The organism is Bacillus sp. AY2-1 (genome assembly GCF_008368965.1).
Taxonomy (GTDB): Bacteria; Bacillota; Bacilli; order Bacillales; family Bacillaceae_G; genus Bacillus_A; species Bacillus_A thuringiensis_S.
Genome location: NZ_QPEL01000099.1, coordinates 1 through 49235, shown reverse-complemented (window position 1 = coordinate 49235; position 49235 = coordinate 1). Strand labels below are relative to the sequence as shown.

Sequence of the window (49235 nt, the reverse complement as noted above, 5' to 3'; positions counted from 1 at the left end):
TATTACAATTCCTTTCTAAAACTTACAAATACATGCAAAATAGACTGCTGGTTTATTTTTTAAATTGTAGTATACTTAGTCATTATTTTGATTTTTCTAACAAAAAGGAGATACAATGTTCTATATAAAACAACTATTACATTTCACTTACGAGCAAGCATTATCCTGTTTATTCCCAGTCGTTATTTTCTTAACACTAGCCCTATCAAAAATCATTTCCATCCCAGGGTTATACCGCTATGATTTCATACTCATCGTATGTCTTCTTATGCAGTGGATTATGTATAAGACTGGACTTGAGACGAAAGATGAACTAAAAGTAATTACTGTTTTTCACCTTATCGGGCTTTTACTAGAAATATATAAAGTACATTTCGGTTCATGGAGTTATCCAGAAGAGGCATATTCAAAAGTTTTTGGAGTTCCACTTTACAGTGGCTTTATGTATGCAAGTGTTGCCAGTTACATATGCCAAGCGTGGAGAAGATTACATTTACAAATGTACCATTGGCCGAGGGCTATTTTTGCTATACCGCTAGGCGCTATGATTTACTTTAATTTTTTCACACATCATTTTCTATATGACTTTAGATGGGTATTAACTGTACTTTTATTCATCGTTTTCTTTCGGACATTTGTAGAATTTTCATTACGAGGCGTTACATATAAAATGCCACTCGTTCTCTCCTTTTTCCTTATTGGGTTCTTTATTTGGATTGCAGAGAACATCGCAACATTTTTCGGAGCATGGCAATATCCAAATCAACGGGAAGCGTGGAATCTCGTTCACTTAAGCAAAATTAGTTCATGGTTTTTACTCGTTGTTATTAGCATTATGATTGTTACACAACTCAAACATTTGAAAGAGTCGAAAAAATAATGCTGATTATGTAAAAATATTTAGCCCATCACTCATTAGAAAGTGATGGGCTTTTTTACCTTCCTTATTAAAGTAGTTACATATTATGAGCTACTACTAGCAGAAGATGTTGCTGCAGATGAAGCGGCAATCGTTGCCATCATAGCTGCTTGTTGTGCTTGTATGAGGACTTCTATCATAGTTTGTAAACCTGTGTTGGTAGCTTTACTTTCCTCACCTTTCTGACTTACGAACAGTTGAATAGCAATAAGAATATTCGCATCTGCATGCCAACGGAATAATTTCTCCCCCTGCAGTTTTTCAATCAACGCTTTAATAGCATAAATCTCTTTTTCTCCATCTTCAAGTAACGCTAGTAGCCCGATTGCTGGATAATGCATCTGTTTCACTTTTACCTTTTCTTGTTTTAACAAATTCCATATGTTTGTACATGTTGCAACTAACATTTCTTCACGGACATCCTTCTTTAGTGAAAGAATATGACTTAAAAACTGAAGATCATTCCCTTTACGCAAACCAGCTTTCGCTAGTTTCTGATACAGACGTTCTACACGATCCATAAGTGTTTCTACATTCTCTGATTGTCCTGCTAATAAAACCGCGAGCGGATAATCATTTGTACTTGTAAGAAAGAGGTGATCCTTTTTCATGCGTTTATATACTTGCATCGAACGCTGAATGTGCGCGCCATGCTGTTCATTTTCTTCTGTTAAAAGCACAGCTGCTGCGAGATAAGTAAATATACTCCGGCTAAAGCCACTAGTGACCAATTGTTCATATAAATCTAAAAACGTCCGAAAAGCTTTCTTGTAATCTGTAAAGTGAATATCTAATGTTGCGGCCACTACAAAACGATGATAAGACTTTAAGTATGAAAACATCCCTACCTGATTCTTAATATAACTACTAACTTCTAAAAAACGTTCGAGATTAAACAATTTATCACTACCTGCATACATAGCAGCAATCATCATTCCTGTTCGAGAATCACTCGTTTTCCATTTTAGTTCTCCCTTTAACTGTACATATGTATGTTTATATTGCTCTAACTTTTGCTCTAATGTAATCATAGTATTCACCCCTATTTCTAGTTCTTCTCTATCATTATACTTATATTCCATATTTAGGAATACTACAATTAATAATCACAACCTAAAAAATTATAAAATTCTCTAATCCTTCTTCATCAGCACCACGATGATAATCCCTAATCCTTCAAGAAGTTATACAAAAAAGGTAGATAATAATTTATCTACCTTTTTTGTATATATTATTTAACATTACAACTGTATTGCTTGTTATATGCAATTAAGACTAAAGAGCTTTAATAATACGTTCCATCGCTTTCATTTGCCCAATATGATCAGCTTCATGATAAAGCATCATACCGTAAAGCTCCCCTACTGTTTCCAATCCTAGGAATGGCTCTGGCAGTTTATTTTCAAATGCTTCTGCTGGAATTTCGTTAATACGTTTTGCTTGTTCTTTTAATTGAGCCGTTAATACTTCTAACGATGGTCCTTCTGTTTTCCATTTAGATGGTCGTGATCCATACCCAAACATACCTGGATATTCAGTTGGTAATTGTTTGAATTCTTTTCCAAACATGAAAACTTCTGCTGCTGTTAACACGTGACCGATATGCCAACGAATTGTATTGTTAAAACCCTCTGGCTGCGTATCCGCAGTTTTATCATCTAACGTTTCCATAAATTTAAGTAACGCCCCGCGCGTTATTTCAAATTGTTTTAAACCCACTAGTCTATTCATTTGATCGTTTCCCTTCTTCATGTGCAATTTATTATGAACTAAGAATGTTCAACTTATTAACGTTTCACCTTGTTTAATCTATCAGAAACAAATAAGAAATACATCTAATATGCTTATTAAAAATAATAAAAAGGTTCACTCCTCGTAAATATAGAATTACTTACTATGTAAATAAAAGAGGAGTGTACTTGCATGTTACATATTTTAAAACAACAATATAATCTTATTAGCTCTACAAGAGAAACTCTATTTTCGTTTTTGGAAGAAATCCCCGTAGAAACATTACATAGCACAGTTCCTAATTTCGGAAGCGGTAGCATTATAAAGACTCATATTCATGTAGCCGATTGCTACCGATACTGGCTTGGATCATTCGCATTCAAGCAAAAAAGAGCAGATTTTTCATTTGCTAGCGATTACGAAATTGAGCATGCAGATGTGGAAAAAGTCCGTGCTAGATTTAAGTTAGTAGATGAGACTGTACAACGTTTTTTAGATGAATACAATGACCGTTGGCTCGAAAATATAGCAAATGAAGTAAAGTGGCAAAAAGAACCTTGGAGCACAACTCCGCTATGGCTTTTAACTCATACGGAGACTCATGAGTTTCATCATAAAGGACAAATTGTATCGATGGCTAGGTACCTTGGATATACTCCTCCTGATACTGACCTTAGTTAATTCAATGGTTTATGATTACCGAAAAAATTAGAATGAATACAAATCGAGCATGTTTTGAAATCCAATCTAAACATGCTCTTAAAATACTCTACCTTACAATCTCCATATCCTCATCAATACCAAATAGTCTCCGCATAATTATAAGCATCGCTATTCGGAATGGCATGTTTCCCCTGTGCTTGCGCTTTTCTTGGATCCAAGTCATATACCATTGGCGTATAGCATGATGTTTGTCCTTTATTTACAACACCATTTCCTCCAGCACTTCCGCAAGTATATGCCTTTCCATCTGTTTTTCTAACAACCCTTGCATCAGCTTCGTTATTATAAACTGCTGGACGAGTTACAGTAACTTTCGCCCAAGCCGTCTTACACGTCGTGCTAAATTTTAATTCTACATAAGAATTTGAATCTATCCATTTCTTCTCTTTCGTTACTGCGGATTGATCACAACTATTATAATAAGGACTTTTCCCATCATATGAATGATCTTCTGCATATGCTTTATCGCTATTAATCATGCTAAACATACTAGTTACAACGAGTAAAGATAGCAATAAACATGCACTCGTCTTTTTTAAAAGTTTCATATAATTTCACTCCTTTATTAGTAACGTGCTGTTTTCCCGTAACCGTTATTAAACGTAACTGCTTCAGCATCTGCTGTGTATCCGAAATCAGCAGTTAAATCAAATACCATTCCTGTATAAGTGCTCGTTTGACCTGTTTTTATTGTGCCGTTCCCCTGATTAGAAGTAACTGATTTTTGGAATACATCATTTTTGTATTTATTTACAACAGCGTACGCATACACTCCTCCCGAAACAGCTGGTGCTGGTTGATCTAACACAAACTTAGCCCATGCTGCATGACATTTATTACTGTAACGTAAATACACTGTCCCCACTTTTTTACTACCTTCATAAACTGCTGTAGACTTTGCATTAAATCCATCTGCATCACATGTTGTACTTCCCCCGTATACTTTCGTTGTTGCTGGATTTTTCCCGTCATAATAACTACTTAAATCAGTAGCTGCAAATGTACTTCCTTGAAAACTAAATAATACACCTATACTTGCCGCACTTAACACACATACTTTCATTAACTTTTTAAACATTTTAAATTCCCCCTCACAATAAGTACGTATACTAAAGACAAGCTATACTGCTATGTAAGCCCTCCTTTCACTCTTCCTAGAGGCATCTTACAGAAACGAATAAACGTTGTAAATTCCCTGATGATTATTGGAATATACGAAGAATTTTACTTATCCTTGTAAGAAAAAAGTTGAGAAATACACATTTTATAGCATTCTATATTTAAAACATAAAAGAACCGATACTTGTTATATTCAAGCATCGGTTCTTTATACAAAATTGCCATTTTTTCTTTTATATAAAATAAATATTTCTCCACTTAATCCGTTGTAAAAAACTCCCTTGTTACATCAATAAATTGCTGCAGTGGTGCTGTCATCCATTTATCTTTATGCCAAGCAATTTGTGTATAAATCGATGAAATTGCATTTTCTAAATGTAACTCTTTTATTGTCCCTTCTCTTATATCTTTTTCTACTACTATCGCTGGTAGAACAGCTATACCTAAATCTGCAATAACACATTGTTTAATTGCCTCGACACTAACGAACTCAATTTTATTTGCTGGATACACATCTTCTATACGAAATAGTTCTTCAAATAAAGTCCGATACGAGCAGCCTAATTCTGTTAGTAGAAGTGTTTCACTCTCTAAATCTTTTATAGAAACTGAAGGTTGTTCAAGTAAACGATGCGTAGGAGCAGCTACTACTTTTAATTCTTCTTTCATAAGTGGTTCCACATGTAAAACATCTTCTGTTTTACATTCGTCCAAAATAAATGCAAGATCTACTTTCCCCTCCATCAATTGTTCCTTTGCATCTTTATTGGAATGTGCTGGTTTAAATATAAGTTTTATTTGAGGAAATTGTGCTTTAAACCTCTTTAATATAGAAGGCAGTCTGTATGTACATTGACTTTCTTGTGCACCAATTATTAACGTACCTGCTATTTCCTCATCATCTTTCACGGCCGTCTTTGCTTCTTTACTAAGTGCGATTATCTTGTCCGCATATAGTTGAAACTTTCTTCCTGCTTCAGTTAAGAAAAGGCGTTTTCCTAATCTTTCAAATAACGGTGTACCAAGCTCAGCTTCTAACGTTTTAATTTGTGCCGTTACGCTTGATTGGGCAAAATTTAATTTCTTTGCAGTTTGTGTAAAATTCAAAGTGTCTGCTGCTACTTTAAATGTAATTAATTGTTTTATCTCCATTTATCATCCCTCTTTTCAATCGATATTTCCGATTGATTTCATCAAAATAATCCTCTTTGCCTATTGATATTTGTATTGTATGATAAAGAGCATCGGCAAACAATACAAATGGAGGGATTCCATATGAAAGCACTTTGTTTCGAACAGTTTGGAAATCCAGATGTACTACAATATAAAGAAATACATGATCCAATCATAAATCCAAATAAAATTCTAGTCCGCACGAAAGCAATCGGATTAAACTTCGCTGATATTTATAGACGCCGCGGCGATTATCATCTTGCTGGCAATCCGCCTTATGTATTAGGTTATGAAGGAGCTGGAATTGTTGAAAAAGTAGGAGCTGACGTTACTACTATCAACCTAGGAGACCGTATTGCATTTGCGGACGTCCCATTTGCAAATGCAGAACTAGTTGCCGTTCCATCTGAAAAAGTAATCCCACTACCAGATTCTATTTCTTTTGAAACAGCCGCTTCTGTCTTATTACAAGGATTAACTGCACATTATTTAACGCAAGATAGCTATCAACTAAAACAAAGTGATATAGCTTTAGTACACGCTGCAGCTGGTGGCGTCGGTCAACTTCTTGTTCAAATGATTAAACTATATGGCGGAAAAGTAATTGGTTTAACGTCATCAAAAGAGAAAGCAAAGATAGCTACATTAGCTGGTGCCGATCACGTATTTTTATATAACGAAGAATGGCATACGAAAGTACTTGAAATGACTAATGGAACTGGAGTAAATGTTGTATATGAATCAGTAGGTTCTACATTAGAGGACAGTTTTAACGCTACTAAAATTGGCGGTACTGTCGTATTTTACGGAATGGCTGGTGGTAATCCTGCGCCAGTTGATCCACGTATGCTTATGGATACTTCAAAAACTTTAACTGGCGGAGACCTTTGGAACGTTCTTACCACTTATGAAGAACGTAAAAAACGATCTACTCAATTATTCGATTGGATCGCAACTGGCAAATTAAACATTGAGTGCCCTACTACATTCTCCTTACAAGATGGTGCTCTTGCACATAAATTATTAGAGAGCAGAAAAAGTACAGGGAAGATTTTATTAATTCCATAATCGTTCCAATAAGAAAAGGAAGCTAGATTTCTCTACCTTCCTTTTCTTATATCTCTTGGAGATTTAATTATATTTCCACACTTTCTTTCCCTTTTGCAACATAACTCATATCTCCAACCGACTCGACTGTATATGTTCCATCTTGGTATACAATCTTCGTCACACTAGCATTTTCCACCCCAAGTTTTGTTTTGCTACTGTCTAACATTTCTATTAAGGTAGTAATCAAAAGCCCATGAACGACAACTAAAACGTTACCGCCACCATTTCCAGCAGCTTCTTCACTAATTTTATCTATCTCAGCTTTTATACGAGTAGAAAATAATTCCCAATCTTCCGCCTGTTTTGTAGGATCTGCTACTCTAATAAGATTAATCACTTCTTGAATAGAAAACTTCATAAGTTCTTCTGGTGATGGAACGCCTGCAGCTTTTCCAACCACATCCCACATATTCTCAAGTTTTTCACCTTCAAAAATACCGAAATTTAATTCTCGCAAATCTTTTCTTTGCTCAAGTTTTAATTTTGATTGCTCACTATATTTTAATACTAAATTAGCAGTTTCAATCGCTCGGCCACTATCACTACTATACGCATTCATAAAATGAATATCTTTTAATCCTGTTCCTAAATTTGTGGCAACTTCAACACCTTTTTCTACTAATGGAGAATCAGCCCAACCTTGCGCGCGATGATTCGTATTTAATATTGTTTTACCGTGTCTTGTAACATATAACGTAACTGCATTCTCATTGCTATCTGTTTCTCGCTTATTCATTCTATTCTCTCCCTTTACGTTTCTATCTCAATTTTACCACCTCAATTATTCATTGAGCAAAATATACGTCAGTAGATCCGCTTAATAAAAAAAGCTATCTTTCTGTATATCCATACAAAAAGATAGCATCTTTTATGATTACATTTCTTAACCGTTACTCCTACTCAGCAAAAGCACTCGAATACTGAACAACTCCTTCTACACCTTGGAGAGCGTTCTCTCTTAGCTCCATCGCCATAAACACTTCTTCAGGCACTTCAAACGGTGCTTTTACATTCCACTCACTTGCTTTCTTAAAACCAAATTTCGGGTAGTACTCTGGATGTCCTAATACTACAACTGATCCGTATCCAAGTTCTTTCGCTTTTTCTAAAGCAGCCGTGATCAGTTTTCCGCCAATTCCTTTCTTCTGATGGCCCCTAGCAACTGAAACTGGCGCAAGTGCTAACGATTCTACAGAAGTTCCATCTTGTTCTATTGTAATTTTCGATAACATAATGTGACCAACTATATCTTCATCTACCGCAACAATTGATAACTCCGGAACAAACGCGTCACATTCTCTAATACGTTTTACAAGTTCATGTTCTGTTTTATCACTAAATTCTTCAAGTAAAAATGCTTCTTTTACGACTTCTTCTGTTTTTCTATAATCATTTTTTTGTTCTTGTCTAATCGTTACCATTTTAACTTATCCTCTATTCTTTCTTATTTCTTTTTGAATTTTACGCAGTGCTTTTTTCGATCCGCGCTCAATATCGTGTTGCATTTTTCTTTCTTTATAATCAACAAATAGTGTATTTAAATCGTATCCTTCTGGATATAACTCCTTCGCTGCTACTTCTAAAGTAATACGTTTTACATTTACTTCAACGAATTCACCGTTATAATATACAACAACGTTATAAAAATTATCTTTTTCCTTATAGATGATACCAAAATCATCATAATCCAATAAATTCACACGATCGCCGATTTTGTACTCATAATGAGATTCTCTTTTTTCTTGTACAAATTTCGGTTTTCTAATTTTACTTTCATTCACTTTTTCTAAAGCGTACTCTTTATTTCCCATGTACTCTTTCGCTCTTTTCAGTACATGTTCTTTTACGCTCATTTTATTCGCAATCCAAAGTGCATTACTTTCCCCTGATTTTCCGATAACTAATTTATAAAGCGGCTCTAACGTTTCACTATTAAATTGCATCGCTGCATTCATAAAGTCATCGTGCATTTCTGAGAATCGTTTAATTTCTCCGTAATGCGTACTCGCAACGGTAATACATCCCGCAAGGTACAATTCTTCTAAAATAGAAATTGCAAGTGCTGCACCTTCATTCGGTTCTGTACCGCTCCCAATTTCATCAAATAATAGCAACGTATTATTATTTGACATCCTCATAATCTCAGAAAGATTTTTCATATGAGACGAAAATGTACTTAATGCATTTTCAATACTTTGATTATCACCAATATCTACGAATACATTTTCGAAAATAGCGATTTCTGTACCTCTATCTCCTGCAATATGAAGGCCTGACATTGTAGCTAATGTTAACAATCCAATCGTTTTTAACACAATTGTCTTTCCGCCCGCATTCGGCCCTGTAATAATTAAACTACGATACTCTTGACCAATTTTAAAATGTAACGGTACAACTTGCCCTGTTAAAAGCGGATGCTTACAATTCACTAAATGAATGTAGCCATGATCATTTAACTTCGGCTCTATTCCATCAATCGATTTACTAAACTTTGCCTTCGCAAATACCATATCATACTGACTAATTAGCTCCATGTTAATCTTTATACTATAAATGTTTTCTAACACCATTCCTGATAACGTCGCTAAAATCTGATACTCTTCAACCGCTTCTTCTGCTTTCAAACCTGCTAATTCTGCATTCAATTTCGTAACCGTATGCGGTTCTATAAATACAGTAGAGCCTTTTGCCGAGGCTTCAATAATACTTCCAGCAACTTGATTTTTATAGGAAGATTTAATTGGAATCGTATAACGGTCATCCTTTTTACTAATAAAGAATTCCTGAATGAATTTCTTATTTGCACTACTATTTAAAAATTTCATTAAACGTTCTTTTATTTTCCCATCTACAGAATCAATATTATTTCGAATTCGCTTTAACTCTTTACTTGCAGCTACATCAATACTATTTCCTTTAATTGAAAAGTTAATTTCCTCTTCAATACTTTTATATTCAGTCATTGAATTTGCATAAGAAGCTAATACTGGTGCAAAAAATTCTTTATCTAACATAAACTTTTTAATCTTTCTACATCCACGTAAAAAGTCTGAAACACTTACTAATTCTTCTGGATCTAAAATCATCCCTTTTTCTAATTTTTGAATTGTACTAGCAATATTAGAAATGCCGAAGAAAGGAACATGCCCCTCTGCATCTAATATAGCTCGTGCTTCTGTCGTTTCATTCAAGCGATTTCTCACTACTTTTAGACTCGTACTCGGCTCTAATTTGTTTAATAATTCCTTACCTAATCCACTTACACAATAAGATTTCACTATATCCTTTAATTCGTTATATTGTAACTTTTCAAAAGTCATCGTATTCATTTTGTTTCTCCTCACTATGATTGATTTTTATCATAAATGAAGATACCTACTCATTAGATTCCAATGAGTTCTACATTATTAAATTACCATTTTTATACATTAAAAATATATACAAAAAAGCTGCGGGGATACCGCAGCTTTTACATTTACAAGGCATGTGTAATAACATATGAGGAAATAAGCCATAAAAAAATAGATGGCAGTCCCTTATTACACGCTTTATAAAGTATTGTAGGTATCTTCATAGGTATCGAAATAAATCCATGACAAAGTTAGGGGTATGGTATACATAAAAATCCCCTGTTCTTATCTGACTTATTTCATTAAATTTTTCCTATTTAGTACCTACCGCACTCACAAAAAGCACCTCTCATTAATTTATATTATAGTCATTGAAATCTAATTTATTGAAATCATCATACTATATGTTACGTGAGAAGTAAAGGTGTCATACTTAAGTAGTACGTAACTGTACGCTTCAATATCACTTAAACTAGACCTATATTTGCTGAGGAAAAATTATAGAAGCGGCTCCGCTATTGCGAATGTCATTTACTTCCTCTAATACATTTAATAATTATGACAAGCAATGATAGGAGGTTTACTATATGAATGAAGAATATAATACTTTACATGGACCTGCTCTGGAACCAAATTTAATCGGTCCCACACTACCATCAATTCCACCATTTACTTTCCCTACTGGACCTACTGGAATCACAGGCCCTACCGGTGCGACAGGTTTTACCGGAATCGGAATAACTGGTCCCACCGGGGTTACAGGTCCTACCGGAATCGGAATAACTGGCCCCACTGGGGTTACAGGTCCTGCCGGTATCGGAATAACTGGTCCCACTGGGGTTACAGGTCCTGCCGGTATCGGAATAACTGGTCCCACTGGGGTTACAGGCCCTACCGGAGTTGGCATAACTATTGGCCCCACTGGGGTTACAGGTCCTGCCGGTATCGGAATAACTGGTCCCACTGGGGTTACAGGTCCTGCCGGTATCGGGGTCCCACTGGGGTTACAGGCCCTACCGGAATTGGAATAACTGGTCCCACTGGCGCAACTGGTTTAGGGATTCTTCCCGTATTTGGAACAATAACTTCTGAAGTAGGAATCGGTTTTTCAGCAGTAGTTAATACAAATGTCAACTTTACCATTCCAGGACCTGTTAGTGGAACTACTCTAAATCCAGTAGACAACTCCATTACAATTGATACCACTGGTGTATACTCTGTATCCTTTTCAATCGTATTTGTAATACAAGCTATTTCGTCTAGCATATTAAATCTTACAATAAACGATTCCATTCAATTCGCAATTGAAACACGAGTTGGTGGTGCTTCTGGGGTAAGAGCCACATCCGCCAGAACTGATCTATTACCTTTAAACCAAGGAGATGTTCTTCGATTACGAATAAGAGAAGCCACGGGTGACATTATTTATTCCAATGCATCTCTTGTTGTTATAAAGGTCGACTAGTTCTTTTATTACAATAAAGATTCAGGAAAAATAAATATGCACCATATAAAAAGGAGAGGAAAACTTATATTTCAGTCTACCTCTCCTTTTTCATCACAAAATTACTGCTGAACATATATGGAAACTGATCCTCCACTTACTTGGAACTGCCCCCACCCGTCCTTATTAATTGTTACAGTATTTGTTTGATTACCCGTAATATCGTACCATACTTCCCCTACGTTATTCTTTCCAACATCCATCCACTTTGCCCCTCCTGGTCCATCAGAGATTATCGTTGCTAAACCAGAATTAGCATGCACACTATCACCTTCTCTTGTCCAGCCAATCACATCTGGATGATCAAAATAATCACGCTGCGTACCATATGCAAAGTTTTTTCGTGCCGTCAAAATCGGATCAATTTTGTCCTTTAACGCTGGAATTTCATAGTTACTATTTCCTTTTGTACCATAGTAATCACCATAGAAAACAGAAGGATATCCCTCTGCACGCGTTAAAATAAATGCATATGCCAACGGTTTGAACCAAGGGCTCACTACAGATTCCAATGACTGACCAGGCTGTGAATCATGATTTTCAACTAGAGTAACCGCAAGTGTAGGATGATTCGCAACTACCGTTCCTTTTAAAATATTTCTCATATCATAATTTCCATTTCCTGTTGAAGCATAATGAAAATTATAATGAAGTGGCGCATCGAACACAGATTGATTATAATTGCCCTTCGCTAAATAATTATTTAAAGTCTGGATATCATTTTGCCAATATTCAGCTACTGTAAACATGTCTTTCCCCGTTTGCTGTCTAACATGATTTACCCAATCGCGCAAATATTCATGATCAATATGTTTAACAGCATCTAAACGAAAGCCATCTAAATTTAATTCCTTCGCATACCACGTTCCCCATTTTTTCATTTCATTCGCAACATCTGGATGATCAAAATCAAGATCCGCGTACATCAAATAATCATAATTCCCATTCTCGCTAGACACTTCCCAGTCCCACGCTTTACCTATGCCCCTAAATTTATAAATTCGGTTTAATTTCTTTCCTTCATCCCAATCTGTTCCGTCAAAATGATACCATTTCCATTTGAAATTAGAATAAGAATCTCCACGCCCTGGAAAGTTAAAGCCTGTCCAAGCACTAATTTCATAATCACCTGATACTTCAACATTTCGATTGCTCGGGTCTACCTCAACTGCTGTGATAGTTTCCGTATAATCAGCCCCACCTTTATGATTCATAACTACATCACCGTATACATCGATGTTTTTCTTATGTAAAGCGTCAATGGCAGATTTCAATTGTGCTTTCGTCCCATATTTCGTCCGCACTGTTCCCTTTTGATTGAATTCCCCCAAATCATATAAATCATATGCTCCATATCCTACGTCATTTTGCGTAGTTCCTTTATATGCAGGTGGTATCCAAACAGATGTAATTCCTTTTTCCGCTAAATTTTCAGCATCAGCACGCAAACGATTCCAATGATTCCCATCATTCGGAGCGTACCACTCAAAATACTGCATTAACGTTCCATTGTTAACTGTATCTGCATATGCTTTACTCTCCCCATATATACTAGGTAATAACATAACAACTGACAATCCGACTATTGTTATTCTTTTAAACATCTGTATTCCATCCCTTCTTAAGAAAGCGTTTGCATAGTTTATCAGAATTATTATAATATTCGTTCCATCGTTAGTAAAGTAGCAATCTCTCACTCTCCCACATTATTTTTAGTCTCACTTCAAATATTCAACGTAATTTTAATTTCACATTCTATTCAAGATTGTTTACAATTTACCTATAAAAGCATAGCGGAGGGATTTCTATGACAGACTTTCAAAAACAATTTTTCGCACGATTACATATAGAAGAAAAAGACACGGTTTCATTTGAAGATTTATCTAACATTATGTACGCAATGGCACAAACTGTTCCTTTTGAAAACTTAAATATTCTCGAAAAGAATTTTAAAGAAATATCAAAAGAAAATTTGAAAGAGAAAATTTTAGTAAATAACCGTGGCGGTCTTTGTTATGAACTCAATCCTACTATGTATTACTTCCTTAAAGACGCTGGATTTGATGTTCATCTCGTTTCAGGAACAGTTTATAACGCTGCAAACTCCATATGGGCTGTTGATTCTGGCCATATCGCAACCGTTTTAACACATCATAATGAACTTTATTTAATTGAAGTAGGATTCGGATCATACTTACCTCTTGCACCTGTCCCTTTCTCAGGTGAAGTCATTCACTCTGTTACAGGAGATTATCGTATTCGTAAAGAAATGACCGAAAAGGGAAACTACATTTTAGAGATGCGTAAAAACAATGAGTTTTTGGATCAATCTTCTGCTGATGATTGGACGTTAGGCTATGCATTTTATATAGAAGAAGTGGATGAAAAAAAAGCAAATACAGCACAAAAAATTATCGTTGAACATGAAGGATCACCCTTTAATAAAGTACCTCTTATTGTAAAACTAACTGAAGATGGGCATGCCTCTTTAACGAAAGATAGCCTTACAGTAGCGAAAAATGGTAAAAAAACGAAAGAAACCGTTACAGACATGCAATATACAAACCTTTTACATTCAAAATTCGGAATTACACTATAAGTATGTAAACCTTGTTATTTTAGCAAGGCTTTTCAATTTTCAGCAGGGATTTTTTGCAATTTGTTGTATTTCATAGTTATATAGAAATATAACTACATGTTTAGAAAGGAAATGATTATGACAGAACTTAAAGATCGATTACAAGTAGCTGATATAGAAAAATGGGATTTAACAGACATTTACCATACAATTGAAGATTGGGAAAGTGATTTTCATAAAATTGAAGTATTAACGAAGGAATTACACGAGTTTAATGGCAATATTCACGATGGTAATAGTTTATTAGCTTATTTAACGAAGAGTGAAGAAATTTCTAGCATAATATCTTTAATGTTCGCTTATGCACGATTACAATCTGACCTTGATACACGCGATACTGACGCGCAATCTCTTGTCGATAAAGTATCACAATTACACGTGAAAGTAAGTGCAGCTAAATCTTTCTTTTCCCCCTTCTTACTTAGCATAGACGAAAGCACATTACATTCTTACATAGAAGAAACAGAAGGCTTACAATATTATAAAGAAGACTTGTTTGAATTATACCGTTATAAAAAACACGTATTGAATAAGGACCAAGAAGAAATTTTATCACAGATGGGTGAAGCTCTTTCTTCTCCACAGCACACATTTGGTATGTTAAACAATGCAGATATATTATTTGGTGAAGTGACGACTGACGATGGAGAGAAAGTGAACTTAACACGCGGAATGTATGCAAAATTAATAGAAGATACGAATCGTGAAAAGCGTAAAGAAGCTTATAAAGCATATTACAAACCATATGTTCAGTTAAAGAATTCCATCGCATCTACTTTATCCGCTGCTATTAAAAATAATGTTACTGTTTCGAAGCTAAGACACTATCCATCGGCGTTAGAGAAATCATTATTTGGCGATATGGTTCCGAAAGAAGTATATGAAAACCTAATTGATACAACGAAAAAAAATATTCAAACATTACATACATACAATGAAATTCGAAAAGAAAAATTAAACGTAGATGAACTAAGACAATACGACCTAGGCGTCGATTTAGTAGAGGGTGCAAAACAAGACATTCCATATAGTGAAGCATTTGACATTATGATTGCATCACTAGCTCCTTTAGGAGAAGAATATATTGAGACATTAAAAAGTTTTAAAGATAAACGATATATAGACGTAAGAGAAACACCAGGAAAACGTTCTGGTGCTTATAACTTTGGTGTATACGGTGTTCATCCTTTCATTCTTTTAAATCATCACGATGATTTAAACAGCCTGTTCACTCTTACTCATGAATGCGGGCACGGTATGCATACGCACTATTCACATGGATACCAACCAAGAATTTCTGCACATTATTCTATCTTTGTCGCAGAAGTCGCTTCTACAGTAAATGAAGTGTTATTAATTCACTATTTATTAAAAGAAGCAAAAGAAACGAACGTGCGTAACCATTTAGTTAACCATTTTATTGAGAAATTTAAAGGTACTTTCTTTACACAAATCATGTTTGCAGAATTTGAAAAAATCACACATGAAATGGCTGAGCAAGGTAAACCATTAAATGCCCAAGTCTTCAGTGAAATTTATGAAAAGCTATTTAAAGAATATAACGGTGATTCACTTGTATTTGATGAAGAAGTAAAATACGGATGGGCTAGAATCCCTCATTTCTATCGCCCGTTTTACGTATACAAATATGCAACTGGATTCGCATCTGCCATTCAAATCGCTGATAAACTATTAAGCGGCGATCCAAATGCTCAAAAACATTATATTGAATTCCTTAAAGGCGGAAGTTCTGACTATCCACTAAACTTATTGAAAAAAGCTGGTGTTGATTTAACTATGCCAGAACCGATTGAAAGTGCATTGAAACAATTCACTCAACTTGTTGAGGAGTTTTCAGCTCTATAAAAAAGAGCCTCTCGCTAGAGGCTCTTTTTTATATTCCCTTTCCTTCTATTAAATCATTCGCCATTTTCCTAAATTCTTGATTAAATGCATCATTCATACCATTTTGGACGTTAGAAAATAATATGACAAACGTTCGTTTATCCCAGTTAAAATTATTAAAAGTGTTCCAGCCAGCTAATACACCGTGGTTATGATAATAATCTGGGTAAATATAGAAACTAAATCCATATTTTCTTGCAGGTGATGCAGAAAACATATCTGATACACTTTGTTTAGAAAGTAGTTTACCATCCATAATAGCTTCATCTAACTTTTTCATATCTTCAACAGTCGTATACATTTCACCACAACCATACAGCCAGTTCATTTTTAAGCGAGGCGTGGCTATTAACTTATTATCTTTTTTCGTATACCCTTCTGCTAAGAAAATATCCTCTGGAAGTGTTGCGCCCATTCCAGATTCATGCATTTCAACAGGAGTCAAAATATTTTCTTTCACATATTCAGCAAGTGGTTTATTCGATATTTTTTCTACAATATATGCAAGCACCATATAATTATAATCTGTATATTTCCATCCTGTCCCTGCTGGAAATTGTAACGTTTGTGCCCCAATCCACGTTACTAATTTTAACCGTGATGCTGCGTCAACACTACCTTGTCCCTGTTCTGGTAATCCAGACGTATGTGTTAACAAATTTCGTAACGTAATGTTTTTATCTGCCGGAAACGATGGGATATATTTATTTACATTGTCTTCAATGTTCAACTTCCCTTTTTCTTTTAGTTGCATAATAGATATTGCAACAACTGTTTTCGTAATAGACCCAATGCGATATTTCGTTCTTGGAGTTGTTAATACTTGATCTTTCACATTCGCATAACCGTACCCTTTTCGTAAAATGACATGATCTTTACTTGCTACAAGAACACTCCCATTAAATCCTTTATCTTTTAAGTACTGATCTAGTTTTCCAGCTGCAATTTCATAACGCTTTTTCGCATTCGCATCAACTTCCTGCTTAACATCTTTTTGCTTACTATTTACATTTGAAAATGCCTTTACATCATATTTTTTTCCTTTATTTGCATGTATTAGTGTAACAACACTTCCACAAAAAACAGCAAAAATAAAGAAAACGATTAACCATTTCTTTAACATACTAGGAACCCTCTTTTATCTAGTTTCACTTAACGTACATCCATTCTATTTTATATCTTTTAATTATCAAGTATATTATAATATTATTTAATATTCACTATGTTAAAACTAGATTCCTTTTTCTCATTTTCAATTTTGACTACTCTCTATTGTATTTCTTTCTAGCAAAATTTCCAACATACAATCGGATGCATTACACTATAATTTCAAATTCTTTTGTAACATTTGTTACATACTAAAAAGAATGGAGATGTAATATGAAAAACACCGATAAACGCAACCGTTTAGATGATAAGATGTTTCATTATCGGATAATAAAAAACAACATGATATTAATTGAATATTACGGAAAACAAATTATGATATTAAAAGGAAATGATGCTGAAAAATTTTTAAATAAAATAAATCATGCAAATAACGATAAAGAAAAACAGCTAATTATGGCTAAAATTACAGGTAATTTCAAAAGAGGTAATGAACGAAATTGAAAACGAATCTCATTTACATTTTGATTATACAACAAATAAAAAAAGAAATGTCGCTCATTCAACATTTCTTTAGACTTTCTTCACAAAAAATTTACATTGCTAACATTCCTTTATTTTCTATAATTCCTATATAAGCTAACCGCTGAAATAGTTAGTAATACAACTATGCATAACCACGCATACGTATATCCCTTCTTATCTACAATATAACCAAATAAAGCAGGTGCAACAATAATGGAAATTTGATTTAATGTAAGTGCAAAACTCACTGTCATCCCTACCGATTCTTCACTTGCTGATTCTGCAACTTCAGTTATAAAAAGACTAAACCATCCAATCGAAAAGAACCCTAACAATGCACTTACACCATACAATACATTCGTTATTGTATGTATGCTCATTACTAATATTAGAATGAAGAGAATAGAAATACAAACAGTTATAAATAAAGGGGTGCGCCGATTTCCCTTATAAAACAAATCACTAGTAGCTGCTAATATAATCCTACCAACCATTCCAGAAAAGAACATAACGGAAAATACTTTTCCAGCTAAAATTGGCGTGATTGATTGTTCCAATACTAAAAATTTTATAAAGTGTGCAACTAACACCATTTGCAATGAAATCATACAAATGCCAGTTATATAAATTGCATACAACTCTTTTTTACACATCACTTCTTTTAACTGCATCCAAAAAGAAAGTTTAATACGTTCTTGTTTAACTTTCTCTTGAATATATGGTTCCTTATAAAATATAAAAAATAAAAACCCTCCAATTATACAAATGCATGCAATACTATTTACCGCATAAGCCATATTATATTTTATTGTAAGAAACGGGATCAATACTCCCGCTAACGTGCCACCAATCGGTATACCAGCTTGTCTAATCCCCATTGCTAACCCGCGATTTTCTTTTGGGAACCACTTTATTATCACCTTACTTCCTCCTGGCTGCGAAACACTATAAAACGTTCCTACTAATAAAAGTACAAAGAGTAACCCATTAAATTCATTGACCATATTAGTCAGTAAAAATGAACCTCCTAGTAAAAATGAGCTTATCGAAATTAACAACTTTTCATTGTATTGATCAAGTAGCCGCCCGACAAAAAGCATACAAAATAGCGGTCCTATATTTACAACACTTACTAGCAATCCACTCTCCGTATTCGTAAGTGCATATTCTTCTTTCCAAAATAAAGCAAACGCTCCAACACCATACGTTATAAGTGTCGCTGTTGTTTGAGCAACTGTCGCAAAAATTAACATAACCCACTTATAAGTACTATTCACCCTTTCTTCCATTAACACAATAATCCCTCCATCCCCCTTTCATTGTATGAAAGTTCTGATATCATATAAAATAAAGATTTATCATGTAATCCATCAAAAAAAATGATACCTTTTATGGAGGGATGATACTTGGATATAAAAGATTTAACTGTATTTTACGAAGTTGCGAAAGAAAAAAACATATCTCACGCAGCGAAAAATTTAAACTATGTACAGTCTGGCGTAACAATGCGTATGAAACAACTAGAAAACGAATTAGGTGTGCCTTTATTTTACCGAAACGGAAAAGGTGTAACTTTAACTTCTAACGGTGAGATTTTATTAACATACGCCAAACAAATTATCCACTTAATAGATCAATCTGTTAAAGCAGTTCAAAGTAATGGGATCGAACCAAGAGGCACTTTAAAAATTGGATGTACAGAATCTACAACCGCTGTAAGACTTCCATCTATATTAACAGCCTATTATGAGAAATACCCAAAAGTCGAATTGATTTTAGAATCAAATACGACGGAACAATTGATTAGGCTTGTATTAGAACGAAAACTGGACGGAGCGTTTATAGCTGGCTCTACTCAGCATACTGAACTTCATACAAATATATTTCGTGAAGAAGAATTAGTTCTCATTAGCAAAAATCCTTTATCTTCCTTTAAAGACATCGGAGACATGAATTTACTTGCATTTAGTCGCGGGTGCTATTATAGAAATTTATTAGAAGATTGGCTTCAAGAAGAAGGAATTTCACCTAAGCGAGTATTAGAGTTCGGAACAATTGAGGCGATACTCGCATGTGTAAAATCAGGTATGGGCATAGCAATTATGATGAAGTCTATTTTAAATGATCATAAACATGACATATCATTCAACCCTTTACCAAATAGCTTCAAAAAAGTTCCTACTACTTTTATTACTAGAAAAGATATATATCACTCTGCTGCATTACAAAAATTTATGGAGATGACTCACAATGCGTGAAAAGAAAATACGTGGTATGAAACGAAAAACAAACACTTTAATAAAGCGAATTGAGGAACATACAAAAACGTTCCCTTCTATTTTCTATAACGATGAATATTGGAATATGCTATTGCCAGTTTCGCAAACTTTTATCGACTCTCGTAAAACACCTAGAAAAGTAAAGCGATTATGTATTCAAACCTTATTAAATCAAGCAAATCATTTAATAAATATGAAACCGAGAGATACACATACATATCGAGTTGTTGTTTTAATTTCTATAAATAATTTGTGGGGTTCGCAAATCATTATATTTAAAAATGAGGACTACTTTCATAATTTTTTTAATAGAAATAGTGAATTTCAAAAATGGATTCTTCTTTCAAATGAAATTGATTTTTGGGAGAAATCGGAAATTTCAGTTTGCCATTCCTTCGAAACGCTTCGCTTTCAAGAAATTATTTATGATGAAGATGAATGCTATGAAAAAGAGATTCTGTTTATCGGGGAGTTAAATTAAAAAGGGTGTACCTAAAACACTGGTATACCCTTTTTCACTTATTTCCCCTTCAATACACTATGTAATCGATCCGGATAATTTGTAAACATTCCTGTAGCACCCCATTTGATTAACAGTCTCATATCTGGTTTCTCATTAATTGTATAAGGATGAATTAACAGTCCATTTTTCCTAGCTATTTTCATATATGATTCATCAATAATTAGTTCTCCGTTATCATTACGTAAGTTTGGCCCAATACCAGCTGCATACTTTTTAATTTCTTGAAAATCATCATTCGTTACACTTTTCGGTTCATGTGTAATGCCAGACCATTCAACAATTTCATTGTTTTCATTTGGATAATACCAAAGCAATTGAACTAACGGAATATTTTCATTCATACTATGAATCTTTTTCAAACTATCTTTACTAAATGATTGAATCATAACACGGCTAGATGACATGTTTTGACCTACTAAATTATATTTATTTAACAATGCTAACAATTTCTCTTCCATTCCTGGATACACATCTGGTGATTTTGTTTCAATGTAATACTTCATGCTTCTTCCATACTTTTGGAAGATTTCTTCAAGAGTCGGAACTTTTTGCCCAACATACTCTTGCTTAGCCTTTTCTGGATACGCTTTATTAAACCACGTTCCTGCATCTAAACTCTTTATTTCGCTTAACGTTTTATCACGTACTTCGCCTGTTCCATTTGTAGTGCGATCAACTGCTGTATCATGCATTGCAATTAATTGGCCATCCTTTGTTAATTGAATATCTAACTCTAAATAATCCGCTTTCATTTTTTTCACTAAATCATAAGAAGCAAAAGTATGCTCAGGTGCATGTCCACTTGCTCCGCGATGTGCAATATTTAAAAACTTATTCGTATTCCATTCATGCTTCCCTTCTGCTTTCGCATGAACAGCTCCCCCAGCAAAGATACTTCCCGTCATAAAGAAAATAACTAAAACGCTAATAATCTTTCTCATCCTTCTAACCCTTCCTACGTTGCAAATTTCAACAAGCTAATGAGATTTACACGAAATAGAAGACACACTTTCATTATTTTTATAAACCTATATTAAAATTCCAATCTTACAAATATACTTTATCTATATTATTAATATAGAAAACTAGTATTATCCTATTTAATTCCTATAGTCCTCCTTTTCATATGTAACTCTCTATTTTGTACGATTCATTCAATAAAAAAAGCCATAAATTATTTAGAATACACTCCTGTATCCCTAAATAAATTTATGGCTTTTCTCAAATATCTCCGGCCTCTATTAACTTGTCGAATTTAATCATATCAAACCTATTGAAATTTGTGAATATTTTTTTCAGTACAGTGAAGCACATAAAACAATATTTCTGTAGTTACTTAAAAATCACATAATAAATTTCTCATTACCTCTTCCAATACTATATCTGGATTTACTACCGTTTTTTCCGAACGCCATCCGATAAAGCCATCTGGTCTAATTAATACAGCACCTCCATTCTCTATACCATATAATTTGCTAAAAATATCTTCTGGAACAACAAAGTCTCCACTTAAGCCAACACGATACCCTTTTATATTTATTCCTAATTTAGCTGAAACAGCATGTGCTGCCTCAGCCCAAGAACTATTTTCTACTCCTATAAGTAATACAAAACTGTTACCGAATAAGTCTAATGTAGAAACTTTCTTTCCTTCATACGTTCCCCATAAATGCGGCGCTCGCGTTCCAGGTCTCCCGTTCAACTCTATGCTATCCATTCTATGTGGAGTGACTGAATTATCTATAATCGCCTCTGAACAATACTGATATCCAACTGTAACAGCTAAAACATCCATATTATTCAAACTGCCTTCCTCTCTATTCGCAGCACGAAACAGTAAACTACTTGCATAAGCTGTCGTTAATTTTGCAACAGAGTGTCTCTCTTCATGATATGTTTCTAACAATTTTGGTTTTGCCTTCCCTTTTATAACAGCCGCTAATTTCCAAGCTAAGTTATGCGCATCTTGTATTCCTGTATTTGAACCAAATCCTCCTGTTGGCGGCATAATATGTGCTGAATCTCCAACTAAAAAGGTTCGATTTCCTTGAAATTTCACCGCTGTACTTTCGGCCGCTTCCCACGGTAAAACACTTAATATTTTTGATTCAACATTTGTACTTCCAATTGCTATTTGAATAATTTGTTTACAACGTTCTATAGTGAAGTCCTCTAGCCCCTCTCCTTTTAATGGATCGTAGGCTACATGATAAATCCATTTTTTTACGTTATCAACTGGGATAAGTGCACCAAGAACCTCCGGATGAAGTACCATCGAAAAACCGAATGCGTCTCCTTGTATAAACTCTCTTAAATCAGCTTCAAAATAAATATTCATATAATAGCCACCAATGGTTCCACGCCCCTCAGTTTTAATCCCTAACTGCTCACGTATTTTACTTTTCGCTCCATCCGCTGCAATTACATAGTCACAATGTATGACACTTTCTTTTTCTGTTTCACGATTTCGAATCTTTGCTTTTGCCCCGTTTTCATTTTGTTCAAATGAAACTAATTCATGATAAAAAGATAGTTGCCCGCCTAGCGTTTTTGCTTCTTGTAACATCATCTCTTCTAAAATAATTTGATAACATGCAGTTTGTTTTGATGGACTAATCTTTTCTATTTTTTGAAGTAACTCTTCATCGTTTCTGTATTGCGTCGCTCTCATTTGTTCCAATTCTTCTTTATTCGCCTCAGCTATTGTATGAACCGCTATTCTTCCTCGGCAGTTCTCTAATGCTTTACCTGCCAATTTAATTCTTTGTTCCAAGCCTAATTCTCGAAATAACTCCATTGTACGTAAAGTAAGACCGCCTGCTTTCGGATGAATGGCAGTAGACGGATGCCTTTCAATAAGTAAGTACTCAATGTTATGTTTTGCAAGAAATAACGCAGACGCTAACCCAGATAATCCCCCTCCAACAATTAAAACTGGTACATAATTCGATTTCATATATTTACCCTCCACATCATTGTTCTGAGCTCATTGACATAAATATAATCAAAAAAAACATTAAAATATAGACTTATATTTCATTTTGAATTATCATATAGATAGATTACGCCCCAAAATCCCTTTTACCTTTTCATACATCTATAATCCACCTGAATTGTGTCTGTATGAAAGTGTAAAACAAAAGAACGTACTTTACGTTGAACTATGTTCTATCGTAAAAATCAAAAATAATACAAACATTATAAACGGTCGTAACCTTATGGATTATACAAGGTTACGACCGCTTATTTTATTGTTACATCATTTTTTGTTTTTAAAACTTCATCTATTGTGTTATGTAGTCCTTCCAATCCCTTTTCTATCTCCCTATAATTTTCAAAAATAAAAAATTCATTCGTCTCGATTTTCTTTCCCAATATTGCACCTCATACAACAATCATGTAGCATTACCGTATCGAAGTAATGGTTCGTTATCTTAAACCTTTCGACTAATTAGCAGGAGGCAAAGTGATTGAAATGAATAAACAAGAACAATTAAATATTATAAAAAAAGATTTTATTGATTCTCAAAAAGTATTATTGGCAATTGGTGATGAAACACGTCAAGCTATTTTATTAGTGCTAATGGAAACGGAATGTCAAACAGGATTACGTGTAGGAGAAATCACGAAGCAAACACACCTTTCCCGTCCAGCAGTATCACATCACCTTAAGATTTTACGAGAAGCTGGCATTATTTTAATGAGAAAAGAAGGTACAAAGAATTTTTATTATATTGATATACGTACAAAATTAGGTTTATTAAAAAATCTTGTATTAGATATTGAGAAGCTATTGCAAAACTTTTATTAAAACTTGGAGGTATAAGAAATGAAAGCAATGATAATTGATAGATATGGAAAAGTCCCAATGCGTATGGCAGAGGTACCTACTCCTGAAATAAAAGAGTATGAGGTGCTCGCAGAAATTCATGCAGCTAGTATTAACCCAATTGATTTTAAAATACGCGACGGAAAAGTAAAAATGTTACTGAAATATGAAATGCCCCTAATCCTTGGTAATGACTTTGCCGGTGTCATCACGAAGGTTGGATCAAAAGTAACTCGTTTTAAAGTTGGTGATGAAATATATGCTCGTCCAAGAAAAAATAAGATTGGTACTTTCGCGGAGTATATAGCCATTCATGAAGATGATATAGCTTTAAAGCCGAAAAATTTAAGTTTTGAGGAAGCTACTTCGATTCCACTTGTTGGCTTAACATCATATCAAGCATTACATGACATCATGCAATTACAAAAAGGACAAAAGATTTTAATTCACGCTGGATCCGGTGGTGTTGGTACTTTCGCAATTCAGTTAGCAAAAATAATGGGTGCTACTGTTACAACGACTGCTAGTGAAGCTGGTGCAAATTTAGTAACGTCTCTTGGCGCAGATGAAATTATTAATTACAAAACAGAAAAATTTGAAGATATACTAAAAAATTATGATGCGGTATTTGATACAATCGGCGGTGCAACACTTGAAAAATCATTCAATATTATAAAAAGCGGAGGAAACATTGTTTCCGTTTCAGGTATGCCGAATGCTCGCTTCGGTAAAGAATTTGGTTCAGGATTCTTTAAAACTCTCTTATTTTCATTAGCCAGCAAAAAACTTACTGCACTTGAAAAAAAGCATAATGCTCAATATTCATTTTTATTTATGAAGCCAAGCGGGGATCAATTACGTACTATTGCAAACTATATTGAAGCCGGAAAAATCAAACCGGTAATCGATCGAGTCTTCCCTTTTGAAGATGCGCAAAAAGCAATGGAATATTCAGAGTCTGGAAGAGCAAAAGGAAAAATAATTGTAAAAATTAAATAATAATAAAACCTCCATTTTCTTAAAATGGAGGTTTTAAATTTGCTGTTAAATAGACATAGTGCAATGAAGTCCTTACAATAGATTGCAAGGGGAAATATTATATTATACTTTTAGTTAACTTTACAAAGAATACATACGTACAAATACATAACTTAAAATACAAAAAGGAGGAGATACAATGACTAAAAATAATGAAACAGGTTGGAATTTAGATAATAGTTATACGACTTTACCACAATCATTTTATACAGAAATCCCCCCTACTCCCGTAAGTTCACCGGAGTTAGTTAAACTAAACCATTCATTAGCGATATCTCTTGGCTTGACCCCTGAAGAACTGAAAAAGGAAGCTGAAATTGCTATTTTCGCTGGTAATGCACTCCCAGAAGGAGCTCATCCATTAGCTCAAGCATATGCTGGCCATCAATTCGGACATTTTAATATGTTAGGCGATGGTCGTGCTCTTTTAATTGGCGAACAAATTACTCCTTCAGGTGAGCGTTTCGATATTCAACTGAAAGGTTCTGGCCCTACTCCCTATTCACGCCGAGGAGATGGCCGTGCTGCACTCGGTCCGATGCTACGTGAATATATCATTAGTGAGGCAATGTATGCACTTGATATTCCGACTACTCGCAGTTTAGCAGTTGTCACAACTGGTGAAGCAACATATCGTGAAACAAAGTTACCTGGAGCAATTTTAACTAGAGTAGCTAGTAGCCATATACGCGTCGGTACATTTCAATATGCTGCAGCTCGTGGTTCAATAGAGGACCTGAAATCACTAGCTGACTATACGATAAAAAGGCATTACCCAGAAATTGAAGCTCATGAAAACCGATATACTGCATTACTACAAGAAGTCATTAAAAGACAAGCCAGTCTTATCGCAAAATGGCAACTTGTTGGATTTATCCACGGTGTAATGAACACTGACAATATAACGATTAGTGGCGAAACAATTGATTACGGTCCTTGTGCATTTATGGACAATTACAATCAAGGAACCGTATTTAGCTCTATTGACACACAAGGTCGTTATGCATATGGAAATCAACCATATATGGCCGCATGGGACCTCGCTCGATTAGCAGAATCTTTAATACCAATTCTGCACGAAGATGAAGAAGAAGCATTAAAGATCGCCCAAGACGAAATTTCGAAATTTAGCGTACAGTATGAAAACCATTGGTTCCTTGGAATGAAAAAGAAATTAGGACTATTTAGTACCGAAGAACAAGATCAACCACTTATTGAGCAACTTTTAAAAATGATGGAGAAATATAAAGCAGATTATACAAATACATTCCGTTCATTAACTCTTGATGCTATTGAAAATACAGCTCTATTTGAAAGTCCTGAATATAAAGATTGGTACAAACTGTGGCAATCTCGATTAAAAAGACAAGAACAATCGAAAGAAAACGCCTACGAAATGATGAAAAATAATAACCCATCAATCATCCCAAGGAACCACCGTGTAGAAGAAGCACTAGAAGCAGCTGTTACAAATGACGACTATAGCGTAATGGAGAAACTTCTTGAAGCTTTATCAAACCCTTATGCGTATTCTACAGATCAAGAAGAATACTGCATTCCGCCTGCACCGACGAATCGCCCTTATCGTACTTTTTGTGGGACTTGATTAAAAATTTGTTTTTATTTTAACCCAAAATTTATTAAGTTAACTATTAATCACAAACTTAAAAGTTGCTTTCAATATTGAAAGCAACACATTTAGTATCCAACCTTAAACAAGTCACAAATTATAATTTGTGACTTGTTTAATTACCCACGTTCAATAGAAGATTTGTTTTGCAGGCATCGTTGTATCTTCAGAGACAGCATATGGATTTTCATTAGGTTTTATAATTATAAACGTTCTACCATATCCACTGTGAGCTAATTTATTGCAAAGACCTTCTACCATAAAACCCCATAACTCCAGCCGCTATTCCCATTATAGATAATCCAAGTTTTTTCTTTATTTTAATGCTTCTTTTTCAAATATTCTCTTTTTTATTTCATAACTCATAAAAAAATACTTTTCTGCTTTTTCTATATTACCTACTTTATGAAACTCTAATGCCAGACTTTCAGTATATTCGTGAATATACTCCGATAAATTTTTTCTTTCAAAGTAAGAAAAACCTTCAAGAATAATTTTTTCTATTTTTTCTACCTCTAAATGCTGACAAAATCCCTTTAGAATTAAAAAGTGATATCTATATTCATCATTTTTTAATTCCTCACAAACCTTCAATCCACTTTCAATTAATTCCTTCGCTTTTTCTATTTCACCTAATTTATAATATTCTCTTGCCTCTAAAAAGATTGCCTTATAATGAGTAGGCATTTTTTTAGAAACCTCAGATAAGTGTCTAATTGCTAAAACTGAAAGATTTTGACTCGCATACAATAAACCTAAATTATGTCTGATTCTTAATACTAACATTTCAGCATCATTTTTTTGTAAAATGTTTATTGCTGACGCAATATATTCCTCACCTTTATCATGCTGCTTTAATTCCGAAAAAGATAATCCTAATATATTTTCGCACAGCGCTATGTTCACTTCATACCCTGCTTGTTTAACAAAGATATCTCTTGCCTTTGAAGCGTATTCAATAGCTGAATATGCGTAATGCAAGTGGTATTTTAATATAGCAACTCTATAATTAAACTCTGCATATTCAATTTCATCTGAAATATGCTCTAATAACCCTTCAGCTTTTTCAAAATAGTTGCTAGCTTCACTATAATTAGTAAGAATTGTATAATGAATGGCTTTGAATAAATAATAATAATAATTAGAATATTCATCATTCGGTTTAGGCAATGCATCTATTTTATCAAAAGCTTTTTTCAAATTACCTAAACCATCTATTAGCACTTTATATCGAAATTCTAACAGATAATAGTGAAATGAAACCTTTACATCTGATTCGATAATATAAAGCTTTTTATCGATCTCTTCTTTTAATTTTTTTGCTTCACTTATACGTTGAGCTCTAATATCTCGATACCAATCATTCAGCATCTTATTAATTAATTCATTGCCAGTGATTTGTATATTCATCAAATCCACTCTCCTTCTTTTAATTATCATAAAAATAACATAATTCGATTATTTGTATCTATCTATATATATATTTCTCAACAATTGAACAAAATTCATTCACTGAATTTTGTTCAATATTTTAATAGACCCGCTGTAAATATGAATACTTTTTCTTATAACCTCTGAATATGAGTATCCTTAAAATCCGTCTCATATTTCAATCCATATCCAAACATTCGATCCATTCCAATATGTGCTGTCCATATTAAGCCAATCATTATAACGGTATCTATCTTAAAATAGACACCTATTAGAACAATTAATATGGATATGATATATGTGTGACATACATTATATATTTTCGCACCAACGTGATTATTAATCCCATATGCTAACATTGATAGATCCGGCGCTAAAAGGAATACAAAAAATATAATCCAACTAAACTCATATATCGAATACATATAAATCGCGGCTAAAAATACAACCATTCCTTCAAAATGTACAATACGTTTTTGCATTATTTATCATTCCTATTTTTCTATATTTATTAATACATTTTCATCGCTAAAAGTATTCTTTTCATTTTTTGCATTTTTTGACCAGATGGTTGCTAATATTGGCCCTGCAATGTTATGCCATACTGCCGCTAATACACTTGGGAGTGCAGCAGCCGGTCCAAAATGCGCTGTCGCCAGTGCAACACCTAAACCTGAATTTTGCATTCCTACTTCTATTGAAATAGCCCTTCTTGTCCCTTCGTCTAGTCCAAGTACGAACGCAGTTATATATCCGAGCAAAAAACCGAAAGCATTATGGAGCATCACCGCAATAAAGATAAGAAGTCCTGAAGAAGTAATGCTACTTACATTTGCTGAAACAACTGCAGAAACAATTATGATAATTGCTACAACTGATATTAAAGGAATAACAGTCATTCCTTTATTAACGATATGAGGGAAAAACTTTTTCACTACTAGTCCTAAAATAATAGGCACAATAATGACTTGTACGATAGAAAGAAACATGGACATAGCATTTACTGGCATCCATTGCCCTGCAAGTAATAGTAGAATGAGCGGTGTAGCAATTGGTGCTAGTAACGTTGATACTGAAGTCATTGCAATAGACAACGCTAAGTTCCCTTTTGCTAAATAAACCATAACATTTGATGCAGTGCCACCCGGTACTGAACCGAGCAACACTAACCCAGCTGCTAATTCCGCTGGCAGATTCATAACGTAGGCTAGTACGTATGCGACAAGTGGCATAATAATAAACTGAGCACATACACCGATAATAACTGGTAATGGTTTTGTAGCTATGATTTTGAAATCAACAGCCTTCAATGTTAATCCCATCCCAAACATGACAACCCCAAGTAAAATCGTTATGTAACTAGTTAACCCGAGAAATGGCGCGGGAATGAAATATGCAATAGCTGAAATACAAATAACCCAAAATGCAAAATACTTTCCAGCTATATTACTTATCGCTTCTAGTACTTTCACCCGATCAGCCCCTATCTTTTAATTGAAACACCTTATTCGGATTCAAAATATTTTGCGGATCAAGAGCTTTCTTTATTTTCTCCATTACACATAATGCCGCCCCATGTTCTTCTTCTTGATACTTTCGTTTTCCGATTCCAACGCCATGTTCTCCTGTACATGTTCCTCCTCGTTTAAGAGCATACAGAACGATACTTTCGTTTATTTCGTCTGCCTTCTTTACTTCCTCTTTATCATTTGTATCAATCATTAAGAGTACATGGAAATTCCCATCTCCAACATGACCTAGAATACCGCCAGTAAGCCCTACTTTATCTAATACCTCTTTCGCATGTTGAATCGCGCCAGCTAATTCCGAAATTGGCACACATACGTCTGTACTCATTAGCTTTTTACCAGGATAACTATGCACGTAAGAGTACGCTAAGTTATGCCTTGCATCCCACAGTTTATTTCTTGCTGCTGTTTCCGTCTCAAACGCAATTTCTTTACATTTATGATCAAGAACGATTTCTTTCGTAAATTCAATATCTTGCTTTAACCCTGCTTCATTGCCGTGAAACTCTAAAAACAGTGTCGGTTCTTCTCTGTAACTTGTTTCATTGTAATGATTTACTTGTTTCATAGATAATTCATCAACGAGTTCAATTCTCGCGATTGGAATACCTGCTTGTAATATGTTAATTACAGCTTCTACTGCATCATTTATAGTTGGAAACGATGCCCTCGCAGCCATAACATGTTCTGGTATACCGTATACTTTTAAAGTTAACTCCGTGAAACATCCAAGTGTTCCTTCTGATCCTACGAAAATACCATTTAAATGATAACCTGATGATGACTTCGCCGCTAAATTCCCGGTATGTATTACTCCTCCATCAGCAAGAACGACTTCTAAATCTCGAACTTGATCACGCATTACCCCATACTTTACCGCTGTCGTTCCGCTCGCATTTGTAGCAGCCATTCCTCCTAACGTTGCATCAGCTCCTGGGTCTACACTAAAAAATAATCCATACTTTTTCAATTCTTTATTAAGCTGAGAGCGCGTCACCCCTGGCTGTACTCTCACAAGAAAATCCTTTTCTCTTATTTCAAGTATTTTGTTCATAAGAGAAAAGTCCATTGTAATTCCTTTTTCGTAAGGAATTACATGTCCCTCTAAACTGGACCCTACTCCAAATGGAACGACAGCTGTTCCGTGCTGAATCGCTATTTTCATTATCGCGCTAACTTCTTCGGTCGTTTTTGGAAAAACAACTACATCAGGTAAACTACTAGTATGATAAGATTCATCTTTACTATGTAACTCTCTTACTGTCGTATTTACAACTACTCGATCTTCGGGAAGTATGCCTTTTAATTCATTTACTACATGTTCAATTGTTATTTCCATAATCAACTCTCCTTTTTAATTTTAAAACAAGTATACCATCTTTATACAAAATAATTAGAAAAATAAGATTATTAAACCTGAACATACAAAAAAGAACCTGCAGCACACGCTACAAGTTCTTTTTCACTACATTTTAAACGATTTCTTTATTAACAACATAAACCAAATTAAAGTAACTGCCATCAACGAATGAGAAAATCCTACAATATAAGTTAACCCTTTAAAGTCAGCTCCATTTAACTGAAGAAGCCCTCTCGCTGCTAGCGAACCTAACATTAATGTTAATGCAATGTTATGTAAAACAAACCACTTATTAAACCCTTGCACTTCATGAAACGCGAATACTTTTGCTAATCCTAAAGCAATTAAAAAGAAGAAAAAGCCAAGTACAAGTGTATGTGTATGCAAAAGATTTAACAAAGTAGATCCTAAAATCCCTTTATACTTACCATACTCCCTAGCGAAAATCCCTGATAATAAACCGATAATCAAATACGTAAACGATGCATTATATAATTTCTTCATTATGTACCTCCTTGAGTAGAATGTGTAGTGTGTCATATTTAGTAATAATGATAGTTATATAGTAAAAACTCCTAGTCACCTAGGAGTCATTGTATAAGCACCTCACTCTTTACAATCAATCCTAATTATAAAATATCTCTCTATACAAAACAAACGAACTTTATGTGAACAAACAAAGCCCCATTAAAATATGTTGCACTTTTATTTTACACAATCCATACTAATTGTTATAACTTTTTAAAGGTGGTGTAATCATTGATAGTTCTTGAAACCGAACGTCTTAACCTTCGTTGGTTTGATATAAAAGATGCTTCTTTTATTCTTGAGTTAGTAAACGATCCTGCATGGATTCAGTTTATCGGTGACAAAGGAGTTAGAAAGTTAGAAGACGCAAAAAATTATATTGTAAACGGTCCCATCGATATGTATAACAAACTCGGATTTGGCCTTTACTTAGTAGAACGAAAAGAAGATCTCACTCCACTTGGTATGTGTGGCCTTATTAAAAGAGATTCATTAGAAGACGTTGATATCGGATTTGCCTTTTTAGAAACATTCCGTTCAAAAGGATATGGCTACGAGTCAGCTTCTGCAATAATCGAATACGGTGTACAAAAGCTCGGCATGAATCGAATTGTAGCAATTACTTCTATAGATAACATCGCCTCAGGAAAGCTTTTAGAAAAAGTAGGATTACGATTTGAGAAGATTATTTCAGGGTCTAAAGAAGATTTAAAATTATTTGGGTATAACGCATAGTAAAGAAGGTCGCCGTGAATGGCGACCTTCTTTACTATTTTACTGATCTCGTAATAATATTTTCCTACACATTGAGATTGCTTGTTGTATAAGGAAGCCTTTCTTTTTTCCATGCAAGAAATCCTCCCTTTAAATTCACTACTTCCTTTATACCAGCTCTTTGTAAAATACTAGCTGCTATAGCGGAACGTAATCCGGTTCGACATTGCAAAACTATTGGACAATCTTTCGGTATATAATCTAGTTGTTCAAATAGATTACCTAAAGTGATATGTATTGCATCATGAAGGCGTCCTTCCTCCCACTCTTTTTTACTACGCACATCGATAACCTTAACGCTTCCACCTTTTATATGCGGATATAATTCAATCGATGTTTTTTCTTTGTAACTTTCAAATCTATCAAGTCTTTGTATTACTTTTAAGGGTGCAAAAGCAATAATATTATCTAACCCAATAGATTCAAATTCTCTAATAATTGCCTCCACTTTAACCTTTTCCTCATCTAGAATTATTAACGTTTCTGTTTTATAATCTAATAACCATCCACACCAAGTTGTGAAAGAATTGTTATAAGGTATGTTAATTGACTTCTCGATATGACCTGCAGCAAAACTCTCTACATCCCTTATATCAACTATTTGATGAACGCTCTTCAAAATTTCTTGAAGTTCTTCTACTGTATTAATAGCATTACTTTTTCTCTTCTTACGAATTGGCGGACCATACTTATTTAAATTCTTCATTAATGAAAAATACTTTGGAGGCTCTGGCTGTCCCGTCAATAAAGTTGATATAAAATCACTTTCTTCATTACACTGAAATGCCCAATTGAACATCTTTTCATAACCTAATGTAGAAGTTGGAATTGCTCCTAATGCTTTTCCACATGCGCTTCCCGCACCATGTGATGGCCATATTTGCAAATAATCAGGAAGTATTTTTATTTTTTGTATAGAATCAAATAATTGTTTCGCTCCTATTTTTGCAGTATCTTTCATACCGAATGCAGTTTCTAATAAATCCGGTCTTCCTATATCTCCTACAAATATAAAATCACCTGTGAATATTCCTATCGGTTTATCATTCGTATAATTATTTTGACTTGTATCAGTCACTAAAAAAGAAATACTTTCAGGCGTATGCCCTGGGGTGTGAATTACATTAAATTTTATATGACCTACTTTAAACTCTGTGCCCTCTCTAACCAATTTGTATCGACCTTTATTAAGATATTGATATTTCCAATCACAATCTCCTTCATCAGATACATATAAATTTGCATGATAAAGATTGGAAAGTTCTCTAGACCCAGAAAGAAAATCAGCATGAATATGAGTCTCAGCCGCAGCAATTACTTCCATTCCCTCTTTCTTAGCAAATTCTATATATTGTTCTATATAGCGACCTGGATCAATTACAATTGCTACGCCTTCCTTCTGACAACCGACTAAATAGGAAGCATGTGCTAATTTTTCATCATAAAAATATTTTAAAAGCATAGCTATTCCCTCCAAATAGGTATTTCAAATTGCTTTTCAATTTTTATAACCACTTTCTATCTTCTCCTATAGGATCCCTTTCAACATAAAATTCCAATACATATATGGCAACATAAATCTTTTAAGTAAAAACATACTATACCTTTCTTTCGCTTGATTAAACGGAAACGTTTCTTGAGGCTCATGTTTATAGTTAAATTCAGCGAGTATAAGACTTTTATATCCTGTAATAATTGGACAAGATGTATACCCATCATATTTAGCCTGCAAATCTCTTCCACTAAGTACGTCCATAATATTTTGTTTTAAGACAGGTATTTGTTTTCGAATTGCCGCTCCAGTTTTAGAAGTAGGTAAATTAGTACAATCTCCAAGTCCGAAAATATTTTTATACTTTACATGCTGCAAAGTATAAGGGTTTATATCTACCCATCCCTGATAATCACTTATTTCACTCTCTTTAATAAAATTTGGTGGCCCCATTGGTGGAACAACATGTATCATACTATATGGTATAGTTTCTCTTTTCAGCGTTTGCGTATCTTCAAAAATTGCTTCTCTCTTTTCGGCGATAATTTCTACTAAGTTTTTATTATAATTCGTTATAATTTGCTTTCTTTCTAGTACTTGTTCTAAAGTATTTGCATATCGTGGAACCTGAAATATGTCAGTGTTTGCAGAATAAAACATTACTTCACTTCTGTTTCTTACACCACTATTACAAAAATACTCCTCTGCTAAATACATAATTTTTTGTGGAGCACCACCGCATTTAATAGGAGTATTAGGGTGGGTAAAAAGCGCATTTCCTCCTTTAAATTTTTCGATTTCTCTCCAAGTAGAGTCAACATATGTATAAGAATAATTGCTACATACCCCATTAGTCCCAATAGATTCTTTTAAGCCCTTAATACCTTCCCAATTTATTTGTATACCAGCTGCTACAATAAGAATTTCATACTCAAGCAGCAGTCCGTCATCTAACAGTATCTTATTTTCATCCGGAAATAACTTAACAACACTTTTAGGGATCCACGTTGCCCCTTTTGGAATAAGCGATTCTTGATCACGCATTGTACTTTCCTTTGAAACAATTCCTCCCCCCACTAAACTCCATAGTGGCTGAAAATAATGTTTTTTTGACGGATCAATAATCGCTATACTTTCTTTCAATAGGGGGATATTTCTTAATAAATGTGCAGTAGAAGATAGTCCTGCAGTCCCAGCACCAACGACAATAATTTTATAACTATCTCTGGTCTTCATTATCCTCTTCCTATCTAAATTTAATTTTTAAATTAACTAATTTGTGGCCGTATTTTCATCGTAGTAAAATTATTATACGTTAAAAACATCACATTTTTATCTTATTAAAATGAAAATTCTGTTAATTTTACCATCAACATTACTTTATGCGTAAATTCCTTATGTTACTTCTTTAATTTGTTTCAAACACTACAAACTTTATATTTTTCAATATTATACTGTATTCTAGCTACATTTAATTACATCACATGCCAATAGACATTGGATTATAAGTCACTTGAAACAAACTACATAGAAACATCCAGTGTCCACATATACAATAATAGGATGGTTTTATATTAATTAATCACTTATATAATTTTTCCTTACAGTTTATCCTTGTCTCAATACTCTCTCAAAGTATCCTTTGTCACTTATAAGAACCGGAATATTCAATTTAGCAATGCGAAAAGTTTGTTTTCAAATATTTTTGTTTATATAAATTTACAAATGAAATTATGGTTATTTAGTTTATATGTATGCAAATCCATCCTGTTGAGCTATTACTCTTTTAAAAACCTCATATGTATTATTTTTATTTAATTTTGTTTACACCCTTAAAAAAAACGAGCATATGATAGTATATACTAATCCGAAAGCCCTATAGTCTACTTTCTAAGAGCACTGATTTGTGTTCTTTTTTTTAATGAAGATTATGTTCAATTTTTGTTACATTATTAAAACTTCCATTTGTTACTCTGAAAAATTCCTCACTTTATAATTCCTATTCACAGTATTTTGACCTTGGAATAGCTAATTACTATATCATAGAATATCTTTTTCATTAAACCTTCTGACCATATTGTATTTATTAAACCTTTGTATTGTAGGATTTAATAGTTATCTCATTGATCATAAAGAGATAAAACCAGAAAGTGATTTCTATTAGTCCAAGCACTTCATGTTACTCCCACATACACTATAAAATGTTTGGACTTTATTACTTCAATTAAAACTTAAAGTTAGGAGGATTTATTATGGCAGATTGTACAGGTTTAGCTTGTTTTCTATTCTCTTCGTGGCCAACGGGAACAGTTGTTACAATTACTACTAGATCAGGTCAAATTATTGGACCTGCTACTTTTTCACTGTTCTTTCCGAATATATGTGCAGTAGTATTGGAAGAAGAAGATGTGATAACCCCTTCATCTACCAATACTACATTCATAAGTTGTGAAGATATAGAAAGTGTTACTTTAACCACTCTTTAAAATGATTCATATTTTTCTAGCTTAATCCATATTTAAGACATTCTAATGAATGTCTTTTTTCATGAAAAATCTAATCAGTATCCCCTGAGATGTAACATTCTATTGACCTATTATTTCAATAAATTGCTTTAATTTAAATTTTTTCTCTTCTAAAGGTTACTTGTCTACACATCGTTCTACAAAACTTCATATGATATAGTATATTGTTTAAAGGAGGAATAAATTTGTTCTTATGCAATTTATTTGGTTGTTCAGGTGGAGTATGTAGTATTTTTAAAAATTTACAGCCAGGCGAAGTCGTTACTGTGACTGGTAAATCTGGGAATATTATTGGACCTGCTATTTTTACAAATTTTAACCCTAATACTTGTATCGTCACATTAGAAGAGGAAAATTCAGTTACTCCTCCTACTACAAGTATTACTAAAATTAGTTGTAAAGAAATAGAAAGTGTTACGTTTATCTCATAATATATTTTAAACCTAAAGCAGGGGTTGAAATATGAAACTCTTATACATTACTTCTGGTTACTCAAAAATTTATCAATATCTAGATCAAAGCATACAAGGAACACTTATAGATCAAAATTTCGAATGGTTAGCGATACAACCGAGTGAATTAATACAACAATTGGATTTCATTACAACAACTTTTCATCCCGATATTGTATTCACCTTATTAGGTAATCATCTACCACAAAAAGCAATTCAATATTTTAAAAAATGGAACATTAAATTAGCTGTATGGTTAACTGAGGATCCATTTTATATAGATACTTCTCTTCTTCTATTAAATAACTTTGATTTTATATTTACTATTGATAGCGAAGCACTTAAATATTACACAGCTTTAGGATATACCAATGTATATCACTTACCATTAGCAACTAATATAGACGTATTTAAACCTAGTCTAAAAAATATAAAATATAAAAGTGAAGTATTATTCATTGGCTATCCTTATCCAAACCGAGTAAAATTAATACATTTCCTTTTAGAAAATACCCCCTATCACTATACTATTATTGGCCGACATTGGAGAAATAAGTTATTAAAAAAATGGAAAAATCACCGAAGAATTAAAATTATAGAAGAATGGATTCCACCTCAAGAAGTTGCGCTCTATTATAACAACGCTAGTCTTATTTTAAATCCTCATCGTAGTCATCTATTTCCACAAAATAAAAATAAAAATAAAGTAAAAAATAATACTATTAATAATCGTACGTTTGATATTGCCGCTTGCCAAGGCTTTCAAATTATTGAAGAAAAGTCTGATCTTTTATCGTTCTTCAATAAAGATGAAATTATATCCTATAACAGCTTTGAAGACTGTTTAAATAAAGTATCTCTTTATTTGGATGACACGATTTCAAAAAGATTAATGGTTGAAAAAATTCATACAAAAGTGATAACACAGCATACTTTTCATAAGAGAATCCACTTTATAACAACTATTTTACAGTCACAGCTTTATTAAAATAGAAATCCCCTTGTGCATATAGATGCACAAGGGGATTTCTTCAAATTAATCTATAACATATTCTTAACTTTTATTTCACTTGAAACATGTATTTTTTATAATTTTTATGCACCGATAAGATAAGCCCGATCATTATCATATTTGAAAACAGTGAACTTCCTCCATATGATAAAAAAGGAAGTGCAATTCCTTTTACTGGCATTATACCAATATTTTCGAAGATTCGAAGTGTTAGAACACTAATTGCCCCGCACATAGTAATGTACCAAACAGATTCTCTGCTGAATATGCAATTATAGTTACTCGATATATAAGAAGTAACAAGACCAATACAACGAGAGCCGCTATTATAAATCCACCTTCTTCAGCGATGGTAGCAAAAATAAAATCAGTATGCTTTTCAGGAATATATACACTTCCTTGACCAAATCCTTTTCCATGTAATTCGCCACTTCCAACAGCTAAAAGAGATTGTTGCGTTTGATACCCTTGATCTGTATTTTCAGCTGGATTCAGCCAACCTATAATGCGTGATTGTTGGTGAGGTTTTAACCTAGTAACTAATTCTTTAAAGAAAAAATCTGGATATCTTACGTATGTAAATATTAATGTAGATAGTAGAGTTACCGGAATGAATGTACAAAATGCAATTAATTTCTTTTGAATCCCTGATATGAATAAATACAATAGATGCTGCGTATAAGAACACCATCCCTGTATCTGGCTGGCTATATACCAGAGCAATAGGAGGAATTGAGACTAACATAATTTTTCCAACCAACAGGAAATCAGTTTTATATGTCCGAATCATATATTTAGCGTTATGATTCATTACTAAATTTGCGACAAATATAATTAGTGCAATTTTGAAAAACTCCGATGGTTGAATTTGAACAATAACAGGAAATTGAAACCATCTTTTTGCTCCCAATTTAACGGGAGTAAATGTTGATTCTGGTAGTATTTTTAATATAACAATTGATGCAAATCCAATAATATACATTGGACAAGATAAATTTTGCCATTGATCCCACTCAATACTTGCAACTAATATTAACAGTACAAAACCAATTAAATAGTTCCTACCTTGCTGAAATGCAAAGTTTGTGCTTCCATACTGGCCAGTTTGTTAACTACTATTTTATGTTTCATCGTCACATTATAATGAAATAGTCATATATTTTCTTGAATTTTAAAAACCTAATTCACTTTTCAATATCTCATTTCTTCCTTAAAGAGGTCTTTTTATAGATGCTCTTCTTAAGTTTTTCAGCATAAAACTAAACATTCCGTCAATACTAAAGATAGGCGAAAGCCAGAACTCATTTAAACGTCCCTGTAGTTCTTCTCTTTTCTTTATTAAGCAGCTAGCTTTCACTAGCTGCTCTTTTATTTACATATATCATAAGGATTTGAATATATTATGTTTGAAAGTACGCTGTTTTATCAAAAGGTGATCCGGTGACAATTTCTTTTTTATTTCTACAAAATAAATTTTTTACTAGATACCTTTTCGTATAATATATGCAAGCTTGTTAACACTATAAATGTAACTTTAGGTTACATATCTATTACTTTCAGGGCCTAATTTTCTTTTGTGCAACAAGTGTTTAGCTAGCTTCGCTGGCCACTTTGTTGTACCGAATGAACTTTTTATTTCTCAACACCTAACATATGGTATCGATATTCCAATAATGGTAATATGAAGGTACCTTCAGTTGTTAAATATTATGCCCTTTTTAAAGGCCCTGTTTTTAAACAGGGCCTTTAAAATTTATTCTCTACTTAAATAGTATTTTTGTTATAAATCTTTCTATAAACACTCTCATTTCCTCGATATCAAATTAAATCCCATGAAACAGGCGTCCCTTTTTCGATATCCTTATTCGCTTTTTTCCCAATAATTTTGGATATGTGTTTTGGTAATAAGCCATTCCCTGGTCTAATAGCTTTAACATTTTCATTTGTAAAGAATTCTCCCGCTTTTATGTTTTCTACTACATATAATGATCTTCTAAATTTTAAAGAATCTTTTTCTATATCAGTCGGTCCATAATATACATTCCCCAAAGATTCCCATGCTTTTTCAGTTTCGCTTACTAATAATTTAAATTCAGCTGGTTCCATTGAAAATTTAGCGTCAACTCCTCCATCTAACCTCGAGAGTGTTAAATGTTTCTCAATTACTGTGGCCCCAAAGGCAACACTCGCTACAGATACTCCTACACCCAGTGTATGATCAGATAAACCCACCTGACATTTAAATAACTCTTTCATATGAGGTATGGTAACTATATTTGTAGATTTTGGAGACGCAGGATACGTACTCGTACATTTTAATAGAATTAGTTCTTTACACCCTTCTTCTCTCGCAGCCCTTACTGTTTCATCTAGTTCGGCAATTGAAGCCATACCTGTCGAAATAATTATTGGTTTTCCTGTTGCGGCTACTTTACGTATGAGGGGGATATCAGTATTTTCAAAAGATGCAATTTTATAACATGAAACATTTAATGTCTCTAGAAAGTCTACAGCTGTTTCATCAAAAGGCGTACTAAATGGTATCATCCCTAACTCTATACAGCGATCAAAAATTGGTTTATGCCACTCCCATGGTGTATATGCTTCTTTGTATAAATGATAAAGTGATTTGCCTTTCCATAAACTTTTCGTATCGTGAATTGAAAAATCACCATTTTCTATATTTAAAGTCATTGTATCTGGTGTATATGTTTGAATTTTAAATCCTTGTGCCCCGGCCTCCGCAGCTGCCTCTACAATTTTCAACGCTCTATCTAATGATTGATTATGATTTCCTGACATTTCTGCAATAATAAATGGTGGCAAACTATTGCCAATCTCTCTACCTCCGATATATACATTACTCATTTTTTTCACCTTCAAGTTCTATTTTTATAGCTTCTTTTCTTTCCTCCCATTGTTCACGGGACAAGGTCATTGTAATGACATCTATATAATCATTGTCCCTATAAATATAATCTTCATATCTTCCATCTTCTTGGAAACCAAGTTTCTGATGAAAATTTAAACTAATACAGTTTGATTCTATTATTTCTGCATATACTTTGTGTATGTCTTTAATTTCAAAAATAAAATTTAATGCTAATAAACCTAATACAGTTCCGGCACGTCTTACACTTTGTTTTTCACCTATATAAAATCCCCAATAACAAGTTCGATTCATTTCATCTATTTTTGTAAAATTAACAAATCCAATTGGTTTTTCTTTATATATTAATATTCTTGCAACCTTTGTTTCATCCATTACGAGTTTTTCATACCACTTTAAATGTTCGTCTATTGTTATTTGATGATCTTCATACATAACTGAACGTATTTCTTTTGCATTCCGCCAATTTAAAATAAGTTCTAAATCTTTCTTTTCTAACCTTTCCAATTGAAAATCCTCAATATCTAACATACTATCCTCCTAAAATATTTTTTGCTATTTCATTTGAATTACTGGCACACTGTATAGAAAGAGCTTTATTAGACATTTCTTTCACTATTTTAGAATTTGATAAAAGTTTGTTTAGACATTCCATAATTGCTTTATCCGAAACACTTTCAGCTGTACCAATATTCCATGTAGCTCCAACCTTTGCTACAGCCTTGGTTACTTCAATTTGATTTTGTGCAGTTGTAATTGTAATAGAAGGTAATCCAAGAAAGCAGCGTTCCCATGTGGTTGTTCCTCCAGCTCCTATCCCTAAATCCGCTCGTACGAGAAGCTCTTCCATATTTTCTATTTGACAATAATATGAAACGTTAGAAACACTCTTACAATAAGTTTGAATCTCCTCTTTATGCGGATTTTGGCTTCCTACCACAACATCTATTTTTAAGTTATCTTGATTTATATTTTGTAAGGCTCTTAATGTTTTTAATGTTTCATTTGTTACATCATGCCCACCAAAAAAAATAAAAATCCTCTCAATTTCTCCTGTTCTTTTTCGTGAAAATTTCTTAGCAGCATGAAACTCTGGCCGTAATATAGCATATTTAGGCCCCAATTTTACTAATGAGTGCTCTGGTATTAAATCTTTATAGCGATCATTAGGGTTATCGTATAAATTTTGGTCTAGTAACAAATCACAGTCGTGCATTCGATTTGCAAGATCATCGATTACCATGATTTTCCTTACAGTTTTTCTTAAAGCAGACTCCCACCTATTATCTAATCCATAATGATCAACGATTAACCAATCACACTTGGGAAGTTGCGACAAAATATCATTGGTCTGCTGTGCATCAACAAACCAATGATATTTGAGCCAATTTAAATAACTCCCGTGTTCTGAACTTAAGAAATTTGTATTTTCACCATCTCCATCTAATACAAACACACAAAATCCCTTATTTAAAATATATTGATGTAAATCACCTTCTAGCTTACGACAAATGAAATATACTTGAGCACCTTTATTCCGTAACTCGTGGGCCAGTGTTAAACAACGCATAATATGACCGGTACCTATTTCAATAGATGCGTCGGCGCGAAAGGCAATTTTTTTCTCAAGCAAGATACTCCCTCCTCACTAAAAGCACTACAATTTATTAATTTATAATATCGTTTCTCTATTTAACTCATCTACTAATGATTGTTGATTTGCCCATTTCAATTTTACATGACTATTAATTTCAATAAGTTCAGGGTTTCGAAGGATGTAATCTTTTATTTGATGAAAGAATAAAGGTTTAGATTTTACATTCAGACCTCTATAAAGTTCATTGAACATATCTAAATCTGGTTGTTCATCTAATGTTAACCTCCAAGTAGGATAACAAACTGCTGGAGGAAGTTTCACTACATTGATACGAAATAAATGTGGATTATTAATAAAATAAAACGGAAGGTATTCTGCATAAGTTAAAGGTTTTGGGGTTTGTAGTAATCGTTCGATTGCCTCTAATGTAAAAATATCACCTGCTGTTCCAACAGGTAACGTACTTAACTCTGCCTGTGTATAGTCTGCACCACTTTTCAAATGTTCATCTAGTAAAAAAGTATTTATTTCAGGTGACACAGCTGGGCAATCCCCTGTAATCCGTATGACAATATTTGCATTTTCTTGTTTTGCAGCTTGGAACATGCGATCAGCGGTATTTTCTGGATCACCTCTAAAAATCTTAACTTTCCCGTCTAAATTAAATTTTTCCAAAGGGTCATCTTGTGCAATATCTGAAGTAGCAAGTATGACCTGGTGTTTTCCTGGAATAGCTAATGTATTTATAAGACATCGTTCAATGGAAGGAACTCCGTGTATTGGCAATATTGCCTTTAAAGGTAACCTAGTAGATTTTAAGCGGCAAAGTACAATTATTACTACCTTTGGAGGTTCAATAACCTCTTTTGTTATTGGGGTACCTGCAGACAAATTATATACAGCTACCTGAGGTAATAATTCCTCTGCTTCAAGCTCGGTCAGCGCATTTTCTACAACATTTAATTCCATTGTTACTTTATTAGCTGTAATAATCTCTCCTTTTTTAATGTCACCTTTTGTAACTGCTCTTAACAATTTTTGGTTTTGCAATTTTAATAACACCCCTTTCATTTAATTTTTAGCAACTCTATAAAACGAAAGAACTTTTCTCACAGCTTGTATTACATCCCACACATCAGCTTCTGTCATTTTAGGAAATAGAGGCAGCGTAATAATTTCCTCATATACATTTTCTGCTTGCGGACAAATACCTTTTCCATAACCTAATTTTTGATAAAACGGTTGCAAATGTACGGGTATATAGTGCACATTCACACCGATATTTTCTCTTTGTAATGCCTCGTAAACTTCTTTTCGATTACATTTTAATAATTTAGTATTTAAACGAATAATATAAAGGTGCCAGCTTGAATCGGTTTGAGGCAATTGCTTTGGTATGATGATTTCAGATAAACAACTAAATTCTTTATTATAAATGTCTACATATTTCTTTCGAATTTTAATAAAAGAGTCTAATTTATTTAACTGTGATAAGCCAAGAGCAGCTTGTATATCCGTTATTCTATAGTTGTAACCTAAGAATTGCATTTCATAATACCAAGGCCCATGATTTTCAAGAAGATTTCGAGGATTCTTTTCAATTCCGTGCGTACGGAATTGAAAAAGTTTTTCGTAAAACAGAGGATTATTTGTGGTAATTACCCCCCCCTCTCCGGTAGTAATATGTTTCACCGGATGAAAGCTAAACATTGTCATATCACCAATTGAACCAATCTTTTTATTTTTATATGTGGCTCCTAATGCGTGGGCTGCATCTTCAATGATAATCAAATTGTTTTCTTTTGCTATTTTTTGTATTTCTTCTAACTCTACAGGCTGACCAGTAAAGTGTACGGGAATAATAGCCTTTGTTTTGTTTGTAATCTTTTCCTCTATAGATTTAGGACTAATGTTATATGTTCCATTGTCAATATCAGCGAATACCGGCTTTCCCCCTTGGTATAAAATACAATTTGCACTTGCTACAAATGTCATCGGAGTTGTAATTACTTCATCTCCCTCAGTTATGCCTGCTGCATAGCAGGCAGCATGCAATGCAGCTGTACCATTTGAAAAGGAAACAGCGTATTTTGCTCCCACATATTTCGCTATAGCCTCTTCAAACTGTTGAACCATTGGTCCTGTTGTTAAAAAATCCCCTTTTAATACATCTACAACAGCCTGAATATCATATTCATCAATTTGTTGCTGGCCATATGGTAAATAAGTTTCTCTAACAGGCTTTCCTCCATGCATACCGAGGATTCCCCTTACCATTACTCTTTCTCCTTAGGATTAATTTTTAAAGATTTAATCCACTCTTCTGTTTTAATAACTCCATCTTCTAAAGAAACTTTTGGTTCCCAGTTTAATATTGTTTTTGCTTTTTCATAGTTACATAATAATTTTTGAATTTCACTTTGCGGATGGATATGAGTTACATGTTGAATGCTTACTTTATTTCCCGAAATCAATTCTGCTAATTTATTAATGGATATATCTTGCCCTGTTCCAGCGTTGATAATATGACCATTTGCTTTTGCAGAGTATCCTGCTGCCACAACAAAATCTGCACAATCTTCAACGTATAAAAGGTCTCTCGTTTGTTTTCCATCCCCATATATATTCAGTGGTACATTATCTAATTTATTATTTATAAAAATGGCAACAACCCCACCTTCCCCACCTGTTTTCTGGAATGGACCATACGTATTAAATGGGCGAATAACCACTACTGGTAGCTTATAAGCATAATAGTAAGATAAAACCATGTTTTCAGCAGCAATTTTTGATCCCGCATATGGAGAGGCTGGTTTAATTGGGTCTAATTCTGATATCCCTTGTATATTAGTAGCTTTATCATATACCATACAAGTACTCATAAAGACCATTTTGACATCATAATTAAGACATTGTTCTAGCAAATTAAAAGTACCTATTGTATCATTTTCAAAAGTTGCTCTAGCATCATCTATACTATCTTGAACATTGATACTCGCTGCTAAATGATAACAAAGGTCAAATGAATTATTTTCAAATAATTGAGCAACTAATTTTTTATCTTTAATATCTCCTTGAATGCATTGTTTTAAATTTAGATCGTGTGCAAACTCGGTAATATTTGCAGTAGTTGAATTTGCTAAGTTGTCTAATATCCATACTTCATGCTTATCCTGCAATAATCTCTTTACAACCCACCTACCAATAAAACCTGCACCACCAGTTACTAATATTTTCATATTTTCTCCCCTCCTGTTAATAGCTGCTGGTTTAATATTAAATTTCTAAGCTCTTCTTTTGAAATAGCATTTTGATTATCAGAACGGTAAAAGCCTGCCTTCGCCCTTTTTGCATTTTCATATTGAGTACCCTTTTTTAATGGGCTAGGAATGATAAACATATCTGGTAATTCAAAAGCCTGTAAAGATTCATCATGTGTCATAAGTTCTTCATACATTTTTTCACCCGGTTTTAAACCAATTTCTTCAATTTTAATATTCTCCTTGGACAATCCATATAACTTTGTAACTTCTTCTATCATCACTTCACTTAAATCGTTTAATGAAATAACTGGCATTTTTAATATAAAAGTTTCACCACCCTTTGCTATTTTCATTGCTTCAATTGTTAACATAGTTGCTTGGTTCAGTGTCATCATAAATCTACTCATACTAAGATCCGTTACAGTTATTTTTTGGTTTTCTTTAATTTGATTTTCAAATAAAGGAATGACAGAGCCTCTTGATCCCATCACATTTCCGAAGCGAACACTTGTAAATGTCGTTTCACTTGAACCTTTTGAATATTCCGCTGACGTAATCAATCTTTCAGCAGTCAATTTTGTTGCACCGTAATTATTTGTTGGTGAAATCGCTTTATCAGAACTTGTAAAAACTACCTTTTTTACTTTCTGAGCAATTGCCGCTTTTATTACATTTTGTGTTCCAAAAATATTGGTCAAAACTGCTTCAAACGGATTATATTCACAAAACGAAACATGCTTCATCGCGGCCACATGAAATACATAATCAATATTTTCCATCGCACTAAATACTCGATCATAATTACGAATATCCCCAATTAAATAACGAATATTTCGATTTTTATCCCTAAATTCTTCTTGTAATAAAAATTGATTGTATTCACTTCTACTAAAAACTCTTACCACTTTTGGCTTTTCCTGTAGAACATTAGAAAGAATGCTTTTTCCAATTGTTCCTGTTCCACCAATAATTAAAACATTTTTATCTTTAAAAAACATGAAAATATATACCTCCTCATATTAAAAAATAATTTTAGCAAAAAAACTCTCTTCAACTTGTTTGTAATTCCATAGGCAATCCATTTGTTGAGAGATAAACTAGTTTGCCGGATATAGAAACATACGTTTCTATTGCAAGTTTAAAATACATATTAATCATTGAAAACTGAGGATATAATCTTTTACTTCAAATATTTATAAATGGTGACGATTTTAATCTTTTTCAATTTGAATTAAATTTATTAATCTTTTTGTGCATGCTTCTTGCGGATAGTTTTCATTAATAAATTTTCTTCTTAATTCTTTTGCTAAATTTGATTGTAAAGGATTATTTAGAACCTTTTTAATCGTGCTAGTCATATCCTCCATAGAATGATTTACAAGCCAATCTAATGTATCGTAATATTTATAATCCCTTTCCTCTAATAAAGATTTATAAACAACTACAGGTATATCTAATAACATTGCCTCTAATCCCACTGTTGAATTTGAGATAACCACAAGATTTGCATGTAAAATAACATCATATATGTTTACTTCATTTGTTATATATTTAACATTAGGATATAAGTTACTTAACTTAGTATATTCTCCCACTAAATTACGCCCTTTTTCCCAAGGATGTGGTTTTATAATAACCGTAATATTTTTGTCTTCCACTAACTTTTCTGTCAATTCAGTATAAAATGAAGTTTTAAATGGCTGGGTTGCAATAAAAACCACTTTTGTAGAGGGGTCTATTTTTAATTTATTAAAAAGATTCTTTTTATCCATATATACTCTATCAAAGATCTCATCATATCTGGGGTGCCCTAGTATTTCGATTTGAGATTCACTGACCCCTTTTTGAAGGTACCAATCTTCTTCATATTTCCCATATACGACCTGTTTTGTTGCGAAAACCGGAAAGTATGCTTCTTCCCCCATTACTGCACCATGCTGCAGACAATAACTCGGTATACCCTCACTACTAGAAAGAAAAGTAAGAGCTCTACTTGTTATATCTTCCGTAGTACCGACAATCACACCAGAAATATCTTGTTCTTTAAAAATAAAATGAGCCATATTAAGTTTCTCAATCATGATAGGAAGGTCGCTTAGTAATTTTTTTTGAAAAAAGAGGTTTGAAAATAGTGGGTGCTTATTAAACTTTAAAAAGATTTCTTTAGCTTTTTCTATAAAAACATGTGCGGTATTAGCAGATTTATTTATATAATCTGGTGCACAAACTGTAGGAAGACCATAGAGTTCGGTCTTTTTTGATCTAGTTAATATCTTTGTTTGATTTGGATTAAAGTGAGTAAAGTTACTTACTGAAAAACGGAGATAATCTGAATTTAGGAGGATTGCTCCATTTTGGTTTTTTCTTTTTATTTTTGATTGAAATACAGACATTATTTTTTCAAACTCTAACTGTAACTGTGTTTCTGCTATTGGCTCAATTGACAATTGCTTGTAAAAATTATTATCTTTCATTTTATTTTTTATATCTTCATCTAAATATTGATAAAAATTACTCAGTAATGGTAAAGGAATATTATAATGCTTTAACCTTGAAAAAATATTTATATACTCTAAATTTAATAGCCAGTAATTTTTCAAATAAATGTCACTCAATTTTTCACCCTCTTTTTCTTCTTAAGTCTTCCCTTAATTCTTTGCATGTTCTTTGTGGTGGTAATAATTGCACAAATTCATTTTTTTCTTCTGCAAATAACTGCGCATGTATTGAATGGGGAGTAATATAATTGATATCTAAAATTTCATCTAAGGGATAAAAATCCCAATAGTGATTTAATCTCCAAAAGAAGCGTGCATCTCCTATCCGGTAAAACTGAGGATCTTCATCCCAATAAGAATTCCACCTTTTTTCAAGAATTGGTAAAACAGATGCTCTATGCATAATAGAACAATGATCAATTGTACATGGAGCATTATTCGTAATTTTTTTTGCAGGTCTCTCAACCGTTTTAATAGGCATCTCTGTTTCATCTATATGAATCGTTTTTGATGCAGAATAAATAATTTGAACATCTTTATTCTCATCAAGATAACTAGACATCTTTTTAAGACGTTCTTCTTCATATTGATTATCATCTGTAATATAAGTTATATATTCTCCTTTAGCATGCTTAAGTGCCTCATTAATTAAAGCGGCATATCTTACTTTTTTTGTCCTTTCAGAAATATGAGCTACATTACTTTTATAAAAATGTACATTTTCATTATTTATGAATGGTTGAATCACCTTCTGGGTCATTTCATCTGAATCATCATCCAT

At 33.4% G+C, this 49235-nt stretch carries 46 protein-coding genes and 2 pseudogenes; 16 read left to right on the top strand and 32 right to left on the bottom strand.

What is annotated here, in order from left to right; genetic code table 11:
- Positions 1–115 precede the first annotated feature (115 nt).
- The gene (locus DN403_RS22090) at positions 116–880 is read left to right on the top strand and encodes a DUF817 domain-containing protein (protein WP_000499382.1); all 765 of its coding nucleotides are present in this window, start codon (positions 116–118) and stop codon (positions 878–880) included.
- An 83-nt stretch (positions 881–963) separates the two neighbouring features.
- Here DN403_RS22090 and DN403_RS22085 read toward each other — a convergent pair whose 3' ends face one another.
- Positions 964–2001: a DUF4003 domain-containing protein gene (locus DN403_RS22085; RefSeq protein ID WP_002082417.1), complete on the bottom strand. Its 1038-nt coding sequence runs from the start codon at positions 1999–2001 to the stop codon at positions 964–966.
- Between the two features lie 193 nt (positions 2002–2194).
- A complete protein-coding gene (locus tag DN403_RS22080) occupies positions 2195–2671 on the bottom strand; it encodes a DinB family protein (protein WP_003279300.1) in 477 nt (158 codons plus the stop codon).
- A gap of 171 nt (positions 2672–2842) precedes the next feature.
- Here DN403_RS22080 and DN403_RS22075 point away from each other — a divergent pair, with 171 nt between their 5' ends.
- Positions 2843–3331 (top strand): DinB family protein, encoded by a 489-nt coding sequence (locus DN403_RS22075; RefSeq protein ID WP_000902413.1) that lies wholly within the window; start codon positions 2843–2845, stop codon positions 3329–3331.
- A gap of 113 nt (positions 3332–3444) precedes the next feature.
- On the opposite strand, the gene DN403_RS22070 is transcribed toward DN403_RS22075, so the two are convergent.
- From DN403_RS22070 to DN403_RS22060, 3 genes are all read right to left on the bottom strand, one after another.
- Positions 3445–3921 (bottom strand): DUF2690 domain-containing protein, encoded by a 477-nt coding sequence (locus DN403_RS22070; protein WP_000771160.1) that lies wholly within the window; start codon positions 3919–3921, stop codon positions 3445–3447.
- Between the two features lie 17 nt (positions 3922–3938).
- Positions 3939–4451 (bottom strand): YjfA family protein, encoded by a 513-nt coding sequence (locus DN403_RS22065; protein ID WP_000473731.1) that lies wholly within the window; start codon positions 4449–4451, stop codon positions 3939–3941.
- A 299-nt stretch (positions 4452–4750) separates the two neighbouring features.
- Positions 4751–5644, bottom strand: a complete 894-nt coding sequence (locus tag DN403_RS22060; protein WP_000403873.1) for a LysR family transcriptional regulator — start codon at positions 5642–5644, stop codon at positions 4751–4753.
- Positions 5645–5767: 123 nt separating this feature from the next.
- Here DN403_RS22060 and DN403_RS22055 point away from each other — a divergent pair, with 123 nt between their 5' ends.
- A complete protein-coding gene (locus DN403_RS22055) occupies positions 5768–6733 on the top strand; it encodes a quinone oxidoreductase family protein (RefSeq protein ID WP_000645238.1) in 966 nt (321 codons plus the stop codon).
- A 67-nt stretch (positions 6734–6800) separates the two neighbouring features.
- Here the strand turns inward: DN403_RS22055 and DN403_RS22050 are convergent, their stop codons facing one another.
- The 3 genes from DN403_RS22050 to DN403_RS22040 all read right to left on the bottom strand — a co-directional run bounded on the left by DN403_RS22050 (position 6801) and on the right by DN403_RS22040 (position 10104).
- Positions 6801–7511: a histidine phosphatase family protein gene (locus tag DN403_RS22050; protein ID WP_001042048.1), complete on the bottom strand. Its 711-nt coding sequence runs from the start codon at positions 7509–7511 to the stop codon at positions 6801–6803.
- Between the two features lie 160 nt (positions 7512–7671).
- Positions 7672–8196, bottom strand: coding sequence for a GNAT family N-acetyltransferase (locus DN403_RS22045; protein ID WP_000256473.1), 525 nt, complete (start codon positions 8194–8196; stop codon positions 7672–7674).
- Positions 8197–8202: 6 nt separating this feature from the next.
- Positions 8203–10104 (bottom strand): endonuclease MutS2, encoded by a 1902-nt coding sequence (locus DN403_RS22040; RefSeq protein WP_001095201.1) that lies wholly within the window; start codon positions 10102–10104, stop codon positions 8203–8205.
- Between the two features lie 608 nt (positions 10105–10712).
- Between DN403_RS22040 and DN403_RS32145 the strand changes: the two are divergent.
- Positions 10713–11590 (top strand): annotated as a pseudogene (locus tag DN403_RS32145) (exosporium leader peptide-containing protein).
- Between the two features lie 101 nt (positions 11591–11691).
- On the opposite strand, the gene amyS reads toward DN403_RS32145, so the two are convergent.
- Complete coding sequence (gene amyS / locus DN403_RS22030; protein ID WP_000476414.1) at positions 11692–13233, bottom strand: alpha-amylase; 1542 nt, start codon at positions 13231–13233, stop codon at positions 11692–11694.
- 203 nt (positions 13234–13436) lie between these two features.
- On the opposite strand from amyS, the gene DN403_RS22025 reads away from it, so the two are divergent.
- Together DN403_RS22025 and pepF are read left to right on the top strand one after the other, a co-directional pair.
- Positions 13437–14228 carry an arylamine N-acetyltransferase family protein gene (locus DN403_RS22025; RefSeq protein WP_000129187.1) on the top strand — a complete coding sequence of 264 codons (792 nt, stop codon included), beginning with the start codon at positions 13437–13439 and terminating at the stop codon, positions 14226–14228.
- A 117-nt stretch (positions 14229–14345) separates the two neighbouring features.
- Positions 14346–16133: an oligoendopeptidase F gene (gene pepF, locus DN403_RS22020; RefSeq protein ID WP_000137538.1), complete on the top strand. Its 1788-nt coding sequence runs from the start codon at positions 14346–14348 to the stop codon at positions 16131–16133.
- 28 nt (positions 16134–16161) lie between these two features.
- On the opposite strand, the gene DN403_RS22015 is transcribed toward pepF, so the two are convergent.
- Positions 16162–17295: a serine hydrolase domain-containing protein gene (locus DN403_RS22015; RefSeq protein ID WP_000915207.1), complete on the bottom strand. Its 1134-nt coding sequence runs from the start codon at positions 17293–17295 to the stop codon at positions 16162–16164.
- Positions 17296–17552: 257 nt separating this feature from the next.
- Between DN403_RS22015 and DN403_RS22010 the strand changes: the two genes are divergently transcribed.
- Complete coding sequence (locus DN403_RS22010; RefSeq protein ID WP_000798785.1) at positions 17553–17783, top strand: hypothetical protein; 231 nt, start codon at positions 17553–17555, stop codon at positions 17781–17783.
- Positions 17784–17893: 110 nt separating this feature from the next.
- On the opposite strand, the gene DN403_RS22005 is transcribed toward DN403_RS22010, so the two are convergent.
- Entirely contained in the window at positions 17894–19093 is a 1200-nt protein-coding gene (locus tag DN403_RS22005) for an MFS transporter (protein WP_080018608.1), read from the bottom strand.
- Between the two features lie 117 nt (positions 19094–19210).
- Between DN403_RS22005 and DN403_RS22000 the strand changes: the two genes are divergently transcribed.
- On the top strand, positions 19211–20062 hold the full coding sequence (locus DN403_RS22000; protein WP_000351677.1) for a LysR family transcriptional regulator: 852 nt from the start codon (positions 19211–19213) through the stop codon (positions 20060–20062).
- Positions 20055–20564: a DUF3916 domain-containing protein gene (locus tag DN403_RS21995; protein WP_001208324.1), complete on the top strand. Its 510-nt coding sequence runs from the start codon at positions 20055–20057 to the stop codon at positions 20562–20564. The genes DN403_RS22000 and DN403_RS21995 overlap by 8 nt, the downstream gene beginning before the upstream one ends.
- A 38-nt stretch (positions 20565–20602) precedes the next feature.
- Here the strand turns inward: DN403_RS21995 and DN403_RS21990 are convergent, their stop codons facing one another.
- The 3 genes from DN403_RS21990 to DN403_RS31840 all read right to left on the bottom strand — a co-directional run bounded on the left by DN403_RS21990 (position 20603) and on the right by DN403_RS31840 (position 23981).
- Positions 20603–21547: a glycerophosphodiester phosphodiesterase gene (locus tag DN403_RS21990; protein ID WP_001226347.1), complete on the bottom strand. Its 945-nt coding sequence runs from the start codon at positions 21545–21547 to the stop codon at positions 20603–20605.
- Between the two features lie 395 nt (positions 21548–21942).
- Positions 21943–23562 carry an FAD-dependent oxidoreductase gene (locus tag DN403_RS21985; RefSeq protein WP_000841682.1) on the bottom strand — a complete coding sequence of 540 codons (1620 nt, stop codon included), beginning with the start codon at positions 23560–23562 and terminating at the stop codon, positions 21943–21945.
- Positions 23563–23849: 287 nt separating this feature from the next.
- A complete protein-coding gene (locus tag DN403_RS31840) occupies positions 23850–23981 on the bottom strand; it encodes a hypothetical protein (RefSeq protein ID WP_000516656.1) in 132 nt (43 codons plus the stop codon).
- 91 nt (positions 23982–24072) lie between these two features.
- On the opposite strand from DN403_RS31840, the gene DN403_RS21980 reads away from it, so the two are divergent.
- The 3 genes from DN403_RS21980 to DN403_RS21970 all read left to right on the top strand — a co-directional run bounded on the left by DN403_RS21980 (position 24073) and on the right by DN403_RS21970 (position 27079).
- Positions 24073–24417, top strand: coding sequence for an ArsR/SmtB family transcription factor (locus DN403_RS21980; protein ID WP_000571870.1), 345 nt, complete (start codon positions 24073–24075; stop codon positions 24415–24417).
- Between the two features lie 18 nt (positions 24418–24435).
- A complete protein-coding gene (locus tag DN403_RS21975; RefSeq protein ID WP_000646434.1) occupies positions 24436–25434 on the top strand; it encodes an NADP-dependent oxidoreductase in 999 nt (332 codons plus the stop codon).
- Positions 25435–25612: 178 nt separating this feature from the next.
- Complete coding sequence (locus tag DN403_RS21970) at positions 25613–27079, top strand: protein adenylyltransferase SelO (RefSeq protein ID WP_000164912.1); 1467 nt, start codon at positions 25613–25615, stop codon at positions 27077–27079.
- 153 nt (positions 27080–27232) lie between these two features.
- Here the strand turns inward: DN403_RS21970 and DN403_RS31835 are convergent, their stop codons facing one another.
- From DN403_RS31835 to DN403_RS21945, 6 genes are all read right to left on the bottom strand, one after another.
- Positions 27233–27364 (bottom strand): hypothetical protein, encoded by a 132-nt coding sequence (locus DN403_RS31835; RefSeq protein WP_000229166.1) that lies wholly within the window; start codon positions 27362–27364, stop codon positions 27233–27235.
- A gap of 54 nt (positions 27365–27418) precedes the next feature.
- A complete protein-coding gene (locus DN403_RS21965) occupies positions 27419–28513 on the bottom strand; it encodes a response regulator aspartate phosphatase (protein WP_001025501.1) in 1095 nt (364 codons plus the stop codon).
- A gap of 155 nt (positions 28514–28668) precedes the next feature.
- Complete coding sequence (locus tag DN403_RS21960; RefSeq protein ID WP_001172057.1) at positions 28669–29016, bottom strand: DUF4260 domain-containing protein; 348 nt, start codon at positions 29014–29016, stop codon at positions 28669–28671.
- Between the two features lie 12 nt (positions 29017–29028).
- Positions 29029–30006, bottom strand: coding sequence for a bile acid:sodium symporter family protein (locus DN403_RS21955; RefSeq protein ID WP_000865847.1), 978 nt, complete (start codon positions 30004–30006; stop codon positions 29029–29031).
- A gap of 4 nt (positions 30007–30010) precedes the next feature.
- Positions 30011–31402, bottom strand: a complete 1392-nt coding sequence (locus DN403_RS21950) for an FAD-binding oxidoreductase (protein WP_000406587.1) — start codon at positions 31400–31402, stop codon at positions 30011–30013.
- Between the two features lie 126 nt (positions 31403–31528).
- Complete coding sequence (locus DN403_RS21945) at positions 31529–31927, bottom strand: DUF2871 family protein (protein ID WP_000737896.1); 399 nt, start codon at positions 31925–31927, stop codon at positions 31529–31531.
- Between the two features lie 255 nt (positions 31928–32182).
- On the opposite strand from DN403_RS21945, the gene DN403_RS21940 reads away from it, so the two are divergent.
- Positions 32183–32686, top strand: a complete 504-nt coding sequence (locus DN403_RS21940; RefSeq protein ID WP_000636210.1) for a GNAT family N-acetyltransferase — start codon at positions 32183–32185, stop codon at positions 32684–32686.
- 64 nt (positions 32687–32750) lie between these two features.
- Here the strand turns inward: DN403_RS21940 and DN403_RS21935 are convergent, their stop codons facing one another.
- A complete protein-coding gene (locus DN403_RS21935) occupies positions 32751–34187 on the bottom strand; it encodes an MBL fold metallo-hydrolase (RefSeq protein WP_000925303.1) in 1437 nt (478 codons plus the stop codon).
- Positions 34188–34253: 66 nt separating this feature from the next.
- Positions 34254–35453: an FAD/NAD(P)-binding oxidoreductase gene (locus tag DN403_RS21930; RefSeq protein ID WP_000857326.1), complete on the bottom strand. Its 1200-nt coding sequence runs from the start codon at positions 35451–35453 to the stop codon at positions 34254–34256.
- 1016 nt (positions 35454–36469) lie between these two features.
- Here DN403_RS21930 and DN403_RS21925 point away from each other — a divergent pair.
- From DN403_RS21925 to DN403_RS21915, 3 genes are all read left to right on the top strand, one after another.
- Entirely contained in the window at positions 36470–36703 is a 234-nt protein-coding gene (locus tag DN403_RS21925; protein ID WP_000752669.1) for a hypothetical protein, read from the top strand.
- Positions 36704–36927: 224 nt separating this feature from the next.
- On the top strand, positions 36928–37173 hold the full coding sequence (locus DN403_RS21920; protein WP_000477970.1) for a hypothetical protein: 246 nt from the start codon (positions 36928–36930) through the stop codon (positions 37171–37173).
- A gap of 31 nt (positions 37174–37204) precedes the next feature.
- Positions 37205–38182 carry a CgeB family protein gene (locus tag DN403_RS21915; RefSeq protein WP_000772272.1) on the top strand — a complete coding sequence of 326 codons (978 nt, stop codon included), beginning with the start codon at positions 37205–37207 and terminating at the stop codon, positions 38180–38182.
- Positions 38183–38255: 73 nt separating this feature from the next.
- Here the strand turns inward: DN403_RS21915 and DN403_RS21910 are convergent.
- The 10 genes and pseudogenes from DN403_RS21910 to DN403_RS21865 form a co-directional block, all read right to left on the bottom strand.
- A pseudogene (locus DN403_RS21910) lies at positions 38256–39314 on the bottom strand (FtsW/RodA/SpoVE family cell cycle protein); the annotation flags it as partial.
- A gap of 710 nt (positions 39315–40024) precedes the next feature.
- A complete protein-coding gene (gene pseI / locus DN403_RS21905) occupies positions 40025–41074 on the bottom strand; it encodes a pseudaminic acid synthase (RefSeq protein ID WP_000073381.1) in 1050 nt (349 codons plus the stop codon).
- Positions 41067–41627 carry a UDP-4-amino-4,6-dideoxy-N-acetyl-beta-L-altrosamine N-acetyltransferase gene (pseH, locus tag DN403_RS21900; RefSeq protein ID WP_000884084.1) on the bottom strand — a complete coding sequence of 187 codons (561 nt, stop codon included), beginning with the start codon at positions 41625–41627 and terminating at the stop codon, positions 41067–41069. The genes pseI and pseH overlap by 8 nt, the downstream gene beginning before the upstream one ends.
- Before the next feature lies 1 nt (position 41628).
- Positions 41629–42729: a UDP-2,4-diacetamido-2,4,6-trideoxy-beta-L-altropyranose hydrolase gene (gene pseG / locus DN403_RS21895; RefSeq protein WP_149185736.1), complete on the bottom strand. Its 1101-nt coding sequence runs from the start codon at positions 42727–42729 to the stop codon at positions 41629–41631.
- Positions 42730–42768: 39 nt separating this feature from the next.
- Positions 42769–43764 carry a cytidylyltransferase domain-containing protein gene (locus tag DN403_RS21890; RefSeq protein ID WP_000679359.1) on the bottom strand — a complete coding sequence of 332 codons (996 nt, stop codon included), beginning with the start codon at positions 43762–43764 and terminating at the stop codon, positions 42769–42771.
- Positions 43765–44970, bottom strand: a complete 1206-nt coding sequence (gene pseC / locus DN403_RS21885) for a UDP-4-amino-4,6-dideoxy-N-acetyl-beta-L-altrosamine transaminase (protein WP_000251480.1) — start codon at positions 44968–44970, stop codon at positions 43765–43767.
- Positions 44970–45932 (bottom strand): dTDP-glucose 4,6-dehydratase, encoded by a 963-nt coding sequence (locus DN403_RS21880; protein WP_000699376.1) that lies wholly within the window; start codon positions 45930–45932, stop codon positions 44970–44972. The genes pseC and DN403_RS21880 overlap by 1 nt, the downstream gene beginning before the upstream one ends.
- A complete protein-coding gene (locus tag DN403_RS21875; RefSeq protein WP_000465155.1) occupies positions 45929–46954 on the bottom strand; it encodes an SDR family NAD(P)-dependent oxidoreductase in 1026 nt (341 codons plus the stop codon). The genes DN403_RS21880 and DN403_RS21875 overlap by 4 nt, the downstream gene beginning before the upstream one ends.
- Before the next feature lie 213 nt (positions 46955–47167).
- Positions 47168–48571 (bottom strand): CDP-glycerol glycerophosphotransferase family protein, encoded by a 1404-nt coding sequence (locus tag DN403_RS21870; protein ID WP_016098778.1) that lies wholly within the window; start codon positions 48569–48571, stop codon positions 47168–47170.
- A gap of 4 nt (positions 48572–48575) precedes the next feature.
- The coding region (locus DN403_RS21865) for a glycosyltransferase (protein ID WP_149185735.1) at positions 48576–49235 on the bottom strand (660 nt) is incomplete at its 5' end.

Excerpts from the sequence above, each read along its gene's own strand:
- DN403_RS31835 (WP_000229166.1), bottom strand. The coding sequence starts at position 27,364 with ATGGTAGAAGGTCTTTGCAATAAATTAGCTCACAGTGGATATGGTAGA.
- DN403_RS21960 (WP_001172057.1), bottom strand. The coding sequence starts at position 29,016 with ATGCAAAAACGTATTGTACATTTTGAAGGAATGGTTGTATTTTTAGCC.
- DN403_RS22015 (WP_000915207.1), bottom strand. The coding sequence starts at position 17,295 with ATGTTAAAGAAATGGTTAATCGTTTTCTTTATTTTTGCTGTTTTTTGT.
- DN403_RS22055 (WP_000645238.1), top strand. The coding sequence starts at position 5,768 with ATGAAAGCACTTTGTTTCGAACAGTTTGGAAATCCAGATGTACTACAA.
- pseH (WP_000884084.1), bottom strand. The coding sequence starts at position 41,627 with ATGTTAGATATTGAGGATTTTCAATTGGAAAGGTTAGAAAAGAAAGAT.
- DN403_RS22005 (WP_080018608.1), bottom strand. The coding sequence starts at position 19,093 with ATGGAAGAAAGGGTGAATAGTACTTATAAGTGGGTTATGTTAATTTTT.
- DN403_RS21890 (WP_000679359.1), bottom strand. The coding sequence starts at position 43,764 with ATGAAAGGGGTGTTATTAAAATTGCAAAACCAAAAATTGTTAAGAGCA.
- DN403_RS22060 (WP_000403873.1), bottom strand. The coding sequence starts at position 5,644 with ATGGAGATAAAACAATTAATTACATTTAAAGTAGCAGCAGACACTTTG.
- pepF (WP_000137538.1), top strand. The coding sequence starts at position 14,346 with ATGACAGAACTTAAAGATCGATTACAAGTAGCTGATATAGAAAAATGG.
- pseC (WP_000251480.1), bottom strand. The coding sequence starts at position 44,970 with ATGGTAAGGGGAATCCTCGGTATGCATGGAGGAAAGCCTGTTAGAGAA.
- DN403_RS22010 (WP_000798785.1), top strand. The coding sequence starts at position 17,553 with ATGAAAAACACCGATAAACGCAACCGTTTAGATGATAAGATGTTTCAT.
- DN403_RS21875 (WP_000465155.1), bottom strand. The coding sequence starts at position 46,954 with ATGTTTTTTAAAGATAAAAATGTTTTAATTATTGGTGGAACAGGAACA.
- DN403_RS21945 (WP_000737896.1), bottom strand. The coding sequence starts at position 31,927 with ATGAAGAAATTATATAATGCATCGTTTACGTATTTGATTATCGGTTTA.
- DN403_RS21995 (WP_001208324.1), top strand. The coding sequence starts at position 20,055 with ATGCGTGAAAAGAAAATACGTGGTATGAAACGAAAAACAAACACTTTA.
- amyS (WP_000476414.1), bottom strand. The coding sequence starts at position 13,233 with ATGTTTAAAAGAATAACAATAGTCGGATTGTCAGTTGTTATGTTATTA.
- DN403_RS22090 (WP_000499382.1), top strand. The coding sequence starts at position 116 with ATGTTCTATATAAAACAACTATTACATTTCACTTACGAGCAAGCATTA.
- DN403_RS21950 (WP_000406587.1), bottom strand. The coding sequence starts at position 31,402 with ATGGAAATAACAATTGAACATGTAGTAAATGAATTAAAAGGCATACTT.
- DN403_RS21970 (WP_000164912.1), top strand. The coding sequence starts at position 25,613 with ATGACTAAAAATAATGAAACAGGTTGGAATTTAGATAATAGTTATACG.
- DN403_RS22065 (WP_000473731.1), bottom strand. The coding sequence starts at position 4,451 with ATGTTTAAAAAGTTAATGAAAGTATGTGTGTTAAGTGCGGCAAGTATA.
- DN403_RS21880 (WP_000699376.1), bottom strand. The coding sequence starts at position 45,932 with ATGAAAATATTAGTAACTGGTGGTGCAGGTTTTATTGGTAGGTGGGTT.
- pseI (WP_000073381.1), bottom strand. The coding sequence starts at position 41,074 with ATGAGTAATGTATATATCGGAGGTAGAGAGATTGGCAATAGTTTGCCA.
- DN403_RS22045 (WP_000256473.1), bottom strand. The coding sequence starts at position 8,196 with ATGGTAACGATTAGACAAGAACAAAAAAATGATTATAGAAAAACAGAA.
- DN403_RS22040 (WP_001095201.1), bottom strand. The coding sequence starts at position 10,104 with ATGAATACGATGACTTTTGAAAAGTTACAATATAACGAATTAAAGGAT.
- DN403_RS22075 (WP_000902413.1), top strand. The coding sequence starts at position 2,843 with ATGTTACATATTTTAAAACAACAATATAATCTTATTAGCTCTACAAGA.
- DN403_RS22025 (WP_000129187.1), top strand. The coding sequence starts at position 13,437 with ATGACAGACTTTCAAAAACAATTTTTCGCACGATTACATATAGAAGAA.
- DN403_RS21985 (WP_000841682.1), bottom strand. The coding sequence starts at position 23,562 with ATGAAATCGAATTATGTACCAGTTTTAATTGTTGGAGGGGGATTATCT.
- DN403_RS21935 (WP_000925303.1), bottom strand. The coding sequence starts at position 34,187 with ATGCTTTTAAAATATTTTTATGATGAAAAATTAGCACATGCTTCCTAT.
- DN403_RS21930 (WP_000857326.1), bottom strand. The coding sequence starts at position 35,453 with ATGAAGACCAGAGATAGTTATAAAATTATTGTCGTTGGTGCTGGGACT.
- DN403_RS22085 (WP_002082417.1), bottom strand. The coding sequence starts at position 2,001 with ATGGAATATAAGTATAATGATAGAGAAGAACTAGAAATAGGGGTGAAT.
- DN403_RS21925 (WP_000752669.1), top strand. The coding sequence starts at position 36,470 with ATGGCAGATTGTACAGGTTTAGCTTGTTTTCTATTCTCTTCGTGGCCA.
- DN403_RS22070 (WP_000771160.1), bottom strand. The coding sequence starts at position 3,921 with ATGAAACTTTTAAAAAAGACGAGTGCATGTTTATTGCTATCTTTACTC.
- DN403_RS22050 (WP_001042048.1), bottom strand. The coding sequence starts at position 7,511 with ATGAATAAGCGAGAAACAGATAGCAATGAGAATGCAGTTACGTTATAT.
- DN403_RS22080 (WP_003279300.1), bottom strand. The coding sequence starts at position 2,671 with ATGAAGAAGGGAAACGATCAAATGAATAGACTAGTGGGTTTAAAACAA.
- DN403_RS21990 (WP_001226347.1), bottom strand. The coding sequence starts at position 21,547 with ATGAGAAAGATTATTAGCGTTTTAGTTATTTTCTTTATGACGGGAAGT.
- DN403_RS21965 (WP_001025501.1), bottom strand. The coding sequence starts at position 28,513 with ATGAATATACAAATCACTGGCAATGAATTAATTAATAAGATGCTGAAT.
- DN403_RS21915 (WP_000772272.1), top strand. The coding sequence starts at position 37,205 with ATGAAACTCTTATACATTACTTCTGGTTACTCAAAAATTTATCAATAT.
- DN403_RS21975 (WP_000646434.1), top strand. The coding sequence starts at position 24,436 with ATGAAAGCAATGATAATTGATAGATATGGAAAAGTCCCAATGCGTATG.